This window comes from Microcoleus sp. PH2017_08_TRC_O_A (genome assembly GCF_020738665.1).
Taxonomy (GTDB): Bacteria; Cyanobacteriota; Cyanobacteriia; order Cyanobacteriales; family Microcoleaceae; genus Microcoleus.
In genome coordinates, this window is record NZ_JAEQCE010000029.1 from 1 (window position 1) to 57,671 (window position 57,671).

Here is a 57,671-nt window from a genome sequence, read left to right on the forward strand (position 1 = left end):
TTATTCCTGTAGTTTTAGGACTGTGGACTAAAATTACTAACGTAGATGTCTAACATTGACTACTTTTGGGTAGCTTTGTCCATGTTTTTACGAGCGGTTAGATGTACGAAAAGACGGATCGCAGCCCTAGAACAGAGTTAAAAAACTCAGGTTTAAAAATCTGGAGTGCCTAATCAATGATTTTTTTGGCAAAACTTAATATTTTCAGGGAATAATTGGATTTGTTTTTACGATAAAATATGGCAACAATTCGGTTAATAGGAGTTGGCAATCTAATATCGGGATCAAAAAAAACTAGGAAAAGGCACGTCAGTCAATGGACTTATCTAAAAAAATCTCTGTATGCTTAGTTTGAAAAGGCTTGATGAATCATTTGATTTTCAGGAAATTAATTTCTCGCTTCATTAAATAATTGACCTGCTAACAATAGACAGGAAAAATGGCTCTAGAAAAAAATGGTAATTGACAAAGAAAGCATTCACATTTTAGTTATTGATGACCAGCCTAACAACCTTCGGTTTATATCAAATATCTTAACGAAAGAAGGGTATAAAGTTCAGCGGGCTATTTCTGGAGGAATGGTTGTAAATGCTAAATTTACCGTTCTACCAGACCTGATTTTGCTAGATATTGCCATGCCCCGAATGAACGGCTACGAAGTATGCGAAAAACTGAAGGCCAACGAAAAGACTCGGGAAATTCCGGTAATTTTTCTGAGCGTTTTTAATGAAACTTTTCATAAGGTAAAAGCTTTTGAAATTGGCGGTGTTGACTACATTTCTAAGCCTTTTCAAGTGGAAGAAGTTTTAGCGCGGATCGAAAGTCAATTGACTATCCAGCAGCTATCGAAACAATTAAAACAGCAGAATGTCCAACTGCAACGAGAGGTAGAATTTCGGAAGCAGACAGAACAAGCACTCCGGGAAAGCAAAGCGCGGTTGCAGAAATTGGCGGTTAATATACCGGGCGTTATTTACCAATTAGTGCAAAATCCACAGGGAAGTTATAAGTTTGAATATATCAGTTATGCTTGTCGGGAAATTTACGAATTAGAGAGCGAAAAGATTTTAAAAGATGCTGGCTTGGTATGGGATCGAAATCATCCAGATGACCGAGAATATGTGATGGAAACGATTGCAGAAAGCGCTCGAACTTTAGAACCTTTTGCCTTTGAATGGCGGATTGTTACGCCGTCGGGAAAACTCAAATGGCTGCAATCTAATTCTCGACCAGAAATGCGCGACAATGGCGATATAGTTTGGTATGGCGTGCTTTTTGATATCAGCGATCGCAAGCAAGCAGAAATAGAAACTGCCGCAGCTAAATCTGCTTTAGAACGGAAAGTTCAGCGAGAGTTGCTGATTGCCAAAATAACTCAAGAAATTCGATCGAGCTTGCATCCAGAACAAATTTTTCAAACAGCCGCAACTCAAATCGGTCAGACATTCTACGTCAATCGCTGCTTGATTCATACTTACATTACTACTCCCCAAGTCGATATTCCTCTGGCGGCGGAGTATCTCGAACCCGAGTGGGAATCTATTTGGAACGTACCCATTCCTATTTGGGGAAATCCTCACATCGTACAAATGATGATACAAGATCGGCCGATCGCCTCCCACAATGTTTACTCAGACCCTCTTTTGCAGGCTGTGAGACCGATTTGCCGCGAGATTGGGTTAAAATCGATGCTGGCAATTCGCACTTCCTACCAAGGCAGGGCAAATGGCGCTATCTGCTTGCACCAGTGCGATCGCTACCGGGAATGGACGAAAGATGAAATCGACTTGTTAGAAGCGGTGGCGGCTCAACTAGGGATAGCGCTGGCTCAAGTTCAACTGATCGATCGAGAGAAAAAGCGAATTGGGCAGCTCGATCGGCAAAATAAACAGTTGCAAGCAGAAATTCGCACCCGCATCCTCGCCGAGCAAGCTCTGCAAGAGTCAGAAGCAGAATTGCGGACTATTTTTGCTGCCATGACTGACATAGTTTTAGTGAGAAATGCAGAAGGGCGCTGCATCAAAATCGCACCGACATCAGCGACGAATTTTGCCAAACCTGCCAGCGAAATGATTAACAGAACCGCCCATCAAGTCTTGCCACAATCTGTAGCAGATTTGGTATTAAATACCATCCAACAAGTTCTCAAAACGAAGCAAAGCATCAATGTTGAATATAGCTATACAGTCGGAGATCGCGAAGTTTGGCTAGATGCTAAAGTTTCTCCGCTGTCAGCAGAATCAGTAATTATGGTAGCGCGAGATATTACCGATCGCAAACAAGCAGAATCTGCACTCCGAGAAAGCCAGCACTTCATTCAGGCGATCGCCGATTCCAATCCCAACCTATTGTACGTTTACGATTTAATTGAGCAGCGGAATGTCTACACCAACCGCCAAATTGCGACGATCCTCGGCTACGGGGCAGAAGAAATACAAGATATGGGTAAAGCCATGCTCCAAACTCTGGTGCACCCCGAGGATTTATCGGCTTTTTTTCAACATATTCAAAAGTTCGATCGATCTCAAGGTGGTGACATCATCGAATTTCAATACCGGATGAGGCACAAAAACGGCGAATGGCGGTGGATGCACAGTTGGGATACAGTATTTCTGAGACAAGCTGATGGTAAACCGAAACAAATTCTCGGCACGTCTAATGATATCACGGATCGCAAATTAGCCGAAGAAAAACTGCTAGCATCGCAGCAAAGAATCTCATTTTTATTGCAGCAAACGCCGATCGCAGTGATCGAGTTAAACCTGAGTTTAGAAATTATCACTTGGAATCCCGCAGCAGAAGCTATTTTTGGCTACAGCGAGCAAGAAGCCAAAGGGAGAGTCGCCACCGATTTGATTGTACCTGAAAGCTACCGCCAACAAGCATCTGAGATTTTCGATCGTGGCTTGAGTGCCAAATCCAGCGCCACTTCCGAAAATCTGACCAAAGACGGCAGAATTATCATCTGCGAGTGGTACAATACTGAGCTAATTGACGAGAATGGCAAAGCAATCGGTACGGCTTCAATGGCTGTAGATATTACCGAACGCAAGCAAGCAGAAACCGAATTGCAAGAAAGTGCTTTGCGCCAAAGAGCGATCGCCCGCATCATTGAAAGAATGCGGCAGACTTTAGATCTCCGAGAAATTTTTCACGCGACAACCCGAGAATTGCGCCAAACCATGAAATGCGATCGAGTCGGGCTTTACCGTTTCAATCCTGACTGGAGCGGCGAATTTGTAGCCGAATCCGTTGACAGCAAGTGGATTTCTTTCATCCAAGCACAGCAAATAGACCCCAACTTCACAGAAGGCGCCTTAGAAAGCGAAAATTGCCTCGTCCAAAAATTCGATAGCACCTCACAAGAAATCTGCGATACTTATTTGCAAGAAACCGCAGGTGGAGCCTACAGCAGAGGTAAAACTTACCTTTGCGTCCAAGATATTTACAAGCAAGGCTTCAGCCCTTGTTACATCGAATTGCTAGAAAGATTTCAAGCCAAATCCTATATTACCGTCCGAATTTTCTGCGGTGACAAGCTCTGGGGATTGCTAGCATCCTATCAAAATTCAGCTCCCCGTCAGTGGAGCGAAGCTGAAATCAACGTTGCAGTTCATGTAGGCACCCAGCTAGGAGTAGCATTGCAGCAAGCCGAATTGCTCGCTCGCACTCAAAGGCAGTCAATGGAACTGATTAAATCCAAAGAAAACGCGGAAGTTGCCAACCGCGCCAAAAGCCAATTTCTCGCTTCCATGAGTCACGAATTGCGGACGCCTCTCAATGCCATTCTCGGTTTTTCCCAAGTCATGGCTCGCAACATTTCTATCACACCAGAACAAAAAGAATACATAGAAATTATCAACCGCAGCGGCGAACATTTGCTAGAACTCATCAATGATGTTTTGTCAATGTCCAAAATAGAAGCAGGTCAAATTACCATTAATGAAAGCCGCTTCAACCTCTACAACATTCTCGACAGCCTCAGAGAAATGCTGCAACTAAAAGCCAACTCCAAAGGCTTGCATCTAATCTTTGAAAATATCGGCGATTTGCCGCAGTACATTCAAACAGACGAATCTAAATTGCGGCAAGTTTTAATTAACTTGCTCGGCAATGCAATTAAATTTACTCAACACGGAATTGTTACTCTGCGCGTTAGCAGCCAAGCAGAAACCAACGTGACTGAAGAAAATCAATCTCAATTGCTGTTTGAAATTTCCGACACCGGCCCCGGCATTTCCCCCTTGGAACTTCCCACATTATTCAAGCCCTTCGTACAAACCGAAACAGGTCGAAGATCCATGCAGGGAACCGGGCTAGGATTGCCGATCAGCCAACAGTTTGTCAGGATTATGGGAGGTGATATTTCTGTGGAAAGTCAACTCGGTCAAGGCACAACTTTCACGTTTAATATCCAGGTTAAGTTAGTAACAGAAAGCGACGAACAAGAAAAAACGACGGCAAAACAAGTTATTGCTTTAGAAGCCGGACAGCAAATTTATCGGATATTAATAGTTGAAGATGTAGCCGAAAATCGCCAACTGCTGCTTAAGTTGCTCGCACCGCTGGGATTTGAAGTCGAGGAAGCAACTAACGGTCAAGAAGGAATTGCTTTACAGTCAACTTGGAAGCCGCACCTGATCTTAATGGATATGCTGATGCCAGTGATGGACGGGTACGCAGCAACCAAACTGATCAAACAAACTCCAGAAGGAAAAGAAACCATAATTATTGCCCTGACTGCTAGTGCTTTTGACGAGCAGCGACACATAATTTTGTCTGCTGGTTGTGATGATTTCATTTGTAAACCGTTTCGGGAAGAGGTACTATTTGAAAAGATAGCTCATCACCTGAACCTGCGGTATATTTATGAGGAAGAAAACTCATCTACTTCTGGTTCGGCACCGCAACTGCTGAAAAGTTTGACCGCGGAGGATTTGAGTGTAATGCCCAGAGACTGGGTAGTCGATTTGTACCAAGCAGCACTTTGCGTTGACGACAATCGCATTCTCCAACTGATCGAGCAAATTCCCGAAACTGAAGCAAATCTCGCTAACGCTTTAAAAGATTTGGTCGAGAATTTTCGGATAGATATCATTATTGATTTAACTCAATTATATTATGATGAACGACCAGCCACTACCAGCGACTCCTAGAGACATTCTGATCGTTGACGATATGCCGGACAATTTGCGACTTTTATCCACTATGCTCGGATCCCACGGGTATCAAGTCAGGAAGGCGATTAACGGACAACTGGCTCTGCAAGCGGCACAAATGTCTCCTCCGGATCTAATTTTACTAGATATTAATATGCCGAAAATGAACGGCTATGAAGTTTGTCAGCAGTTAAAAATAATTGAAAATACTAAAGATATTCCGGTGATTTTTATTAGTGCGCTAGATGACGTGCTGGAAAAAGTTAAAGCTTTTCAAGTAGGAGGAGTAGATTATATTACTAAGCCTTTTCAAGTAGAAGAAGTTTTGGCCCGCGTCGAAAACCAACTTTCGCTGCGATCGCTGCAATCGAAACTGCAACAGCAAGCCAGGGAATTGCACGATCGCAATTCGAGATTGCAGGAGGAAATCGCGGAACGGCAGCGGGCTCAAGAATCAATCCGGTTTTTGCTGGAAATTACGCGGGCGATCGGCGAAGCTGTAAACTTTGACTCAGCTTTAGAAGTAATTCTGCACCAAGTTGGCGAAACAATCGGATGGGATTTAGGAGAAGCTTGGATTCCCAATGCAGAAAGAACTTTCCTGGAATCTGCCAGGGGTTGGTATGCGGGCAACGCCAGCATGGACTGGTTCCGCAGGGAAAGCAAAAAACTGACATTTGCCAGGAATATTGGGCTGCCGGGACGAGTTTGGGTATCCAAGCAACCGGAGTGGGTAGAAGATATTACCCAGGGCTACCCGCCTTTTACTCGAAGTGCAATAGCACAAGCAACCGGATTTAAAGCAGCTTTTGGTGTGCCGATTGTGGTAGGCGATGAACTCTTGGCAGTGCTGGTTTTCTTTAAAATTTTGCCAGGTAGGAAAGACGCGCGATTTATAGATGTTTTTGATGCTGTAGGCAGTCAATTAGGTTCTTTGATTCAGCGCAAAAAAGCCGAAGAATTACTGCGAATTGCTGAAGAAAGATATCACAGCATTGTCGAAAATGCGATGGAAGGCATTTTTCAAAGCACGCCTTCAGGAGGGTTTATTAGCGCTAATCCAGCTTTAGCAAAATTGTATGGTTATAACTCGCCAGCAGAACTGATGTTATGTATTAAAAATACTTCTCAAGTGTACATTGAGCCGGAACGCCGCCAGCAATTCGAGGCGGCTATGGATGCACAAAATGCTGTGTTGGGCTTTGAATCTATGGTCTATCACAAAGACGGCCACCGGATTTGGGTATCAGAAAATGCCCGAGCTGTTAGAGATGAAAAAGGTGAGCTGATGTATTATGAAGGTACTGTTTCTGATATTACAGAGCGTAAATTAGCTCAAGAAGCGCTCAAAGTTCAACAGGAACAAAGCGAGAAGTTGCTGTTAAATATTTTACCGAAACCAATAGCTGAACGTTTGAAAGCGGAGCAAACTACAATTGCTGATAGTTTTGCAGAAGTCAGTGTTTTATTTGCTGATATTGTTGGATTTACTGAACTGTCGGCGAGAATGTCTCCGACGGAGTTGGTAAAGCGATTGAACGTGATTTTTTCGCACTTCGACCAGTTAGCTGAAAAGTACGGTGTGGAAAAAATTAAGACGATTGGTGATGCTTATATGGTAGTTGGGGGATTGCCGACGCCGAGAGACGATCATGCTGAGGCGATCGCCCAAATGGCCTTGGGAATGCAGGCAAAAATAGCTAAGTTGTCGGCCGAGACAGGAGAAAAACTGGCAATTCGCATCGGTATCAATTCCGGGCCGGTGGTAGCGGGAGTGATTGGTGTGAGCAAGTTTACCTATGATTTGTGGGGAGATACGGTGAATGTGGCGGCGAGGATGGAAGTTACGGGATTTTCCGGCAGCATTCAAGTTACTGATGTCACTTATGAGCTTTTGAAAGATAAGTATTTGTTTGAGAGGCGAGGCATGATTCCGGTAAAAGGTAAGGGGGAGATGATGACTTATTGGTTGTTGCAAAAAAAGTAAAAATTGGGAATGGGGCATGGGGCATCGGGCATGGGTCATGGGGCATGGGGCATTGGGCATTGGGCATTGGGCATTGGGCATTGGGCATTGGGTATTGCAACTGACAACAAATAACCAATAACCAATCACCAATCACCAATCACAAATCACCAATCACCAATCACCAATCACCAATCACCAATCACCAATCACCAATCACCAATCATTAATCATTAATCATTAATAATTCATGACTACTGACTACTGACTACTGACTTCTTCCTTCTGCTATGATGAAAGTAGTTAACGAAACTTTACATAATAGCCGTGACTGCACAACAATTAGTATCTGCAACCAGCTTTGAAAAATTAATTTGGACTTGGAAAGGTCACAAAATCCAATATACCGTCCAAGGCACGGGCCGCCCTCTGATTTTGATTCATGGATTTGGGGCTTCGATCGGGCATTGGCGGCAAAATATCCCCGCACTCGCTGCCGGCGGCTACCGCGTATTTGCCCTGGACTTGTTGGGATTCGGGGCTTCCGCGAAACCGGCCCTCGATTACACCCTGGAATTGTGGGAAGAATTACTCACCGATTTCTGGGCAGATTTGGTACAGGAACCGGCGGTATTTGTCGGAAATTCGATCGGCGCATTGCTAAGTTTGATGGTAGTCGCCAACCATCCAGAAATCTCCGCCGGCGGTGTCTTAATCAACTGTGCCGGCGGACTCAACCACCGACCCGAAGAACTGAGTTTTCCCCTGGGATTAATCATGGGGACTTTTGCTAAATTAGTTCGATCGCCCATCATCGGCCCCTTTGTCTTCAACAACATCCGGCAAAAACACCGCATCCGCAACACCCTGCGCCAAGTCTACGGCAATCGGGAAGCCATTACCGACGAACTCGTAGAACTCCTCCACGCGCCCTCCTGCGAGCCCGGAGCTCAACAAGTATTTGCCTCGATTCTCACGGCCCCAGCAGGCCCTCAACCGTCGGAATTGCTGCCAAAGGTCGATCGTCCGTTATTGGTACTTTGGGGCGCAGATGACCCCTGGACGCCGATCGCCGGTAGCCAGATTTACCAAGAATTGGCCACCAACGGTAAACCCGTCAAATTTGTCTCAATTCCCAACACAGGCCACTGTCCCCACGACGAACGACCAAATGAGGTGAATACTCTGATTTTGGACTGGCTGGTTGAATTCAAGTAAATTTTTTCGGCTTGGATGGATGTGCAGGGCGATCGGCTAAACCCTTGCATTACAAAGGTTCTGCCTCGATCGCACGCACCCGCAGCAGACTCAAAAAAAAACTTTTGTTAAAAGTATTGACACAATGTACTGAGTTAGCTATATTAATGGACGTGTGAGGAGCGAACCAGAAGAAGCACCGAGACGAAACACGGCCAGTCGTCGGTGCTTTTTCTGTTGAAAGACATTTTTAAAATTATTATTGCTACAAATATCAGCGATCGCCCAAAACAAATTGTTCGATCGCCAACGCCACCCCATCTTCCTCCACATCCGGCGCCACCCAATTAGCAACAGCCTTCACCCCATCAGGAGCATTCCCCATCGCCACGCCCACACCCGCGTAGGAAATCATTTCTAGATCGTTAAAATTGTCGCCGATCGCCATCACATTCGCCGCCTGCAAACCCAAAATTTCCTCCGCCAAATACTTCACCGCATCTCCCTTATTCGCCAAAGGATGCGTCGCTTCAAAAAAAGTAGCAACGGATCGAGTTAAATAAAGCTCCGCAGGCGTGTAACGCTCGCGCATACTAATGAGCAAGCCGTCGAGTACCTCCGGATTCTGGCACAAAGCCAAGACTTTCGTCGGTTCCCCCGGAATATCTCGCCGCAAATCTTTAATTACATTTGGTTCAATACCCGATCGTTCGGCATAAAGTCGGGTAGCTGTGGTAATTTCCGGTACATACAGTTTATCGTCAATGTAGAAATGGATCGACAGGAGCGATCGCAATTCCGGTACTTCAAAATGCTCTAACAATTGCAAAGCCCTTGGTATCGACAGCGGTAAGTGGCGCAGCCGCTTTTGACTCGCGACATCTTGAATCCACGCGCCCTGGTAGCAAATCAGCGGCAGAGTTGAGCCGATATGCGAGTGGAAACGCAAAGCAGACTGGTACATCCTGCCCGTAGCGACAGCTACTTTCACTCCCCGCGACTGGGCTGCCGAAATGGCCTGCTTGACAGGTTCTCGGATCTGATTTGACAAACCTGCGATCGTCCCGTCGATATCCACTACCAGTAGTTTAATGTCTGCGGTGCCCAAAGCGCGATCGGTCGCAGTAGCTGGATTTGAGGCAGTTATATTCTGCATGATTGTTTTGAGATTTTACCTGTTGATTTGCACGCACCAGTTTATTTTGGCACTGGCGCGATCGCAAAATACAATTTTTGATTTTTTGAATACTACAATATAGATAAGTATTACCTGAAGTCAGGACACGGCAGTGCCGTTTCCCTACGATTAATCTGGTGTAGAAATCAGGACACGGCAGTGCCGTTTTCCTACGATTAATCTGGTGTAGGGACTAAGGCCAAGCCGTCTCCTCTCTATCATTCCAGCCCAGCCGAAATTTATATAAAACTTCAATTTTTAAATCACTCCCAAACAGCATGATTACTATTCCAGGATACCGCATTGACGGAGAACTTTATACAAACCCCCACACAGTTATTTATCGAGGGATGCAGCTTGAAGAACAAAAACCAGTTATCCTGAAAACTCTCACACCGACCTACCCTACCCCAGGGCGAATAGCCCAACTCCTGCACGAAGCAGAAATCCTTAAAAATTTAAATTTACCAGGAATAGTCAAACTTTACAAGCTTGAAAAATACAATCACTTTCCTGTTTTAATTTTAGAAGATTTTGGTGGCATTTCCCTAAAAGATTTTCTCAGCACCAACCAGCTAGAGTTACAACAATTTCTCCAAATAGGCATAAAACTAGCAGAAACTCTCGGACAACTCCACGAAAATCACATCATTCACAAAGATATTAAACCCAGCAATATTATTGTCAATATCCAGACTGGGGATGTCAAAATTACTGATTTTGCGATCGCCTCCCTGCTACCAGGCGAAAACCCCACCCTGGCCCACCCCCATTTACTCGAAGGAACCCTCGCCTATCTGTCTCCCGAACAAACGGGACGCATGAATCGGGCGATCGACTACCGCACCGATTTTTATTCATTAGGTGTCACATTTTATGAAATACTCTGCGGCGAATTGCCTTTTAGTGCCACCGATCCAATGGAATTAGTGCACTGCCATATTGCTAAAACGCCCATTTCTCCTGGCGAAAATAGAAAGCAGAAAGTCAAAAGCAGCATCAATCAAACAGAAAGCGACGAGATTCCTCTAGCCATTAACGATATCGTAATGAAGCTATTAGCAAAAACAGCCGAAGACAGATATAAAAGTGCTTTCGGACTTTTGTATGACTTGGAAAATTGTCTCGCTCAACTGCAAACAAGCGGCACAATTTCTCACATCACCCTCGGCGAGCAAGATCGGTCAACTCACCTGCAAATTTCCCAAAAACTTTACGGACGAGAAGCCGAAGTTAATCTACTTCTCAATACGTTCGATCGCATGAAGCGAGGCTATACAGAAATCCTACTTATTTCCGGTTGTGCCGGCCTTGGCAAATCGTCGCTTGTCTATGAAATTTACCAACCCATACTCCGGGAAAATGGGTATTTTATTGACAGCAAATTTGAGAAATTCAAGCGCGATATTCCCTACGCTTTTTTGCTCCAAGCTTTTCAAGACTTGTTGCAGCAAATTCTCACAGAAACAGCCGCCAAAGTGCTAGTTTGGAAACAAAAAATTTTAAATGCTCTCGGTAGCAACTGCCAAGTAATTATTGAAGTTATTCCCGAAGTAGAACTGATTGTCGGGTCGCAGCCTTCTGTGCCAGATTTAGGATCGAATGAATCTCAAAATCGCTTTAATTTAGTATTTCAAAAATTCATCCGCATCTTTACTCAAAAAGCACACCCGCTGGTAATTTTTCTCGATGACTTGCAGTGGATTGATTCAGCCTCGCTCAAGTTAATCCAACTGCTAGCAACTGACATGCCCAGCCAATACTTATTAATAATCGGAGCCTATAGAGAATCAGAAGTAGATGCAAATCATCCCGTAATGCTAGCCGCAGAAACAATTAGGAAAGCAGGCGGGAATGTAAGTACGATCGCCCTTTTGCCTTTAGATATTAACAGCGTCAATCAACTCGTCGCGGATACTCTGAGCTGCGCCCCAGAAAAATCGCTACCTTTGGGACAATTACTGTTTCACAAAACCGGAGGAAATCCATTTTTTATAGCCCAATTGCTGAAGTCTCTTTACTCCCAAAAAATGCTACAATTTAAATTTGTAGCCTCTGAAAATTCGGTCGATCGAGCCGAACCTCACTTGTCTGACTTTGCCGAACAAATCCCAGAACAAGCTGTGAAAAAATGCAAAATCACAGGCGAGTGGCAGTGGGACATTGAGCAAATACAAGAAATAGGAATAACTGACAATGTTGTGGAATTAATGATAGACAACATTCAGAAACTTTCAGGTAATACGCAGGAACTGCTAACATTAGCCGCTTGTATAGGCAACAAATTTGATTTAGCAATTCTCTCCCAAATCAGCGAACAACCTCTGACTTCCGCAGCAACACACCTCTGGGAAGCAGTTCAGTCCGGTCTGATTTTGCCCGTGAATAACGCTTACAAAATTCCGATCGCACTAGCAGCAAGCACAGGGTTAACAGACCAAATATCTAGAGACGTTACAGATGAATTGTCCCTACCAGTTGCTGATGCTGGTAGCGCAACTTATAAATTTTTGCACGAGCGAGTTCAGCAAGCAGCTTACGCTTTAATATCCGAATCTCAGAAACAAGAAATTCATCTCAAAATCGGCAGATTCTTGCTGCAAAACGCGCATCCAGAGCAATTAGAAAACCATATTTTCGATTTAGTCAACCAACTAAATGCAGCCCAACCAATCATCAGCAGTGAATTAGAAAAACTTCATTTATGTAAATTAAATTTAATGGCGGGCCGCAAAGCAAAAGCCAGTGCAGCTTATGAACTCGCTGTCAAATATTTGGCCGCAGGTATTGCATTGCTTCCCATGCAAAGTTGGCAAACCGACTACGACTTGACTCTTGCACTCTACGAGTCAGCAGCAGAAGCAGCTTACCTCAATACCGATTTTGAACAAATGGAAAAATGGGCAAAAATTGTCTTGCAATACGCCAAAAATGAACTAGACAAAATCAAAGTTTTTGAAATCCGAATCACAGCTTGTGCGATGCAAACCAAACTGCAAGAAGCGGTAACAATTGGTCGGGAATCACTCACAATGTTAGGAATAAACTTTCCAAAATCGCCAACTCCCCTCCACATTCAGCAAGCACTTACCAAAACCTCAGCTTATTTAACAGGAAAAAAGATAGAAGATTTAATTGACTTGCCTATGATGACCGAGCCGCGTAAATTAGCAACTATGCGCGTCCTTTCCAGTATGTTGTCGGCTACCTCGATTGTTGAACCCATACTGTTGCCGTTGATTGTCTGCGAGCAAGTTAATTTATCTATAAACTACGGAAACTCTGCTTTTTCTGCCTTCGGTTATGCTAATTACGGAGCAATTTTAAAAGGAATAGTTAGAGACATTGAATCGGGCGAGCGATTTGGTCAATTAGCATTAAATTTGATCGCTCGGCTAAATGCTTTAGAATTCAAAAGCAAGACTCTTAATTTAGTTGCCTTCATTTTGATGCACGGCAAACATCACGTTAAAGATACTTTACCTCTGTTAGAAGAAGCCTATCAAAGCGCGCTCGAAAATGGTGATTTAGAATCGGTTGGATATTCTGCCGTAAATATTTGTCAGTCCTTGTATTTTATTGGTCAAGAATTGCCGCAACTGGAACGAAAAATGGTAAATTACAACCATTTGCTATTTCAACTAAAGCAAGAAACGGTATTGACTTGGAATCAAATATATTGGCAAACAGTTTTGCAATTGATGGGGAAAATGGAAAGCCCCGACATTTTATTACGTGAAGCTTACAGCGAAAAAACATTATTGCCGCTGCTGTTGAAAGTTAACGATCGAGTGGGACTTCAAACTTTTTACTTACAGAAATTAATATTAGCCTATTTATTTGGCAATGTCGAGCTGGCGCTAGAAAATGCAGCGCAAGCCGAAGTTTATTTAGACGGAGTTGTGGGGTTTATTAATGTTCCTGAATACCATTTTTATGATTCTCTAGCCCGACTCGCAGCATATCCATCGGCAACAAAAGAGGTACAAGAAGAGCATCTTTTTTACGCAAACACCAACCTAAAAAAAATGCAAAAAAAAGCACTTTCTGCGCCGATGAACCTCCAGCACAAATGTGACTTGATTGCTGCTGAAAAAGCTCGAATATTGGGAGATATTGTGAGAGCAATGGAATATTACGACTCCGCAATTGCTGGAGCGCAAACAAACGGATACATACAGATACAAGCACTAGCAGCAGAATTGGCAGGAGCATTTTATTTATCGATTGGACGAGAAAGAATTGCGAAAACTTACTTGACAGAAGCGCGTTATTGCTATCAGCGCTGGGGAGCTAAAGCGAAAGTAGCGCATTTAGAATCAAAATACTCGCAGTTGCTGACTTCACCCTCGATTTCAACTAATATCGAAACTCACAAATCTACGAGTAGCGCTTGCACTACGAGCGACGGTGCAGGCGTACTAGACTTGACAACAGCAGTAAAAGCATCGCAAACCTTAGCGGGCGAAATAGTTCTAGACAAACTGCTGGCAAAACTGATGAAAATTGTTATTGAAAATGCCGGGGGACAAAAAGGCTTTTTAATACTAGAAAAATCTGGTCAATGGGTGATTGAAGCATCAGGCTCTGTGGATGTCGAGCGGGTTAATGTAATGCAATCAATTCCGATAGATTTTGTATGTGAGGATCGAGAAGTAACTTTGCTGGCAGTTTCTGTTGTCAACTACGTCGCTCGTACCCAGGAAAGTATAGTTTTAAATGATGCCACCCGCGAAGGACAATTTACTCGCGCACCTTATATAATTGCGGTTCAACCTAAATCAATTCTTTGCACTCCCTTAATCCATCAAGGCAAACTCAGTGGCATTTTATATTTAGAAAACAATCTGACTACAGGCGCTTTTACGCCAGACAGGTTGGAACTATTAAAACTGCTGTCTTCTCAAATTTCTATCTCGATTGAAAACGCCCAACTTTACATGAACTTGCAGCAATTCAATCAGAATCTTGAAAACTTAGTTCAGCAGCGTACCTGCGAATTGTCCCAAACTTTAGAAGACTTAAAATCGGCTCAAAATAAACTGGTAGAAGCGGAAAAAATGGCTGCTCTCGGAGGGTTGGTTGCAGGTGTCGCCCACGAAATAAATACTCCCATCGGCGTAGGTATCACTGCCGCCTCGCTACTGGCTGAAAAAGTCACCAAATTTTTGGATCTTTACAGCAAGGGACAAATTAAACGATCGGAGCTAGAAAAATTCCTGGATACGGCGCTGCAAAGCAGTAATATGATCTTATCCAACCTCACGCGGGCGGCAGATTTGATTCACAGTTTTAAAGAAGTGGCTGTAGATCAGTCGAGCGAATTAAAACGCACGTTTAACGTGAAAAACTATCTAGAGGAGATTTTGACATCCTTAAGCGCCAAACTCAGAAGAACTAAGCACAAAGTAGAGATTAAGTGCGATGAAAATATTGTACTGGACAGTTACCCCGGTGTGTTCTCTCAAATTGTGACAAATCTGGTGTTGAATTCCCTAATTCACGCTTACGATGGAGAAAATGGGGGGATTCTGGCGTTTGATTTGAAACTAGAGGGCGATCGGCTAATATTTGAATATGCCGATAACGGCAAAGGAATTACCCCAGAAAATCTCAGTAAAATTTTTGAACCATTCTTTACGACAAAAAGAGGTCAGGGCGGCACAGGATTGGGACTGCACATTATTTACAACCTTGTCACGCAAAAACTAAAAGGCAGAATTCGCTGCGAAAGTCAAGTACAAAAAGGCACAAAATTTATGATAGAATTTCCTGTTATAAGAAGAAATTAGTTATTATACTGTCAGTTTTAATATAATTCTATTTAGGAGAACGATAAATGTCAGAAGCTAGTAAAAATGTGTTGGCTGCGGGCGATGACGAATTAATAGTGGCGGGCGACGATGAATTAATATTTGCCGACGAAGACGAGACGGAAGACAAGCCGATCGCAGGCAGTTGGAAAATATTGATTGTAGACGATGAAATAGAAATTCATAATATTACAAAACTCGCTTTAAATGAATTTATATTTGAAAACAAAGCGATCGCATTTATCAGCGCTTACTCAGGTAAAGAAGCCAAAGAAATAATCGAAGCCCATCCAGACATAGCCTTGATTTTACTCGATGTAGTCATGGAAACAGAAGAGGCAGGCTTGGAAGTAGTAAAGTACATCCGCGATATTTTAGAGAATCAAGTAGTACGGATTATTTTGCGTACCGGACAGCCGGGACAAGTGCCAGAAGATGTAGTAATTGTCAGCTACGATATTAATGATTACAAAACAAAAACAGAACTAACAAACAAAAAGTTATTTACCACGGTAGTGACAGCACTCAGAGCATTTCGCGCCCTGACTCAAATTGAAGCCAGCAAAAGTGAACTAGAAAAAATAGCAGCAGCGTCAGCGCGCTTTGTACCCAAAGAATTTTTGAAATTCCTCCAAAGAGAAAGCATAGTTGATGCCAGATTGGGAGACTCTGTACAGGCAGAAATGACGATTATGTTTGCTGATATTCGTTCATTTACAAGTTTGTCAGAGAGTATGTCTCCCCGAGAAAATTTTGAATTTCTCAACTCTTACTTAAGCCGAGTTGGCCCAGTTATCCGCCAGTACAACGGTTTTATAGATAAATATATTGGCGACGGGATTATGGCTTTGTTTCCTAACTGTGCTGAAGATGCTGTGCAAGCGGGAATAGAGATGCAGCAGCAAGTTAAAATTTATAACAAACACAGACAAAATTGTGGATACAAACCTATTTCTATAGGGATTGGCTTGCATACTGGAACTTTAATGTTGGGTACTATTGGCGAGGCGGAACGGATGGAAAGTACAGTCATTTCTGATGCTGTAAATTTAGCCTCTAGGGTGGAAGGATTGACAAAGCTTTATGGAGTTGGTATTGTTGCTAGCGTTCAGACTTTGTGCCGGATTGACGACCCCCAACATTATAAGTGCCGATTTCTCGATCGCGTTCAAGTAAAAGGAAAACAAGCGCCGGTGGCTGTGTTTGAGATTTATGACGGCGATTCGGATATGATGATCGAACTAAAAGGAAAAACCCAAACTGATTTTGAACAGGGCATTTTTTTTCACTACCAGCAGCAATTCGCGCAAGCGAGGCAAATGTTTATGCGTGTCTTGCAAGTGAACAAGTATGATAAGGCTGCATTGTTTTATGCAGAACGCTGCGATATGTTGATGAAGAATGCACTGATTATGACTCTGGAAGGGATAGAGATATAGGGCATGGGGCATGGGGCATGGGGCATGGGGCATGGGGCATGGGGCATGGGGAATTGGGCCGAAAAGAATTAGGAAATGGGCATCAGCTAAGACAGTGAACAGTGAACAGTGAACAGTGAACAGTGAACAAATAACTTAATTTATGCGATTAAAATCTCTTGATGTTTTTCGCGGAATTGCGATCGCCTCAATGATTCTAGTGAACAACCCCGGCAGTTGGAAACAGGTGTATCCGCCGCTAGATCACGCAGAATGGCACGGGTGCACCCCGACAGACTTGGTATTTCCCTTTTTTCTGTTCATCGTTGGCTGTGCGATGTCCTTCTCGCTGTCAAAATATACTGAAACTACTACAAAAATAGAAACAAATATTTATTGGCGAATTGCGCGGCGGGCGGCGATTTTATTTGTATTAGGATTGCTGCTAAATACATCTTCGATCGCCCTTGACGTACTTTTGAACGGCGCCCCAGTGGAAAATTTCGGTAAAATCAGGATTATGGGAGTATTGCAGCGCATCGGTTTAGCGTATGCAATTAGTGCGATCGCGATTCTGAACCTTTCCCCCCGCAATCAAAAACTGCTCGCTGTTGCGGTGCTTTTAGGCTATTGGGGCGTATTATTCGTATTTGCTGTAGGGGGGTACACTGAATACGCACTGACGCCAGAGGGATATGTGGGTGGATATGTCGATCGGCTAATTCTGGGTAGCCAACACCTCTACAAAGGCGGCCCCTTCGATCCTGAAGGAATGTTGAGTACGTTACCAGCAGTTGTCACAGTTTTGTCTGGCTATTTTACAGGGGAATGGCTGCGCGTGCAGCCAATCAAAACCCGGACGAGTTTAAATTTAGTAATTAGTGGATTGTGTTGCTTAGTAATTGGTCATTTGTGGGGATTTTTATTTCCGATCAACAAACAATTGTGGACGAGTTCCTATGTAGTTTTTACCGCTGGTTGGGCTTTGCTTTTGCTAGCAGCTTGCTACGAAACAATAGAAGTGCGAAAGTGGAAATGGGGATGGCCGTTTGAAATCATGGGATTGAATGCAATTTTCTTGTTTGTGGCCTCTGGTATTGTCGCTAGACTTTTGTTAAAAACTCATATCGGCATTGGTAAAACTGCTCCAACAACTTACACTTGGATTTATGAAAACTGGTTTGTGCCTTGGGCTGGGCCGTTGAATGGTTCTCTGGCTTTTGCAGTGACGGCGGTATTGTGTTGGTGGTTGATTTTGTATGGAATGTACCGTCGAGGTTGGGTGATTAAAATTTGAATTGTGGCTTGTTAAACAAGTGAGTTCGTTGATAAGTTGTGAACAACGAGTCTTGACAGTCAAAAGCTGTTTGTAGTATAATAGTTGTATATTTTTTTACGGTTTTTAACGTGGATATTCTAATTGAGTCAACAAGCGAATTTGAGAAAGATATTGCGCTGCTAAATGAACATGAGAAAGCCGCAGTAATTCAAAAAATTAATTATTGTGCCAGCCTTTTTCCTACTCAAAAATCAAATGTGTATCGCAAGCTGCGTCGTCTCCCGCTATCGTCAGACCTGAATGGTTACGAGTCTTCGCTTTATACGCTACGAATTTCTCAAAAACTAAGAGTGGTTTTGGCGGTTGACGAAGACCCTATTTTTGGGCAAGCTATTTTTACTCTTTTTCGAGCAGTTCTACACGACGAACTCGATCGAGCATATAACGATGTAGCAGAGTCTTTGTATCAAGACCTACTTCAGGGCGATCGAGAAACTGCCTAGATATCATCAGCTTGGTTATGGCACAAAATCTTACTCTATGCGATGAATATGGCATTATTTACGAAGCTATGAAAATTTTGCCAGATGATGAGCTAAAGATTAGTTTTCTGGAAGCTTTAGCAGAACTTGAAGACCAGGAATGTCACAGAACGAGACAATTTCCCAAAACGAGACTGCATAAAGTTAAAGGTGTGAAGCAGGCAGTTTATCGCGCTGATATTGATAAAGTCTCAGGCTGGCGCATCCACGTTCAGTACGTCAATGGACAGATTCATCTTAAGGATATTATTGAAGGGCAAAGACACGACAATGTAATTGAGGTGATAAAATCCAAGAAGTCACGCTACCAGTAACTCTCAATTTTACCAAAATGTTTTTACTGAAGACAGCTAAGGAGAAGAAACAATGATACAGCCAGTGATTTTAGAAAAATTAGAAGAACTACCAGAGTCTTTTCAGACAGAGGTGCTTCATTACATCGAGTTTTTGATTGAGAAGTACGCTCAAAAATCTCCTCAAGAAAAACCACCGAAAAAGCGTCGTGTTGCAGGAACGATGGAAGGTATGATTATCATGGCAGATGATTTCGATGAGCCGCTTGAGGAAACGATCGACTAAAAAACCCTCAAAGGACTGCTCCATCTAGTTGTTGTACCCCTGGAACACACCAATCGTTTCGCAAAATTGCCCACAATGCCACGTCCTCAAACATCCCCCATTTTCGTACTCGTTGGCGCAGCATCCCTTCGTACACAAGCCCATTTTTTCGCAAAACTTGCCCGGAACTTGGATTTCTAATCATGTGGTAAGCGTAGAGTCGATTGAGTTCTAATTCTTCAAATCCAAATCGCAGCACTGGTTTTAAGGCTTCGCTCATATATCCCTGTCCCCACGCTTCAACGGCCAACCAAAAACTCAATTCAGCCTGAGAATGCTCTCGTTCAATGTCTCGAATTTCAATGATTCCGTTAAACTTCTTTTCAAATCTCTGCTCCATGACAAAGGTGACAGAATGCCCCGCTTCAAACTCAGCCTTTTGTCGAGCAATGTATCGCTCAGCTTCGCCATCGGGATAGGGATGAGGAATTGAAATCATGGTGTCAGCAATCTGACGAACACTAGCAGCAGCCTGGATTGAGGATACATCTGCGCTAATGAGCGGACGCAAAATTAATCGATCTGTCAGTAGTTTAAATTGAGCGCTCATGAAACTATCCAACTGTGACTCTTTTCTGTTAAGGCACCCATTTGGGATCTGTTCTTAAAATATCAGGCCCAGGGTCAATCCGTCTTAACTAAATACCATTTATAAAAAGTCTTGTTACACAACAATTTTTTGGGTTGTTTGTTGAACGATTGTGTAAGGTGCGTCGCGATCGAGATTGTCGCTCTTTTCTTAGGGATTTTCGATCGCGACACACCCTACGAATACTTGACTGCGGACCGATCGACTAAAATCGATATATAGCCTTTCTCACATTCACGAGGTACAAGTCTTGACCTGAAAAGCTTTACGCTGTAAAGGTTCCAACATATCTTGGCATACCTCATCTTTCTGAAAAAGGCTATATTCAAAATACGTAAGCGATGATGAACCCCAGATTACCTATACCGATCGTTCATAGCGACCCCGACATTTTAGGCGGAACTCCTGTCTTTATCGGCACTCGCGTCCCGATGAAGACTTTGCTTGATTATCTCGAAGCTGGTGATTCGCTCAACGAGTTTCTCGACCATTTCCCTAGTGTCAGCCGCGAACAAGCGATCGTACTTCTCGCCACGATCCGATCGCCGCACAACAACATTTAACATTGATTGATGTCCGCTTCCTCAAGATCGATCGCCCGCCCGATCGGAAATCCGATCGCCCGCCCGACACATTTTCCACAAATTAACAGCCCAACCCTGCCAAACTCAACGATTTTAGCGATTTGCCGATCGCCCGCCAGCGCACCCTAACTATAAATGAGCCCAAATCGTTAAAATAAAAAAAAGATACGTAATAGGCAGGCCCGTTCAATGATCCCAACAGTTATAGAACAATCCGGTCGCGGCGAACGCGCCTTTGACATTTACTCGCGACTCCTGCGCGATCGCATCGTCTTCTTGGGCCAACAGGTTGACTCCGACTTAGCCAACCTGATCGTAGCCCAATTGCTATTTTTAGACGCCGAAGACCCGGAGAAAGATATTTACCTCTATATCAACTCCCCCGGCGGATCGGTAACAGCAGGTATGGGCATTTTTGACACGATGAACCACATCCGCCCCGACATTTGCACTATTTGTCTTGGTTTGGCCGCCAGCATGGGCGCTTTTCTGCTGAGTGCGGGCGCTAAAGGCAAGCGGATGAGTTTGCCTCACTCCCGGATTATGATCCACCAACCTCTGGGCGGAGCTCAAGGACAAGCTACCGATATTGAAATTCAGGCGAAAGAGATTTTGTACCACAAACAGCGCCTGAATCAATTTTTGGCAGATCATACCGGTCAGCCGCTTTCCCGCATTGAAGAAGATACCGAACGCGATTTCTTTATGTCGGCTGAAGAAGCAAAGGACTATGGTTTGGTCGATCAAGTGATCGATCGCCGTCCTTCTGCTAGCCGCCCGATCGCTGCTGTGGCGTAAATAGTCCTAGACGCACGGGTAGTCAGAAACCGGGTTTTTTGCGAAAATCCTTCGTTGTAATCCACAGATTAAGTAAAAAACCCGGTTTCTTTGGCCGGAAGCATCTCAGCTTTGCAAAAAGCATTTTTTTTTATAGTGCTGTCCCCGCTCGCGTATTCTACAACTCGCGAGCGGGGACAGCACTATAAATGCCAAACTGAGATGCCCCCCCTTTGGCCTTAATTCGTCCAGAACTGGTAAATTAAAAATTAAAAATGGAGAATATTTCCCTGTTTTTAATTTTTATTTTTTATGAACCGCTCAATTACTGTTAATAAAAACAGTTTATAGTGATTCACTAAAGTCCGCAATAAAGAAGGACTGAAGTCCTCACTACAAACCTGCAAGAAAGAAGGACTAAAGTCCTCACTACAAACCTATTTTCCTGATTGTTAAGGTAAAGATTCGAGATATTGCAGGAAGTCGAACAATTCTTCTCTATTTAAGAAATGTCGTGCTTCTTTGCCGTAACCTTGTTTGAGATAATCTTTTCCTTGGTTGGCTGTCCATCCCAATCTCTTGATTTCTTCGGTGGTTCTGCTGTAGATTTCTAGATATTCTAGGAAATCTGCCAACTGTTCGCTAGCAAGTTCTCTCTGCGATGACTTGCCATAATTTTGTTCGAGACAGTCGGTTTCCTGTTTTTTTGTCCATCGCAGCCGTTTGAGAATTGCGTCTATTTGGGCGATCGTATCAGAATCATCTTCGATCGCATCGCTGGGAATTCCTACCGCGATCGGTTGCAATTCCCGGACTTCGGCCGCACCTTGCGACAGTTCGCTTTGGCTAGTATTTGGCACTTCCAATTCTGGAAGCGGTTCGCCGTAGCTGGAAGACAGCCAAGCGTCCGAGTCTAACTGCTTCGGTACAAATCCCACCGCCGGAGGTAAATCGACTGTTGGCGGCAAAGGTTCCGCTACAGGTGCGATCGTCGGCTCTGCATTTAATTTGGTTTCCCTATTGACAAAATTGCTTTGATGTGGTATGTCAATTTTGTCTGGAACAGGCATTTCTAAAACCGGAAGCGGAGCAAGGGCTGGCCCAACGGGAACGGGAACGGGAACAACAGGAGGGGGGGCTACGGGAACGGGAACAACCGGAGCCGGAGCCGGAACGGGAACAACAGCAACCGGAGCCGGAACGGGAACAGCAGCAACCGAAGCCGGAGCCGGAGCCGGAACGGGAACAGCAGCAACCGGAGCCGGAGCAGCAGCAAATGCGAGGACAGCAATCGCTCGCGATCGGGCGCGGTCTTCAGCATCCTCAACAGACTCAGCAGCGGACATACCAGTAGCGAGAGTTTTGCCGTCAACCTGAACCAGACAGCGAACCACAAACTTACCGTGATGAATAGTCAGCAACTCACAGATCAACTGTCCAGCGGGATAAAGGGCGCGAAATTCAGCAAACATAATTTTTTGACCCCGAAACCAGAAGGGGCTGATGACTTAAGTTTAGTACAACCCAGAGAAAACATTTTTCTGAAAGCACATATTCAACATACAATAAATGTAAGGTGAATCATCCGCGCAACCTTTCACGCGACTAAACCCTATCCCACATCCGGCGGTTTAAGCTAACAAGCACCGGGCGTCATTTCTACCTATAGGAGATGACACAGCAACTAGGCAAAAGTAGTAAAAGTCTCCGGTTTTGTGTACCTTGCACTTTCTACAGCACAGATTGCTCCCTACCCTGAATTGCACCTCCGTCCGCAAGGGCAGAACGCTTGCAAAAACAGGGGTATCGCAGCGGCGAGCTACTAGCAATTTTGCCTTGAGACGGTAAAATCTTTGGCTTTAGCACAAGGCAAGAGGCACTTCAAAAAGCAGAAGAAAGCAGGAAAAAGGCAGAAGGAAAAAGGCAGGAGGCCCAAATGCAAATTTTCTCCCTCTGCATCTCTCCATCTCCCGATCCAGGACTCAACCCGTCGCTTTCAGCATCGAGTCATCTTTTAAGAACCGACAGGGGCTTTCTACTTCGCGAAGAGCTCGGCGCTGCAAGCCAAAAGCAAAGGAACCAACGCTAAAAAATTGTATTGGGGAATAGGGTATGGGGTATTTGTCTGCACCATCATCTGTCATTTGCTGACAGACAGCAGACAATTAGCGACTGCTGGTGTGGGGAAATAATCTGAAAAAATCCCCGCGCACGGGTAGCACCGACTGTGCTGGTATCTCCACCTACTAACCCGCGCATTTGTTGGGAAGCAGGCACAGCGAGGGCAAAAGAGGGTGCGGCTGATTTCGCCAAAATTAGACTAATTGCTGGAAACAAGAGGATCGATCGCTACATGGAATTTTCTATCGCTGCACTGCTGGCAAATTTTACAGAAGACAAATTAGTGGCTCCCAAAGCACTAGAAAAAAAACTCGACTGCAATGATGAAACCAGTCAACTCAAACTTCAAATCGCATTAGAAGCTCTAGAGAAAATTGGCATATTAGTCAAAGACAAAGGCCGCTATCGTCGAGTAGCTGAAGATGACGTGGTAGAAGCAAAACTGCGCTGTTCGAGCAAAGGATTTTGCTTTGCAATTCAAGATGCTGAAGGTTCAGAAGACGTTTATGTGCGGGAAAGTCACCTCTCGACTGCTTGGAATGGCGATCGAGTTTTAGTGAAAATTATCAAAGAAGGTAGCCGCCGCCGATCGCCCGAAGGCGAAGTTATGCTGATCCTCGAACGCGCTAACCCCTCGGTACTGGCGCGAGTCAAGCAAACCGCCACCCCCACCGGCCGCGTCAGCTACAGAGCAATTCCCCTGGACGATCGCCTGTTGTTTGAACTAGACTTGCTCGCCAACGGTACAAATCTCCAAGAGGCGATCGACCATTTAGTACACGTCGAAGTCAAACGCTATCCCCTGGGAACCCACCGCCCAGTCGGGAAAGTAGTACAGGTACTCGGTTCCGACGCCGAAGCCGCCGACGACCTCGACATCGTATGCTGCAAGCACGACTTGCCGCGCTCCTTCCCCGCAGCCGTCATCAAAGCAGCCGAAAATTTGCCCAGCAAAGTCAAAAAAACCGACATCAAAAAACGGCTAGATTTGCGGAACATCTTGACTGTTACCTTCAGCAGAAATGAACCGATAGAAACCAACGGCGAAAATGATGCCCCGAAAACTCAGCAGGAAAGTTTCTCAGACGACGCAACCGAAAACGAGTTTGACCCCACCTCATTCCTCTCAGATCCGCCAATAGAACACGCATTGTCGATCGAAAGTCTGAAGTCCGGCGGCTGGCAAGTTGGAATCCACGTCACCGACGCCGCCGAGTACGTACAGCCCGAAACTCCCCTAGATCGCGAAGCCCGCAAACGAGGCACAGCAGCCCATTTGGGAGAAAAAATCATCGCCGTAGTGCCAGAACTCCTCAACGAGCGCTGCTCCCTGCTGCTAGACACCGAACGGCTGGCATTCAGCATCATGCTCACCCTAGACGAATCAGGAGAACTCCTAGAATACGAAATTCAAACCAGCGTCATTCACATTGACTACCAGCTAACCTACGAGCAAGCTCAAGCAATTATCGAACCAGGCTCCGATGCCGAAGATCCCGCTTTATCCTCCGCCCTCCGTCCTTTCCTCGCTCAAATCTCCGCAGCCTCAAAGGCTGCCAGACAGGCGAGGCTCAAGCGGGGAGCTTTTGAACTAAATTTGCCAGATGCTAACTCTCACTTCGACGACGAAGGCGAATTAGGAGCTTTTGCAACGGCTCCCGCCGCCCAGTCGGCTGTCTCGGAGTTGGTCGTACTTGCCAACGAAGCTGTCGCCACTCACCTGCAAGCCTTGGGAGTCCCAGCAATCTACCGCGTCCAACCGATGCCAGATCCGGCAGACATTCAAGAGTTCATCAAACTCTCCAACAACCTCGGAGGCGAACTGTATCTCGAAAACGAGGAAGAAGTTCTGCCCTTTGACTTCCAGCGATTTACCCAACAGTTTGCCGGCCTCAAGTCCGAAAGAGTTCTCACCTACCTGCTCGAAGACACGATGAAGCCCGCTGTTTACAGCACAACTCCCAAGCCGCACTTCGGTTTGGCCCTGTCAGATGGCTACACGCGCTGCACTTCGCCGCTTTCCCGCTACGCCGATTTGCTGGTGCTGCGGGTGTTGCACGCTGTGTTAGAGCAAGGCCGCAGCAGCCGCACAACTCGTGCGAAAGAAAAAGTCAACCTGCACCATTCCTCCTGTCACGGTCAAATTACTTGGAATGTCCTGCCGCCAGACTTGCATCACGAGTTTGAGACAGAGTTTGCAGCGGCGGTGGTACACCTGACGGAACGCGAAAGGGTTGCTGAGGATGCCGAAAGCGATTTGCAGGGATTGAAGAAAACGGGATTGATGAAAGAGCGCACTGGTCAAACTTTCCAGGGTTTGATTACAGGGGTGCAGTCTTACGGTTTCTTTGTGGAAATTGAGGTGCGGCCGCCGGAAAGTGAACTTTTGCGAGTTGAAGGGTTGGTGCACGTTTCTTCGCTGAAGGATGATTGGTATGAATATCGATCGCGCCAGCAAACTCTAGTTGGTCGCAAAAACCGCAATCAGTACCGTTTGGGCGATCGGGTAGAAGTTCAAGTTAAGAGCGTTGACTACTACCGCCAACAAATTGACTTAGTTGCAGTTGGTGGTGGCAGCCAAGCTTTTGATGATGAGGAATAGTCAGGTGACAGTTGACAGTTGACAGTTGACAGTTGACAGTTGACAGTTGATTTTCCTCAATACTTAGTTGTCATTGTCTAGCAACTAAGTATTGATAAATTGGGAGCAAACTATAGTCATAAATCATCCAAAAATAATTAACAACAGTCAACAGTCAACGGGAGCATCTCAGTTTTGATTTTATAGTGCTGTCCCCGCTCGCGATCTATCCAACTCGCGAGCTCTTAAGCTCGCACTGTGAAGAAATTGCTTTTTTGCAAAAGGTGAGATGCTCCCACAGTCAACTAATAACTAACAAATAACAACTAACAAATAACAACTAACAAATAACAAATGACAAATAACTACCCGCTGATTGTAGGAGTGACTGGAGCATCGGGACTGATTTACGCCGTGCGGACTTTAAAATATCTGTTGGAAGCCGATCGTGCCGTCGAACTGGTAGCATCAAAATCTACCTACATAGTTTGGCAAAGCGAACAGAACATCCGAATGCCCGCAGAACCGACTTTGCAAGAAGAATTCTGGCGAGAACAAGCAGGAGTACCCAATTCTGGCAAACTCCGGTGTCATCCCTGGCAAGATGTTGGTGCTAATATTGCTAGCGGATCGTTTCGCACCGAAGGGATGATGATTATTCCCTGTAGCATGAGTACACTAGGCAAGTTGGCGGCTGGCTTGAGCTCGGATTTACTCGAAAGAGCGGCCGACGTTCAGCTCAAGGAAGGGCGAAAATTGGTACTTGTACCTAGAGAAACCCCTTTTAGTTTGATTCACCTGCGGAATTTAACTACGTTGGCGGAAGCTGGAGCTAGAATAGTGCCAGCGATTCCTGCTTGGTATCACAATCCGCAAACTATTGAAGATTTGGTAGACTTTGTGGTGGCTCGTGCTTTGGATCAGTTGGGGATTGATTGCGTTCCTCTCAAACGCTGGAAGGAAGAAGAGTAGTCAGTTGGCAGTTGGCAGTTGGCAGTTGGCAGTTGATAGTTGATAGTTGGCAGTTGGCAGTTGGCAGTTGGCAGTTGGCAGTTGATAGTTGATAGTTGGCAGTTGGCAGTTGGCAGTTGATAGTTGATAGTTGATAGTTGACAATAATCAATAATCAATAACCAATAACCATTACCAATTACCAATTACCAATTACCCATTACCAATTACCAATTACCCATTACCAATTACCAATTACCAATTACCAATTACCAATTACCCATTACCAATTACCAATTACCCATTACCCATTACCCATTACCCATTACCCATTACCCATTACCAATTACCAATTACCAATTACCAATTACCAATTACCAATTACCAATTACCCATTACCAATTACCAATTACCAATTACCAATTACCCATTACCCATTACCCATTACCCATTACCAATTACCCATTACCAATTAAAATTTGATATGCGTCCTGTATTATTGCTCGTGATTGTGGTAGGGCTAACTATTTTTGCCTTACAAAATGTGGAGCCGGCATTATCGCTGGTATTTTTGGGAATTCGATCGCCCGCTTTACCCTTATCTATCTGGATTTTGCTCAGCATGGGGACGGGAGTTGTCACGTCTTTATTGATTTCTGCTTTGCTTTCCTTTTCAAATTACCTATCTCAAACACGAACTCCCAGCGGGCGCAACATTCGCAGCCGTGAGGCTGTCTCAGCAGACAGGAGAACAGCTTACGCGCCTCCTCCTCCTCCCAGAAAACAGGAGATTGACCCCGATTTTGAGACAGAAAATAGCCAAACTTCCGATCGAACTGAGTACGGGACACCGGCAGGCTACACTCCGCAGACTTTCCAACCAGAAACTCCAAACCCTGCTGTTGCCAAGAATTACAATCAACCGACAATTATTCAAGCCGCAGATGATGAAGATGATTGGGTTTCAGATGGCTCAAAATCGGTCTCTGGCGGCAGCGATGATGATTGGGGGGACGATCGCGATTTTGCCGATCGACCGCAGGTAAATGACGTTCCAGCAGCAAATCCGAGGGCTTACGAATCGAAGCAGGAACCAAAAAGCAAGTCTTGGGCTGGCTCAGTATACTCCTATGGCTATCGAGATCCCAGCAAGTCGGGGGTGGGACAAACAGAGTCTGTCTACGATGCAGAGTATCGAGTGCTGGTTCCCCCGCAAGATCCCATACCTCCAGGGGGTGGCGCCCAAGTACCCCAAAATCCTAGTGCAGACACAGAGGATGATTGGGGATTGGATGAGGATGATGTCTTTGATGAGGACGACTCACGTCCCAGCGACGGCCCGATTAACCTGAAAAAATAGCAAAATATTGGAGGATTTGACGGTGGATTTGTTGAGGGGAGTTAATATCTATCTCGTCGGGATGATGGGTGTGGGCAAAACCACGGTGGGGCGGATTTTGGCAAGGGAATTAAAATACCGTTTTTTTGATACGGATGAACTAATTGTGCGAGTTGCTAATCAGTCAATTGCTGAGATTTTCGATCGCGAAGGCGAAGAGGCTTTTCGGGAATTAGAAACGAAAGTGCTCGGCGAATTGGCTGCTTATCAAAATTCGATCGTGGCTACGGGCGGCGGTATTGTTGCCCGATCGACAAATTGGGGTTACTTGCATTACGGTATAGTGGTTTGGCTGGATGTGCCGATAAACCAATTGTGCGATCGACTGCGATCGGACAGCACTCGGCCCCTACTGCGGGAGGGAGACCTCAAATCTAAGTTGGAAAGCCTTTTGAGCGAACGAGAGCGTTTCTACGCTCAAGCAGATGTCCGAGTTGGCATTTCCGGAGGCGAAAGGCCTGAAGAAGTTGCGCGTCGGGCGATCGAGGAAATCAAAAAAGTTCTAGAGGAAGGAAGAAGGAAGAAGGAAGAAGGAAGAGGGAAGTCGGAAGAAGAAAGCAACGGTTTCGACAATTAAAAACGTCCTAACCCTCTGGCTCGGTTGCTCGATCGGATCTAAAACAGAGTCTGATATCAATTGAGACAGTCATAAAGCGGGTTTCTGGGAAAATAGCCGATTTTTGATGACTTGTGAATTCCGTAAAAATACTGATTTCTGGGTGAGTGTGTCGGTTTTACCACCGAATATTTGGGAATCAACCGGGTTTGAATAAATGTGGCGCGTAAGTTTTATTAAGTGTGAGGATTAAGCGATGGAGCTTTTGTGCAAAAACTAATGGCAGACTCGTCTGATGCGTTAAAGTCGGCTATTGAGTTCTCTCTAAAAATAAAATGGCCCCACCGCTGAAGGGCTGTAGGGCGCAAGGACAGTTAAACGCTAACCTCATTGTCGGAAAAATTAGCATTGATGTTATCCTCCTGTGTGACGATTTTGCGATCGTCCATTGACTCATCAATGCTCTCGTATCAAAAAATGTAACCCAAGATCGATCGAATTCAACCTGTCCTATTCTAAAAACAATACCTCATGCATTCTGACGAGCAGCTCCCTAAAGCTGCTTTTTTATTGGGATTTAGTTTTTGGCTGCCGGAGTTACGGATCTTGGGAATAAGATTTTGAACAACAGTCGCTACAGATTGATATTGCCATAGTGGTTTTCAGTTGCACTCCAGGTTCATTAATTGGTAATGGGGAATTGGGAATTGGTAATTGGTAATTGGGAAGCTCTACCTCATGAAATTTGAAAACTGCTAGAATTAAGGCCCGAAGACCTTAGTCGGGGGCGGTGGGTATTGAAAAAAACGATATGTATTTATTGATGAGCGATCGCATAGTTTTGCGCTAAATATCCGTTGCGAGTTGTAGAATTTGGTTGGGTGAATTGCCCGTTCCTCATTAAGGTAATACTAGCCTGCCTGTTCTTGACAAAAACTCGATCGCTCCGCCCACCCCCAAACCAGTTAAAGAAATAGTAGCTAATATCGCAAAAGTCCGCCATCTTTGGTGCCCAAACATTTGAATATCTAGTCTTGCCAAAGCTCCGGCTGAAGTCAAGACTAAAACCGTCACAAAAAGGTGCATCCAGGTAACAACTATAACTGCCAAAAAAGCTCCTACAATAATCGAAATAAAAGCCCCACTATCACTCGAAAACCAGCGCATGAGCCATCTTTTTATCTCCTTCAGCGGGAATGACAACGCGATAGCTAACACTAAAACAGCAGCCACGGCGAAAAACCAAGTCAGGTGCGGGGGAATATCAAATTCAGATAATTTCCAGCCAAAAATGAAATAAGTAACAAAAAGTAGAGTTAAGGAAAACCAAGAATTTAGTTTCATTCGATATACAAATTAGGGGAACCAAGCAACATAAAGATGACCCCGCCCAAAAACGGTTATTTGCTTGCCGGCACTCATAATGGTCGATTCCAAAATTTTAGACTCATGCTTAAACTTCCAGATTCACGGCGCTACGAGTAAATCTAAAATTATTCAATCTAAAATCTAAAATCGGCTGACCCGATAAATTTGTGTGCGGGCTTAGAGGTTAGTAGAAATAGCTTGCACCGGACAAGTAGGGATGCACTGCTCGCAGACGATACAGCGCGATCGAGCAAACGTTAGTTTAAAGCTTTCTGGGTCAAGGGTCAAGGCTTCTGTCGGGCAAACCCCCGTGCACAAGCCGCAGTGAACGCAGGTATCTTCGTCGATGAGTATTTCCCTGCTGGCTAGGGAAACGCCGATATTTTGCGATCGCATCCAGTCGATCGCCGCTTCTAGTTGGTCAATGTCCCCTGATAACTCTAGCACCAGTTTGCCCACTTGATTCGGAGCCACCTGAGCGCGGATAATGTTGGCTGCAACATTAAAATCCTTGGCCAGTCGATAGGTGACAGGCATTTGGATCGATCGTTGTGGAAACGTCAGCGTTACCCGTTTTTTCACTGTTACCTCGGTAATTTACAAACACAATCTTTCTTATCTTATTGTTTTAGCGCACTTGCTCTAATTACTGGCCTCAGCCAATTTTTTGATGAGATTGGTCTGATTATCTCAAAATGTGGTATAATTTAAAGTGTTTATTAAAAATAAAAACATAGAAATAAGATCCCAATTTATTTTATGAGTCTTAATTCGCCCAACTCAACTCCTGCACCCGCAGATTCCGAAATAAATGCCGCCGCGCGCGTCAGAAACTTATTGATCGTATTAGCAGCGATCGCCCTTTCAGTATCCCTCTTCTTAGGAGTGCGAACTCAAACGCCATCAAGCAGTCTCACCGAAATGGCAAAAGCCTCCGCACCGATAGCAACAGCCTTAACAAACGGCAAGCCAACACTCATGGAATTTTACGCTGATTGGTGCGGTAGCTGTCAAGCAATGGCTAAGGACTTAAGCGCCATCAAACAGAAATATGCCGAACCAATGAATTTTGTCATGCTGAATGTAGACAATGACAAATGGCTGCCAGAAATCAGCAAATATCGAGTAGATGGCATTCCACACTTTGTCTATTTGAATAATAAAGGCAGCAGCGTTGCTGAAACGATCGGCGAAACACCGCGCAGTATTATGGAAGATAATTTAGAGGCTTTAATTGCAGGAAAACCAATACCGCACTCGCAATCTTCCGGTCAAGTTTCTGATTTTACTCCCGCCACAGGCCCTGTAAAAACAAGCAGTTCAGACCCGCGCGCCCACGGAAGTCAAGTACAGTAAATTAAGGAAGAAGGAAGAGGGAACAGGCATCTTGCCTGTTGCTATTTGTGGGAGCATCTCAGTTTTGCATTTACAGTGCTGTCCCCGCACAGCAAAGCTTGTACAAGCTTTGCTGTGCGGGGACAGCACTACGATAAAAAATGCTTCTTGCAAAACTGAGATGCTCCCCTATTTGTGATAATGCAAGATGCTTGTTCCACAATCAATAAACATTCTTGTGGAACAGGCATCTTGCCTGTTCCTATTTGCGATAACTTACAGAAATTCAACAGCCGATCGCAACTTATGTCAATTTCGGTTGAGGGCGACTACCTCTAAAGGAATATTCAAAAAAACTTTATTTACATTTTATTGAATTTTATTATAATTGCAAAAAGTGGAGTGTAAATAGTCGATCGCTCCCAATCAACAATAAAATGCGATCGAAAAGAAGTTGGTCGCAATCCCCCGATTCATGCCTTCGCAGGCTGAGTGAGACCCTAAACTTTTCAATCTAAAATCGAATAATCCCCAATAGTCTAATCTAAAATCTCTAATCTAAAATCGCATGACAGCCGACAAACCCGGATTCAGCATTAGCAGCATCTCAATCCGCCGCCACATCGGCACTATAATGCTGACATTGGCGATCGTCGTAGTGGGCATTTTCTACATCACCCAACTGCCCGTTGACTTGCTACCCTCCATCACCTATCCCCGCATCAGCGTGCGCCTAGACGCACCGGGAGTCTCCCCAGAAGTCGCAGTTGACGAAATTACCCGCCCCCTCGAACAAGGACTTTCCGCCACAGAAGGAGTCACGCAAGTGTTTTCCCGCACCCGCGAAGGACAAGTCAGCGTCGATTTATTCTTCAAACCCGGCGGAGATATCAACCAAGCCCTCAACGACGCCACAGCCTCCGTCAACCGCATTCGCAACCGACTTCCCGATACCGTTGCATCCCCCACTCTATTTAAATTTGACCCTTCCCAACAGCCGGTTTACGAATTTGCGCTGACTTCAGACTCGCGCCAAGGCGTAGATTTGCGAGTATTCGCCGATGACGAATTAGCCAGGGAAATTAATGTAATTCCCGGAGTAGCTTCCGTTGACGTTTCCGGCGGCGTTCAAGAAGAAATTCAAGTTAATATTGACCTGAACCGGCTGCAAAGTTTAGGAGTTAATCTTAACGATGTTTTTAGTGCTTTGCGCGATCGCAATTTAGACACTTCCGGCGGCCGACTGCGCCAAGAATCCAACGAACCGCTGACTCGCACAATCGGTCGATTTAAAACAGCCGCCGAAATCAACAACCTTTCCTTTCAAATATCCGGTTCCAACCCGCCAAAACGAGTTTACCTGCGCGATTTTGCCAAAGTCAACGACGGCACAGAAGAACAGCGAGTCAAAGTTTTTCTCAATCAAAAACCCGCCGTTAAAATCAGCATTTTGAAACAGCCGGACGCCAACACAATTACTGTTGTAGACGGCGTAAAAAATCGCCTCAAAGAAATGCAGAAAGCGGGCTTGATTTCGGCAGATATGAAAGTAGTTACTACCTTAGACGAATCCCGCTTTATCCGCAATTCCTTAGCCGATGTAGCGAATGCGGGAATTTCCGGGGCCGTCTTGGCTGCGATCGCCGTTTTGTTCTTTTTAGGTTCCCTCAGACAAACGCTGATTATCTCTCTGACTATTCCCCTGTGTACTTTAGCTGCGATTATTTTAATGCGGCTGTTCGGCTTGTCGCTGAACTTGTTTAGTTTGGGCGGTTTAGCCTTGGGAATCGGTCAGGCAATTGACACCAGCGTAGTTATTTTAGAAAATATTGTAGTCGGTTTAAACAGCAACCCCGACCTCAAAAAAGGCAAAATCAAAAATCGCAAAGAACTCACAATAGAAGAGTCGGTAATGCGAAGTCAAGAAGTAGAATCAGCAATGGTTGCTTCCACGGCGGCGAACTTAGTATCGGTGCTGCCATTTTTGCTGATTGGCGGCTTCTTTTCCCTGCTATTTAGCGAATTAATTTTGACAATTTGCTTTGCAGTAGCAGCATCTTTGCTAGTAGCTGTAACTGTAGTACCGATGCTGACTTCTCGCTTGATGGGAATGTCTTATTCTAGCGGCGTCAGTCAATTCGGGCCGATAAAACATTTCAACCGCGGCTTTGAAAACGGCACGCGGGCTTACGGTGCGGTGCTGTCAAAAGTGCTGGGTTTGCGCTTAATTATCATTCCACTGGCTTTTATAATTTTAGGCTGCGGAACTTGGGTGATGGCAAGTCAAATTCCCCAGGAAATATTGCCAAGAATCAATACCAGCCAAGCCCGATTATTTGCTTTGTTTCCTCCCGGTACTAACTTGGAAACCAATCAAAAAGTAGTTGCAGCCGCCGATAAACTGCTGCTCGCACAGCCAGAAACCGAGTATACTTTAACCACAGCCGGAGGGCTGCTGTTCGGCAACAATACGATCGAGAATTTGCTCCGGGGAAGCAGCACGATTACGCTGAAAAAAGGCACAAATACGATCGCCTTTACGGAAAGAATGACTGAGGAATTAAGGAAAATAGACGTTCCAAAAGGCACTCGCCTGCGCTTAGTCCCAGAGGGAATCAGGGGTTTAGTGTTAACGAATTCCCCAGTCAGGGGCGGCGAAATTGATGTCATACTTCAGGGCCCAACCGAAAAATCATTGCAAGAAGCAGGCCGTAAGATATTAAAAGAATTGGATGAAAAGGTAAAATTAGCGCGGTTTCGGCCGGATGGAGACGCGCCGCAGTCGGAAGTGCAAATCCGTCCTGACTGGGAAAGAGCTTCTTTGTACGGGCTCAGTGCCCGAGACATTGGGGAGACGGTTCAAACAGCAATTGAAGGTTCTGTTCCGACTCAAGTGCAGCGGGGAAACCGTTTGGTAGACGTGCGCGTGCAGTTCGATCGCACTTCTGTCAAATCGATCGCCCAACTCGGACAAATTCCCTTATCTGGCAATAATAGCATCGTCCGTTTGAGCGATGTGGCAAAAATTGCGATCGGCCAAGCGCCGGGAGAAATTCAGCGTCTCAACCAGCGGCAAGTTTTCTTAGTTGTGGGAAACTTAAATCGCGGTGCAAGTTTGGGCGATGCTGTCAAACAAGTCGATGCAGTTTTATCAGAAATAAAGCTGCCGCCAGGAGTTACAATTGTGCCGAGTTCGGCTGCGGAAACCAACCAGCAATTGCAAACTTCTCTGAAACTTTTGGGCGGATTGGCGACTTTTTTAGTGTTTGTCGCGATGGCGGTACAGTACAATTCTCTAGTCGATCCGCTGGTGATTTTGCTGACAGTGCCGCTGGCGTTGGCTGGGGGTGTTTTCGGGCTGTACGTGACCAAAACTGCGATCGGGGCGACGGTGATGATCGGGGCAATTTTGCTCGTAGGAATTATCGTGAATAACGGCATTATTATGGTAGAATTAGCCAACCAAATTCGGGAAGACGAAAAGGTCGATCGCGCGACAGCAATTGTCAGGGCGGCACCTCAACGTTTGCGTCCGATTTTGATGACAACTATTACCACAGTTTTGGGTTTGTTTCCCCTCGCTTTGGGAATTGGAGAAGGTTCGGAGTTTCTGCAACCTTTGGGGGTTGTGGTGTTTTCGGGTTTGTCGCTGGCGACGCTGCTGACGCTGTTTATTATTCCGTGTTTTTATATTTTGCTGCACGACTTCTTCGGGATGTTTGGGGCGAAGAAGAAACCGCAAGCGGTTGCTGTTCCCGTGCAGAAGGCGGGGGGGAAAACTACGAATTGATGATAATTTAGTGCCAGCAAATACGCGCTTTACCGCAGTCCGGCAGGGGTTTAAACCCCAGCCTCATAGACGGTCATGCAATCGAGCGAGTATAATAGACATCTCCAATAATTAATGTGGAACAGGCATCCTGCCTGTTCTTGATAAGGTTTTTTGGAGATGTCTAATAAACTTAGAATCGAGCGAGTATAATAAACTTAGCAGAACTCTACTCCCTACCCGCACGCAAAACTTTTAATTAAGCTACATCTCATTAAGAAAGAACCTATGACATACACCCCATCCAAACTACTTAGCTTTGAGGAGTTTATTGCCCTATATGGGGATAATACACGATATGAACTCATTGATGGAGAACTCAGAGACATGGAACCTACTGGTCCTCACGAAGCGGTTGCAGGTAGTATTGCTGGTAGAATTTACGTAGAAATTTTTCGCGATCGATTCAATTGGTTGGTTCCAAAAACTTGTTTAATAAAACCGCTATACGCTGAGGCCACAGCACTGCGTCCTGATGTAGTTGTTTTAGATAAAGCAGAACTTGGTAGTGAACCCCTTTGGCAAAAAGAACCAGTGATTTGTAAAGATAGTACAATTAAGCTTGTTGCCGAAGTGGTCAGCACTAATTGGCAAGATGATTATGCAAGAAAAGTGGAAGAATACGCTTTTTTGAAGATTGCAGAATATTGGATTGTGGACTTTCGAGGCTTGGGGGGTTTGCAATTTATCGGCTCTCCCAAGCAACCTACTTTCACAGTCTGCCAGTTGGTTAATGGAGTTTACCAGCAGCAACAATATCGCTTGGGAGAGCCGATTTCTTCTTATCTATTTCCCAATTTACAATTGCAACTTGACGACATTATGCCGACTTAAAATTCTCGAAATATCTTTATGCTGATTTTACCAAAAAATGAAAGACAAATTGACTGGTCGTTCTCATACATAACTCAACCCATTAATTCCGACTTGGCGACGCTCGTCAGCGGCGATCGCCAAAAAGTCACTTTACTCGATCGCAACTTTTCCCCAAAATACGAATACCAGCTTCCAGACGAAATTAGCTGCTTAGCCATTAGCGCCAAAGGCGACTTGCTAGCGGCAATTATGGCAAATGGCAATCATCTAGCAATTGTGACAGCAGAAAACGAGCTAGTTTTTGAAGAACAGCTACCTAATCCTTCTAGGGATAATGGATTTGAGGACTGCTGGTTTGATGTAGACGGCTTGCGTTTTTGGTGCATGAAAGTAATTGAAGGCGAGGAAGTAGAAATTCAAATTCGCGATACCAATTCATGGCAAATCCAGCGAAAAGTTTTGCTCGAAGATCCTTTTGGATCGAGTTGCTTCTCGTTTCACCCGCACCCAGAAAATCAAATTTTAGCTATTTCGGCTGCTGAGGGTCAGGGCGGACAGCAAATCTACTGGCTTTATGATGATGGTACGACAATCCACACCGTGGAATTTCCCTGTCACTATGACACAGCGCCTCCAGAATTTCATCCTGCGGGTGGCGAATTTGTGGTTGTACATGATTGTGGGCGACAAATCAGCCGATTCAGTTTTCCCGAGTGTAATCTACTTGGAATATGCCAATGGCCTCATGCAGATGACGGTTTTGGCTACTATATGTGCTACCTATCAGACGATCGCATTCTAGTTAATACTGATGAAGGGCTCATGTATCTAATCGATATTAACAAAATGGAAATATCAGATCAACTAATTTTAATCGGTCACGAACCGCGTTCATGTAATGAACTTTACCCTAATCTCAAGGATTTTGAAGAAGGGATTTGTGGCGACTTGCACTGTTTCTATCGTTTTGATTCAGATAGCATTCTGTCCGTTCATTCACAAGTGTTGAGTCAAGAACCTCGCTCTAAACAAAAGACATTAGTTATCTTCGGCGGAAAAGAGATTTTTGGTTCGCTGGCGAAGGTACAACCATCCGCACCCTACAGTAAATTATTGATTCAATCTTTAGGAATCTCTTAAGAATTCTCAATTTTCAATAACAGGCTTTCCGGCCTTTTACACAAAGAAAGAATCAGCAACATTATCTGTAGGGTGCGTCGCGCACGAAAAATCCCTAAACTTAACCGACAATCTGATAGCGACGCACCGAACACATCGGGTGGGAACACAACCATCTATTTAAATATGCTCAATAAATTTTGTGTGGCACGACTCCCACAAATGGGACAAGGTGCGTCGCCATTAGATTTTCGATCTTTTCTTAGGGATTTTTCCCACGCGACGCACCCTACTAATACTTTGGTATTTGTTTTGAAAAATGGTATCGCAAACAATACTAATACAGCATTTGATGTTAAGCGCGATCGCCCTTCACAAGATTTATCATCGCCCCCTATCATATTTCAAGCCTTTAAGCGACACCCCAGCCACCCCAGCCGACGCCCCACCAGTACCCCACAGACTGATATTTTGTAGCCTCAGTCTCATAAAGTTACATTCCGTTACAATAAAAAAGTAAACAGAACTTGCAGGCGAGCTCAAAAATCAATGCGCTTAATCTTAATGACCGGAAAAGGCGGCGTCGGGAAAACCTCCGTAGCCGCTGCTACAGGGCTGCGATGCGCCGAATTGGGATACAAAACCCTAGTGCTGAGCACAGATCCCGCCCACTCCTTGGCCGACAGCTTCGACATGGAACTCGGACACGACGCCCGACTCGTAAAACCCAATTTGTGGGGAGCAGAATTGGATGCCCTCAGAGAATTAGAAGGCAACTGGGGAGCAGTAAAACGCTACATTAGTGAAGTTTTGAGAGCCCAGGGACTTGATGGCGTACAAGCTGAAGAACTAGCCATTTTGCCGGGAATGGACGAAATATTCGGTTTGGTGCGGATGAAACGGCATTACGACGAGGGAATATATGATGTTTTAATTATCGATTCTGCTCCCACCGGCACAGCATTGCGGCTCTTGAGTTTGCCAGAAGTTGGCGGCTGGTACATGAGAAAATTTTACAAGCCATTGCAAGGCATATCAGCCGCCCTCAGACCTTTAGTTGAACCGATTTTTAGACCAATTGCGGGCTTTTCTTTGCCGAACAAAGAGGTGATGGATGCACCTTATGAATTTTATGAGCAAATCGAAGCTCTGGAAAAGATTTTAACTGACAATACTGTGACTTCGGTCAGGTTAATTACTAATCCCGAAAAAATGGTAATTAAAGAGTCTTTGCGCGCCCACGCTTATTTGAGTTTGTACAATGTTGCCACAGATTTAATCGTAGCAAATCGGATTATTCCCGAAGAAGTAACCGATCCCTTTTTCAAGCGCTGGAAAGAAAACCAGCAGCAGTACAAGCAGGAAATTCACGAGAACTTCCGGCCGCTACCAGTGAAAGAAGTGCCGCTTTATTCCGAAGAAATGTGCGGTTTGCCAGCCTTGGAACGCTTGAAAGAAACGCTTTACAAAGACGAAGATCCTAGCAAAGTTTATTACACAGAAAATACGATTAGGATTGTGCAGGACAACAATCAATATGTTCTAGAACTGTATTTGCCGGGAATTGCTAAGGATCAGATTCAGTTGAGCAAAACTGGTGATGAGTTGAATGTTCGGATTGGGAATCACCGCCGCAATATGGTATTGCCGCAAGCTTTAGCTGCACTGCAACCTTCCGGGGCGAAGATGGAGGATGATTATTTGAAGATTAAGTTTGCTTAATTTAACAGGACTTACGCAGGCACAATATAAATAGTTTGCCTGCCTAAGCTCTGTTGAATAGTTCTCTACCGATTCCTTGCCCAGCAAATTCTCTGCGGACGAACAACAACGACAGATGATTCCCTCTCCGAAATGCAATAAAACCAACAACTATCCCATTCCATGTAGCGACTAGCTTTTTCTCGCTACTAAAGATTCTTGCTCTTAATTCTTCTAGGTCAGAAATCTTTTTCCATTCGGCAACGCTTTCTGGTGTTCCATCTGTGAGCTCCCATAGATCCGCAGAAGCCCACATACAAGGACTAATTTCTTGTTCGTCCCCAAGCTGCGGAGGTCGATAGGCAATTGAATTCATCATTGTGGTGCGATCGTTGAAATGGTGTACCATGATGAAAGCGAAGTACCCAACCGCTGGTTGTTCGCGACCAAAGAGAGTTTCTGCGTGTATTAGTGTTAGTCTGCCGATCGCAACAGACGAGTAAAACCCTCTTGGTCAAAGTGTCTATCAGTGGTCAAGGCTTCCAGAATACCTCGATCGCGCATCAACACAAAAATTATACCCTTATACAGAGAATAAGTTCGATCATTTCGCTAGACCTTCCTGTTTGATTTCGTATCCCAATAGTCTAGAGAAGTAATCGAAAGTTTCTTGATGTCTGTCATACATATGTATGACCGAAGCCAATTTCCCATCTACAGTGAATACTCCATCAGGACAAACTTTAAAGCGATTCAAGGATTCGCCAGCAATTGTTAGTACAGGGCCTACGGCATTTTCATGAACTTCAAACGGAATATTATTAAACCCATCAGTATAGAAAAGATGATTAAAGACTGATTGCTCGATACCAATAAAGGGAGTTTTCAAAATTTCTGCACATAGAACTTCAAGGAAAGCATCGACTCCCTTGGAGCTTCCCATAATTGTGCCAATGCAAATAGCTGGTTTGCCTACCACCTTTTGCAAAGCCTTGGAACCGTAGCTATCGCCATACCACTTTGTATCCCAGTAATCGTCACCTCCATATTGGACATCCTGCTTAAAAAAGTGTAATTCTGAGGAATCTACCTCATCAAAAAAGGGTGACTGAAAAGCTACATCTTTTACATCTGACATAAAGACTTTCTTATACTGTGGATTCGTTTTTAGGAAGTCTCTGTAACTGAACCACCGGACAAAATGAGGATGATGCCATAGCTTCAATAGTTGAACGTACATTTCGTAAAATATAACTCTTAATGACGGTATATTTTGAGTTGATAGTGCTAGCCATTTTGTTGGGTAGAGTATACTTCTATTTAGAAGCTTCGAGAACTTATTTACACTAAAGGAATAGGTATTTGGAGTGTATGAAAATGTTACCGAATACTCTTTGGCTATTTGACAAAGCTGATTGTTAACATTATTCGTGCAGATTACTAAGTCGCATACTTGAGGAGCATAAACGCTACGAAGAGTTTTTGCAAATACCTCTAGTCTCTCTGGATTTAGATTAGTTGCAAATCCAAGGACAACATTCTCAATTTGGTAATCAGACATAGTTATAATCCTTCCTCAAAACAGATAAAACCTAACTATAGCAGCCCTAAATCAGTCGAAAAATTGATGGATGCCAGAACCTTTGGAGTGTAAGCGTTTTACTAGCGTATAATGCCAGCAAATCATTTAGGATTGGTATATCTAATATTACAGGCCGTTTAGGCTGATTGTCAAGTTTCTGGCTAAACACCCTATATGGGTTCAAAAGCCGAAAGTTTATGCCTAAAATCCCTATTTTATCTGATTAGACCGAAAGTTTCTGCCCAATCACCCAAATCGTGGTGTTATGTGGAAAATTTCGGGCATTATTATTTAGACCTGCACGCGATCGAGTGCGAGTCAAGCATTAGTCGTAGGGAGTGATTAGTCCGCTCGATCGCTAGCAAGCAACATCAAGTCAGCGCCGATCGCAATCTATTAGGTGATGGATTAATCGTCACACCCACGCTGAGGATCGCAAATTAAATAATTTACACAAGTTTGTGGGATGGGCGGGAGAGCCCGTTCTTTCTGGACGGGCTCTTCTGGCCCATCCCACAAGAATCATCAAATTATAAGTTATTTAATTCTCATTCCTTAGTGCGTCTAAATTAGGCATTCTCACTGTTTTTGAATCAGGATTACTCCAATCAGCAATAATGCAGTTCCTAAGATGCGAGACACGCTGAGAGAAATCTGGGTAACACCAAATGCGCCAGTAGAATCCAAGACAAGTGCCGCAATCATCTGTCCGGCAATCACCAATGAAAAAACCACCGCCACACCTAATTTCGGGATTGCGATCAATGATGCAACAAGATAGTATGCTGCAAAAACCCCACCGAACCAGGCCCATTGTGGAAGAGAATTGAATGCGGGAATGGAGCCCCGATTAGTCGCTCCGCTGGCCCACACTAAAGCGAGTGAAAGCAGAGTTACGAATACTGAGATCATTGTAGTGAGAACCGGAGAGCCGGTTGACGATCGCAAACGCGCATTCCAAGCCATGTGGATTGTCAGTCCCGCTCCGCCGATCGCAACCAGAAGAAAGAGGACGATTCGAGTAAACATGATATAGAATTATTGTGCTGCTGCAACCAACGACTATGGAATATTTGTCCACACCTGAGCCTCAATGAACAGATCATATCTTCGTGCTGCTTCTATTCGCCACTCCTCACTTGGAATACCAAACGCATCTATCATCTCGCAAATTTCACTCAGCACGAACACTTGACCGTGATACTCAGGACGATAGAAAACTTGGTCAGTTTGGCTCTGCAACCAATAACTAATCATACTGTCGGGATAGGTGAAGCTGACCTGTTCGGACTGAAAAGCTGAGACTGGAAACTGAACCGCACGACTCTGCCCGTTATATCCTTCTTCAATCCACACTGCTATTTCAACTACAAAATAGTGAGGATAGGCTGAGATGGGTCGCCCTCCCTTGCTGATGAATGCTTGCCTGACCCAATGTTCAGCTTCTCGCCGTTGCTTCAAGTATTTCTCAGGATCTCTAAATCTTTGATAAACCGACCCCGCCCGATCGCGCAGGTTTGAAATCACGCTCAAGGCGTCTTCGTCAGCTAAAGAAGACAAGGTTTGAAAAGGAGCATCATCTTTGTGGTGGTAGTGTGTCAGCATCATTCCGGTTTAGTTGTTAAGGAACAAATCATCTTAGAACATCAGCAATTTGATCCCATTTCATGACTTCTGCCAAATCAATCGCTGTAAACCCATCCGGATTCTTAATCATCTTATCGGCTCCATATTTTAGTAATAATTTAACAGGAGTTAAGTTGCCAGCCAATGCCTCATATTGCAGCATAGTCCAGCCATTTTCATCAATTTGATGGACAATCTCAGAATTTTCACTGAATTCACAATCAAATTTCACTGTCATATTCTCACTCATGGGATGTTCGCCGATTTCATATTCATCCTTATTTCTTGACTCTTTATTTAAATAGCTATCAGGAACAATTTGGATTTCTCTCGGATCGCCGAATTCCAAACCCCAGGCATCATCATGTACACGCCTTTGATCGCTATTCATTTTAAGGCGTATTGCATTAACAGTATATGCACCATAAACTATCCCATTAATAGAATATATCCAATCATCAATATCATTGAAGCCCATCACGATCGAGTCGCCCGATCCAATTCCATCTATCCATCTCGGATCGTTCAATAAATCTCCACTAACTTTCAGACCATCAAAGTTAACATTCTCTATCCACATATGTTCAACTGATGGTGCAGAATCTGTCATCTTTCCAGTCGGAAATCCAAGTTTTACTGCACTTATATCAAGCCCAGGAATTATTCGCCGCCTTTCCCATGACAACTCACGCCAAAAATATTTAAATGATTCGCGTGCCTTCTTGCTAGCAAGATTTATATCTGGGTCATCACCCTCAAATCGATAAATATTTTGACTCATTTACCACTCCGTAGTTGATTGTTTTTGGAATGAAAGGCGATCGTAGTTAATTTTTCAAACTTGATTCAGTATATCCGATCGCACTAACAATCTCACTATCCAGATAACTCAGCCAGTTCTCCTGTTGAGTTTGAACACTTTGCACAAACGAGATCGACAGTATTGTAGGGTGCGTCAGCCCGCAGCGTTTCCCTTGCTTAATAAGCGATCGAGCTGACGCACCCTACAGGCCTCGTTAGTGATTTAAATGCGTAACAGCTTATATCACCACAAACCATAACTCTTCGCAGACTCCAACGAAATGTCTGGGAGATTGCGAGGCATATCATCCCATTTATTCTGTCCTTGTAATGCTTCTATAACGACTTGAAGTGGCTTTGAGAATATGGCTGGAAAATCCGCCTCTTATGGAAACTGAATCTTAAACGCTAACTGTTCCTGAGGTGGAGTGAATTGAGCGTTGACTCCTTCTTTATTACCTCTGGCATCAACCCGATACCAGCCAACTTCAGGTAAATGGATAGCATTGAAACCGTGCAAACAGTAAGGCGCACCTCGATCGTCAATACTCAACCGCTGGTAACAAAGACCGGCCGGAATGTCATTTGCTCTTAGTAACGCTGCTAACAAGTGACTTTTCGCATAACAATAACCTGTTTTGTGCTGAAGAACATCGGAAGCTCGACAGGTAACAGGACTCATTTGATAGTCATAACTGTGACGAATTTCATCTCGAACCCACTCAAAACACGCTTTGGCGATCGCCGTTGGTGTCTCATGTCCCGATGCGATTTGTTTAGCACATTCCATAATTTTGGGATGTTGCCAATCAATAAATTCACTCACTTTTAAGTATTCTTCCATTTCCATGACTATTACTCTATTAACAGGATTTAGCATGAATGACTTCGTTTAATGCCTCATCAATCACTGCATCACTGACACCTCGACGCTTCAAACTTGCGACTAGGGCTGTCACTGTCTCGCTCTCAAATCGTTCTAAATCAACGCGCAAACCTTGACCAATATAAGCACGAATTAATGGCTGATAACCCGAAAAACCTAACAATGGTGCAACTTTCTTCAGGTCTTCCACAACATCTTCGGGCATACGGATAGTCACGCTAGTCATTGGACGGTTGCGGTTTAATCGCTGCTTTAATGCTTCAACTTTCATACTCTGCCCTCTCTTGACGAGTTGCTTTACGTGCTGAAATAATCCGAATGACATTCTCTTCACGCTCAATGTGAACCACATACAATAGATTCCACCGACTATCTAGCCCAATCACAGCATCACGCGCTTCGTCATTGCGGCTGGCATCAACGACAACTAGAAATGGGTCAAAGAAGGATTCAGCAGCTTGTTGAAAAGTAATCCCATCATGATTTAGGGGATTAATCCGCGCTTTTCCGTCATCCCATACAAAGGTAATGCCATTGAGCACGAAGTATACATTCATACTCCTTAGTATAGGTAAAATGTATTTACAATGTCAATACGTTATCATAGTACGGTCTGGTGCAGTGATTTCTTAGACCATATTTACTTTGCGGAGTTCTACGTTGCCTCCTTCAAAGACTTGAACCACGATCGGCATTGGCGATTCCTGCGATCGTACAGATGTCTTGGTTCGTCCACCGAATCGGTTAGGATGTATCCGTTCAACCTTAAACAATTGAGAAATAATGGCTCGGATCAACATTTCTGCTGACCCCAATGCACAGGGTACGGATAGTGATGATGTTATCACTGACACTGATAATGGTCGTCGCACCTTTGGCCTCGGTGGCAATGACTTCATCAATGGCTTTGGTGGCAATGATGAGCTGTTCGGGAATCTTGGCCGTGACACGCTACGGGGCGGGGCAGGTTCCGATACGATCTATGGTGGCCAAGATGGAGATGAGCTCTCCGGGGGATTGGATAACGACTTGATTTTCGGCAATCTTGGCACAGACGATCTGACGGGCGATCGAGGTGACGATCGAATGTTTGGCGGACGAGACAACGATCGGATCTCTGGAGGTGATGGAGACGATTTCTTGTCTGGTGATGGGGGGTTTGACATTTTGACAGGTGGCCCCGGACGAGACACCTTTGTGGTTCAAAATGAGCTAGCTACCAACTCTTTCGATCACTTATTTGACTTCGTTCTCGGTGAAGACAAGATTGCTCTTGGCGGTGGTTTATCGTTCAACGACCTACAAATCTCAACTATACCAAGAGAGGTTGCTAATAATCGGGCAAATAATGATTTACTTGACAGACAGTTTGCTCCGTGGTCAGGAGCAATCGCTATTAACAATGATCGCGATCTACTGATTACACTCAGATCAACGGGGCGGACGATCGCTCGTGTGAATAATCTACAAACAGGACAATCTCAAATTACACCAGCCAGCCTGACAGCAGAAAATTTCATCAGTATTTAGGACTTGGTTGCTCATCTACTTAGGAACTTATCCGCTGGGATAAACAACCCGGTTTCGTCAATATCTCTTGATTTGATGTAGGGTTTTGATCGGAAACCGGGTTGTTTGCGGCATATTCTTGAATCTCTGCACCGATGTCATATCAATTCCGGTTGCACCGATGTCATATCAATTCCGGTTACACCGGAATGATAAGAGGAGACGGCTTGGCCTTAGTCCCTACCGTGATTAATTGTAGGGACTAAGGCCAAGCCGTCTCCTCATTTCGACTAAAATTATACTCCGTTTCCATGACTATTCCTATTCCTCTCCCTCTTCTTTTCCATCCTCTGTGCTCTCTGTGTCCTCTGCGGTTCCTTCACTCTTTCCCGCATTAACCTCAATCTTTTGCTGATGACGTTCCGACGCAGTTGTTTGCAGCATTTTCAATTTTTCTGGGTCGGAATCCGATCGCCAAAACAAGCGATGACCCTTGATTTTGACGCAACTTTCCTCCAAACTGTTCAGCAATTCCCGCTCCTTAAATCCACCGGACTTATCAAAAATTCCCAACTTTTCCTCTTGGCGACTGAGCTTCGCAAACTTCTGATAATGCGGATAACTAGATGATACAAAAGCTTCTTTTCTAACTAAAATTGGCGGATTAGACAAATTAGAATAGTCTTGATAGCCGACAGAAAGACCGCGCAAATTGATGTGCATGGAAGTGTGAAGAACTGGATGTGGATCGGTATCAAAATCGGGATAAAATAAATAGGAAATTTTCGGTTTATTAGCATAAAATTTGATGATTGTCGCGCCGTCAAGTCTGCCGATTGTCCGGTTGGCACAGCCTTCGTAGAGTCGCAATAAAGGGTCTAGTTCTTCTAATGCAGAGACGTGAACCGAAAGGGAACCCTGTTGTTTGTAGCCGATCGCACTATCCTCGCAACAGTCCGCCACAATATCCGGTTTGCTCAGGCTATATAGCATTAAATCTGCCAAAGTGCAAGCCCTGTGATAACTGTCAAACAAACCCTTGATGTCATTGCGGATTTGAGCCGGAAGCCGCCGCATCGGAGGGCGATCGCCTAAACCGTTGAGAGCGAGATATACTAGCAAATCCTGGCGGCGCTTGTCGGCGATAGTCTCCCAATCATCCGCATCCGTTGCTTGCAAAATCACCCGCCAAGCGCGGTTAAAACTGTGAAATTCTTCCTTGATTGGCGCTTCTTCGGCTAATTCGCCCTTCACCGGGAGGCGGCCGCGATCGCTCACAAACGCCATCAAAGGAGCCAGCATTTCCTCGTAATCCTCAAAGCGCTTGACTTGCGATCGCACTCTGGGAGTCGATAAGCGCGATCGAAACCGAGAAGCCCGAAAACCCTCACCCTCCGCCGCATCCCGAAACACAAAATAGATTCCCAAAGCCACAGGAATCGCATCAACATTCAAAACTTGATCGATATAAACCTTCAACTCTTCCTGCTCGTAATACTTCTGAAAAGTATTGCGAGAAGTGATCACCCCATCCCCGTAAGCAATTTGACCTCTATCGCCATCATCAATCAAAACCTGAGCCGCCACCACCAATAAATTCTTAGTTAATTCCCAAGCATTTAGCAAAGATTCTCGGCGTTCCGCCAAAGATTCAATCACATTAATTACATAACCAATATTCACAATATCCGCACCAATTTGCGGAGTATCCGGCTGATAGTATGGGTCCCAACCCGCAGCAACATAACCCTCTTGGGCAATATATTTAACATCGCCACCGTAGCCACAGCCGTAATCAAAAAAAGTCATTCCATCAACAAACAAATCAGATTCCAAAACTAGACGCACAGGTTTAGAAATAGAGTTGCGTACCATCGCAGCTTTGTGCCGCTCAATCTTGGGAATTGATAACTCGCTATTCTCCTGTTTCAAACGCTCGACAACAGCATGATCGTGGATTTCAACACCGCAATATCCCAAATATTTAAGCCAACCATCGCGAGTGCCGATCGCGCTTGTATTGTCCAGCAGTCCCCATCCTTCCTCGCAGCGAGTCAGCCGAGCAAACTTCTCGTAATTGGGATAATCCGGTGTCACAAAAGTTTCTTTGCGGTGCAAAACCGGGGGATTTTCACTGTTGCTGTAATCGAAATATTTAACTTCCGCTGTTTCCAGATTAATTTGGATGCTGGTTTGTAAAGCAGGGTGAGCGTCTGTATCGAAATCGGGGTAAAAAAGATAAGATATTTTAGGTTGATTGAGGGAAAACTTAACTAAAGTTGCTTCATCAATATTTTCGAGATGGCGTCTGGCACAATTTTCGTAAATTACCAAGACAGGATTGAGTGCTGACAATGCCGAAACGTGAACGTAAAAAGCCGTTGGTAATTTTTTGCCTATTTTGCTTTCCCGACAGCACCGAGCTATTTTGGCCACCAGACTATCAACAGAAAATTCATTGATTTCTTCGGGCGCACATGGCACAGCATTTACATAACTTTCCCCAGCAAGAGGATTGTTTTCATGTAATAAAACTTCCCGAGCAAAAGCCATCAAAGGCGTTAGAATTTCTCCATTATTTTCTAATGGTTCGCTATGTGAAACAGGGTTTGTATCGGTATCGTAAGTCATAGGTTAACTCATCGATTTTTTCTTAAAGACTGGGCGGTTGAAACCGCGTATATACAGACAAAACCCGGATGGTGCGCGGGTTGAAGATAATTAGACCGTGCGGTTAAAATTACCTTGTTTTCTTGAGTCAGCCGAGGTGTTCGGCGAGCGAAGTCGAGTCGCGGACATCGTTTGTTTGGCGTGCGATTTTAATCGCCGACTATAATTGCCGACGTATCTAACAACTTAAATATTAACCAAACATTCGAGTTTCCACAAACTCTTGAACTCTGGCTAAATGACTGGACAAACTCGCTAATATGCTTTCAACCCTCTCAATAGTTGACAATCCCGAAGCTGGCGGTTGAGATTGAAAGCCTCGCGCCTGATGCTCCAATTGTGCTGCTAAATCCGACATCTGAGCAACTCCCACATTTGCAGAAGTTCCCTTGAGACGGTGAGCTTGATATTCCACAGTTGACCAATCTTTAGCTTCTGCGGCTATTTTGGCAGCAGCCACATCAGCTTGTGCGTTTCCCACAAATGCTTGCAAGAGTCGCTCGGGCAATTTGACATTAACCTGTCCGAGTTGCTGCAATCTGCTTTGGTCGAACAGTCCGTCGCAGTCTGCGTGTTCCCAAGCTTGAAGTTCGTGAAGCGAAGCTATCCCGCAGGGAATCGCCCTTGGTGCCGGCACAGCCACAGGCATTGCTGCTTCCAAAACTTCTGGATAATTTGTTTCTAATTGAGGATTTTGTACCAAATTAATACCTTTAACTCCATACTTATTTTTAAACTCAACATTTTGGGATTCATATTTTTTCAGCGCCATGGCCAAAGTATCTAAATCTACAGGTTTGCTGAGATAATCATCCATCCCCGCCGCCAGACACTTTTCTCGTTCTCCCGGCATAGCGTGAGCCGTTAAAGCAATCACAAAAGTATGCCGATCGCCCTTTTCTCGCTCCCTTAACTTTTTTGTCGTTTCATAACCGTCAAGTATTGGCATTTGACAGTCCATCAACACCAAATTATAGCTTTTTTGTGCCAGCAAGTCTAGCGCTTCTTGACCGTTGGAGGCGCAGTCAGCATGATAGCCTAAAGCTGTCAACTGTTCGACAATAACTTGTTGATTTATCGGGTGGTCTTCCGCCAGCAATATTCTCAGAGATGAGGGTGAATAGGGAGTAACATATCGAGAATTGACTCCTAGTAATTTGCAAGTATTAGCAGCCTCCAAGCTGTCAAACTCTCCCGTTCCCTTAACCGATGCCAGCAAAGCTTCAAGCAAGCGGGAAGGCCGCACAGGCTCGATTAAATAGCCGCTAAAACCATGACAGCAAAGTGCTTCAGCTTTCGGCTGTTCCCGCAAAGCAGTCATGGCGATTAACGAGGCAAATGTCGAGGTCGATCGCACTTTCCGGGCAAATTCCTCAGCATCCAAATCCGGCATTTGCAAGTCCACCAGCACCGCATCGCAGCTTTTTTCGCCTTCCTCTGAATGCCCAGAAATGCTACTATTGGCATTTTTCAACCAAGTCAAAGCAGCAGCAGCGCTTTCTGCTTCGTAGCAGCGGGCGCCCCACCTTTGAGCGAGCGATCGCACCGCCGCCCTCCTCAAAGCGCTTCCCGAGACTACTAACAGCTTCTTAAGAGCAAGTTCGCCAGTCTGAGGCTCAACTTGCAACTGTTTTTCCAAAGGTACAGCAAACCAAAATGTCGAACCGTTGCCGAGAAAACTGCGAATCCCAATGGCACCTCCCATCATTTCGACTAACTGCTTGCAAATAGCCAAACCCAAACCCGTGCCTCCGTAAGCCCTAGTTGGAGAAGCGTCTACCTGAGAAAAAGATTGGAACAGTTTTGTCTGCCCTTCCGGCGAAATTCCAATGCCAGTATCGCGCACCGAAAATAGCAAATTTTCTCCTTGTCTGCCGTCTGCAAATCGGTTGCTCCGTTTCACCGTCACGTGAACTAAGACTTGGCCGCGATCGGTAAATTTGATCGCATTTACCGTCAAATTGAGCAATATTTGCTTCAACCTGCCCGAGTCGCCCACCAACTTTTTAGGCACCGCACTGTCAATTAAAAAATTCAATTCAATATTTTTTTCCTCAGCCAAAGGTGCAACCATTTCTATCACCGATTCCAGGCAGCTATGCAAATCAAAATCTGCCTTTTCCAGCCGCATTTCTCCGGCTTCTATCTTAGAAAAATCGAGGATATCATTAATCACGCTCAGCAAATGTTCAGCACTGCGGTAAATAGTCTGAGCCGACTCCCGCTGTTTTGGTTCCAGAGGAGCGCGCAGCAGCAATTGAGCCATGCCCAAAACGCCATTCATCGGAGTGCGAATTTCGTGACTCATGTTCGCCAAAAACTGCGACTTTACCCGGCTCGCTTCTAGGGCAGTTTCTCGGGCTTCCACCAACTCATTAATCTTGTCGGCTACCATTACCATTCCCCCCACTTGGCCGTCGGGATTGTACCAAGGGTGAGCTGCCCAGCGCAGGTATATAACAGAGCCGTCTGCTCGTTCCCAAGCATCTTCGCTCACAGAAATTACCTCACCCTTTAACACTTCTTGATACATCATTTTCCAGCGATTTGGCGTATCTGGAAACAATTCGTAATGACTGAGATTTGTCAGGGACTGCCACTCGAAATTAAATTGAGTCAGCCATTGGTGAGAGTTAGCTAAATAGCGCATTTGGGTATCGAACATCGCCATTGCTACCGGCACGCAGGTAATAATTTGTTTCAGTTGCTGCCGTTCTCTTTCTAGCGCGTCTTCGGCTTGTTTGCGATCGGTAATATCGCTAATCATGCCGGCCATCCGCAGCGCTTTTCCTTGGGAATTTCGCTGGGCTTTGCCCTGGGAAGTGCAGTAGCGGTAAGCTCCTGAGGAGTGCAGCAGCCGGAATTCTACATTGTAGTCGATCGCTTGTTCTAGATGAGCTGCGATCGCCCGGACGATGCCGTCCTTGTCATCGGGGTGCAGGCGGCTGTAGAGAGCATCCATCGTGCTGCCAAATTGCTCTCGCGGCAAACCGATAATTTCCAAAAGGCGATCGTTCCAATAAACCTCATTTTTACTTAAATCCCAATCCCAAATTCCGTCATTTACACCCTCTAAAACTAACCTGTACCTTTCCTCGCTTTCCTTAAGTTGTTGACTGGCATGAAACGCCTGAGATTCGGCGCGGTAAACGCGAAGGGCATTCTGCAAACTGCGCGACAAACTCTCAGCAGACATCTTGCCTTTAGCGATATAATCAGAAGCTCCCGCCTTCATCAATTCCACAGCAATTTGTTCGTCGCCTTGCCCGGTAAGTACAATTAACGGAACTTTCAGCCCAGATTCCCGTACATTTTTTACCAAACTCAGTCCGTCTCCGTCTGGCAAGCGGTAGTCTAGGAATACGCAGTCAAATTTGCAGTCAAATATCTGATTTAATAGCAGCGAATTGTCTGTTTCCTCAACCTCGCTTAACTTTTGAGATTTATCTGGATGCGAGAGTTTCGCCGCTGCTATACTAGAACTTTTCCTCACCAATAATTTTGCCAGAGCATCGGCGCAGTCTTCGGCTTCAGTAACTTCTACCGAAACCCGAGCAGACTTGAGCGAGCGTTTGACCGCCATGCGATCGACTTCATCGTCATCAACTATCAGAATTTTGATAAGTTTGTCCATAACAACCGAATTGTGAATTAATCTGAAAAAAACTGCGGCATCCCAAAAGTATCTAAAACAAAGGTATAGCCTTTCTCAGAAAGATTCGCGGACGATTGGGCATAGGGCATAGGGCATAGGGCATAGGGCATAGGGCACGCAGGCATACCTCACTTTTTTGAGAACCGCTATACCGCTCCCAAAATCACAACAGCCATCTTGAAATTTTGCTGTTCTCTTTTCTATGGCTTAGGGAATTTCGCTCAGCATCCAGTATTTGTTGAGGGTAGCCATAACTTCCACAAAGTTAGAAAAAGTGACGGGCTTAAGAATATAACCAGCTACATTCAAATTATAAGCTTCTACCTTGTCTCTATCTTCATTAGAAGTAGTGAGGACGATCACTGGAATCGACTTCAACTTTTCATCCAGCCGCAATTCTCGCAAAAACTCGATGCCGTTCATTCTCGGCATATTCAAGTCGAGCAAAATCAATCGGCGTGCTTGAGGCATTGCAGGCTCTGTTTTGCTTTCTTGGCGCAATATATGCAGAGCTTCTAATCCGTTTGCAGCCAAGTAGAGGGGGTTAACAATGTTATTTTTTTTGAACGCTCGCCGGACGTTCATCACATCCACCTCATCATCTTCTACCAAGAGGATATGAATTTTTTTGTCTTCCATAAATCAGCCATTTTACAGATGTTTTTTAAGCGCCAGTCTGTATGGTGAGCTTCATTCAGCACCGATCGCGAACCCAGCAGGTCTAATCTCTATTGTGCTTTGTCAAGAATCATTTATGCCTGGGCCGATCGCAGTATATATCTGGAGGCTTCCACAGTTGACAGTTGACAGTTGACAGTTGACCCCCAGAGAGCGACCTCTACGCAGAAGTCCGAGGATTGAAGTAATGAATAGTCTGATTTTAATTTCTCCCTACAAGGGTTCCGGCTTTAATCCAATTCTTTCTGGTAACAATACTTCGGACAGTTTTAGATCTAGTCGAGCCTCCGAAACCCTTACTGACCATATGCTGGACTATTTTTTCAATGTTTAAGTTCAGCCCTAAGTTTCAGAAAATGCGTAAAAATGGCAGGGCTTACTCGCTCTCGGCTTACACGGCCGTTAAAAAACTGTCCGAAGTATTGTGGTAAGTAAGCTCTAAACCTATACACGATCGGGCATTCCCTATCTAAAATCTCACATCTAAAATGGTATAATTTGCGATCGAGCTACGGTAAAATCTCAAACTCATCTATATTATTAATCGCCATGTCAGCCGATCGCAAACTCTACGAAGGCAAAGCCAAAATCCTGTACTCCACCGAAGACAGCGAAATCTTGCTGACCCACTTCAAAGACGACGCCACAGCCTTTAACGCCCAAAAACGCGGCAGCATCGCCGGCAAAGGCGAAATTAACTGCGCCATATCCGCCCACCTGTTTCGGATGCTAGAAGCCAAAGGCATTCCCACCCACTTCATCGACACGCCCGCCCCCAACCAAATGCGAGTCTGCCGCGTCGGCATCTTGCCCTTAGAAGTCGTCGTCAGAAACATTGCCGCCGGTAGTCTTTGCAAACAAACGGGAATCGCCCTCGGTACAATTATCAATCCGCCGCTGGTGGAATTTTATTACAAAAACGACGATCTGGGAGACCCGCTGCTAACCCGCGGCAGATTGCAGTTAATGCAGCTAGCTACCCCCGAACAAGTAAAGCAACTGTCGATCGCCGCCCGTGAAATTAACGAAATACTCAAAGAATTTTTTACCCTGTGCGGCATCACCCTGGTAGACTTCAAACTGGAATTTGGTATCGACCAACATCAAAATCTGATCCTCGCCGACGAAATCAGTCCCGACACTTGTCGCCTCTGGGACAACGCAGAAACTGACCCCGACGCCCGTGTGATGGACAAAGACAGATTCCGCCGCGACTTGGGATCGGTAGAAAGCGCTTACCAACAAGTTCTCCAGCGGGTTTTAGCTCAGAAAGTATAGAGGCTGGAAATGCGCTAGAATTGCACAGTTTGTACCCCTTCTGCCTTTAATGTCAGCAATCAGCGGTGAACAGTCAACAATTAAGTAGTAGTTCCGAATTAATTACACGAAATTTCGACTGAAACTCTTGCCTAGTAAGGAGTCTTTATGTAATTATTTTTGTGTGGTTATTTAGCGGTCAGTCGATTTTAAATTTTAGATTTACTTCACAAATGAATCTGGGAGGTTGAACTCTTAGTCTAAAATTTGGGGAACACTACGACAGCCCTGCGGGGGATAGATAAACAGTTGACAGTTGACAGTTGACAGTTGACAGTTAACTAATGACTCATGACTAATGCTGTTCGCGAGCTCCGAGACTCGCACTAATGACTAATGACTAATGACTAATAGACCTCTTGCAAAAATCGGAAAACACCCTGAAATCATCTGCGTTTATCTGTGTTTATCTGTCTGACATCTGCGGTTGAAGGATCGCTCAAAGACAATGCCCAATGACTAATGACTGATGACTAATGACTAATGACTAATGACTAATGACTGATGACTAAATAATGTCGTGTGTGCGATCGCCCAAAAGAGTGAACAAAAATGCGTTTATCTGCTGTATTGGTGGCAGTTTTTACTGTCTCAGCAACCTTCGGATTATCAAATTCGGCAAGTGGTCAAACATCCTACTCTGAATCAACAGAGGAAGCTTTGGCTGCCGTTCCTTCCGCCCCGTCGATCGAATTACCCGATCGCCCCGTTCCAGAATTAACCCAAAATTCTCCTCAAAACCGCACAGCCGCTAACAGCAGCCCAGCGGCAGCCCTAAAAATAGCGGCGGCCCCTCGCAGAGGAGAAGACGATCGCGAACCCCCAAACCGAGTCACAGACCCAGTAACCCCGGTTTCGCCCGCACAGGTGCAACTCAAACCCGAGATTGCATCCAATCCCGTCGCCTCTAGCAGCCAAAATGCCCTGCCAGAGGCACAAGTGGCTAGCCCGCTCCCCCCCTCGGAGACGGGTGTTTCGCCCACCTGGGTTGCCGTAGAGCCTCGGAAACAGGACGAATCAGGGGCGATCGTCCAAGACCTCCAAGTTTCTCCTAAACCAGCCCAGGATGAATCAGGGGCGATCGTCCAAAACGCCCAAATTCCCCCCAGACCGGCCCCGGCTAGACCGGCCCCGACCAGACCGGCCCCGACCAGACCGCCGGCTAACACCCTTCCGACATTGCCCTCGGGCCCAGGAACACCGCAGCCCAGACCAGCCCCCGCACCAGCCGGGGCAGCAGAACCGCAAGTGCTAGTTGCCGAAGTTACCGTTACCGGGGCAACCGGAGACCTGGCAAGCGAGATTTACCGAGTCATCAGCACCCAACCGGGACGCACGACCAACCGCAGCCAACTGCAACAAGACATCAACGCCATTTTTGCCACCGGCTTTTTCAGAAACGTGCGTGCAGTCCCGGAAGACACCCCCTTAGGCGTGCGGGTGAGTTTTATCGTGCAGCCAAATCCGGTGCTGCGGGGAGTGACAATCACCGGTCAGCAAGTGCTGCCCCAAAGCGTAATTGACGATAGCTTCCGCGATCAGTACGGCAAAATTCTCAACCTCCGCCGCTTTGAGGAGGGAGTGAAAAAAATTAATGCCTGGTATCAAGAAAACGGCTATGTTTTGGGCCAAATTACTGATGCGCCACAAGTAGCAGACGACGGCACTGTCACCTTGGTAGTGGCAGAAGGCCAGATCGAATCCGTTGATGTCCGCTTCCTGAACAAGGAGGGAGAGGCAACGGATGCGACCGGTCAGACGATCGGAGGTAACACCCGCCGCTATGTCATTACCCGCGAAGTACAACTCAAGCCGGGAGACATCTTTAACCGCACCAAGGCGGAAAGAGATTTGAGGCGAGTGTTTGGTTTGGGGATTTTTGAAGACGTGCGGCTTGCTTTGGAACCGGGAACGACTGACCCCCGCAAGGCAAGGGTAATTGTCAACGTCATTGAGAAAAATACTGGTTCTCTGGCTGCGGGTGCGGGTTTGAGTTCCGCGACGGGTTTGTTCGGTACGGTGAGTTACCAGCAGCAAAACTTGAACGGTAGGAACCAAAAATTGGGGGCTGAAGTACAAATCGGGGAACGCCAAACCCTGTTTGACTTGAGTTTTACCGATCCCTGGATTGCGGGCGATCCTTACCGAACTTCTTTCACGGCTAATATTTTTAGAAGGCGATCGATCAGCGTGATTTTTGACGGCGGCGAGAGGGAAGTCAGATTGGCAAATGACGATCGACCCCGCATCGTCCGCACCGGTGGCGGCATCAATTTTACCCGTCCCTTGTCGCGCGATCCTTTTGCAGATTCTGAGTGGACAGCTTCACTCGGTTTGCAATACCAGCGAGTCTCAATTACCGATCGCAAAGGCCGGCGCGAATCCGAGGACGCACTCGGCAACCAGCTAAGTTTTAGCAACTCTGGTTCCGATGACTTGACAACCATTCAAGCAGGTGCTGTGCGCGATCGGCGCAACGACCCACTCCGCCCCACCAGCGGTTCCCTGCTCAGATTTGGCATGGAACAATCAATTCCTGTAGGTTCCGGCAGCATCCTGCTCAACCGCCTGCGTGCCAGCTACAGCTTTTATCTACCAGTCAAGTACACAAACTTTACCCCCGGCCCCCAAACCCTGGCATTTAGCTTCAAAGCCGGCACCGTATTCGGAGATTTGCCTCCCTACGAAGCCTTTGCCTTAGGTGGTGCCAACTCGGTGCGCGGATACAACGAAGGCGAAATCGGAGCCGGCCGCAGCTTCCTAGAAGGCAGCGTGGAGTACCGTTTCCCGATTATTTCGTTTATCGGCGGAGCGCTATTTTTGGATGCAGGCACCGATTTGGGCACGGGCAAAGATGTCCCCGGCGACCCGGCTGGTGTTCGCAGAAAGCCCGGTAGCGGTTACGGTTACGGCCTCGGCGTGCGGATTCAATCTCCTTTAGGCCCGATCCGGATCGATTACGGTATCAACGACACTGGTGATAATCAAATTCACTTTGGGATTGGCGAGCGATTCTAATTGAAGAGTCATTAGTCAGTAGTCATTAGTCATTAGTTAGGGGTAATGGGTAATTGGTAATTGGTAATTGGTAATTGGTAATTGGGGAAAAGGTAATTGGTAATTGGTAATTGGTAATCGCTAATTACTGATTCTCCCTCTCTCCCCCTCTTCCTTCTTCCCTCTTCCTTCTTCCCTCTTCCTTCTTCCCTCTTCCTTCTTCCTTCTTCCTTCTTCCTTCTTCCTTCTTCCATGACTCAAAGTACCTTAAAATCTAAATTTGAAGTGTCGGGAATTGGTTTGCACAGCGGCGAACAAACTCGCGTCCGAGTCTTGCCCGCTGCGGTTGGAGAAGGCCGCTATTTTGTCAGAATTGACTTGCCCGGTGCTCCGATAATTCCGGCAACAATTGAGGCGGTTTGTCAGACTGCACTTTCTACTGAATTGGCTGGTGCGACAGGTGATCAAATTCGCACTGTAGAGCATCTATTAGGCGCTTTGGTGGGCATGGGAGCGGATAATGCTCGAATTGAGGTTGATGGGCCAGAAGTACCGCTGCTGGACGGTTCGGCTCTGGTTTGGGTAGAGGCGATCGCCCATAGTGGCCTAATTCCTCAAGAATGCCAGGAAGAGCCAAATCCCTCATTCGTCCTGACTGAGCCGATTTGGGTGCGTAACGGGGATGCTTTTGTCGCCGCCTTACCGTCGGATCGAACTCGGTTTAGCTACGGAATTGATTTTGAGGAACAGGCGATCGGCAATCAATGGTACAGTTGGTCGCCAGAGGTAGAAAGTTTTGCCAGCGCGATCGCCCCAGCCCGCACTTTTGGACTTGCCCGCCAAGTTGAACAATTGCGACAAGCAGGTTTGATCAAAGGTGGTACCCTAGAGAACGCCCTAGTTTGCGATCGATCCGGCTGGCTCAACCCGCCCTTGAGATTTGCCAACGAACCAGTGCGGCATAAAATCTTAGACTTAGTAGGCGACCTCAGTCTGCTGGGAACTTTGCCAAAAGCTCATTACTTGGCTTACAAAGCCAGTCACAACCTGCACGT

General features: G+C 45.4%; 45 protein-coding genes (1 of these 45 running past the window's edge). 27 read left to right on the plus strand and 18 right to left on the minus strand.

Annotation, left to right across the window (positions count from 1 at the left end):
* Nucleotides 1-455: 455 nt before the first annotated feature.
* From JGK22_RS12030 to JGK22_RS12040, 3 genes are all read left to right on the plus strand, one after another.
* Nucleotides 456-5,156 (plus strand): PAS domain S-box protein, encoded by a 4,701-nt coding sequence (locus JGK22_RS12030; RefSeq protein WP_293312938.1) that lies wholly within the window; start codon nucleotides 456-458, stop codon nucleotides 5,154-5,156.
* Nucleotides 5,122-7,146 (plus strand): adenylate/guanylate cyclase domain-containing protein, encoded by a 2,025-nt coding sequence (locus tag JGK22_RS12035; RefSeq protein ID WP_293198509.1) that lies wholly within the window; start codon nucleotides 5,122-5,124, stop codon nucleotides 7,144-7,146. Before JGK22_RS12030 ends, JGK22_RS12035 begins: the two co-directional genes overlap by 35 nt.
* A 306-nt stretch (nucleotides 7,147-7,452) precedes the next feature.
* Nucleotides 7,453-8,343, plus strand: coding sequence for an alpha/beta fold hydrolase (locus JGK22_RS12040; protein ID WP_293211374.1), 891 nt, complete (start codon nucleotides 7,453-7,455; stop codon nucleotides 8,341-8,343).
* A gap of 253 nt (nucleotides 8,344-8,596) precedes the next feature.
* Here the strand turns inward: JGK22_RS12040 and JGK22_RS12045 are convergent, their stop codons facing one another.
* Nucleotides 8,597-9,478: a Cof-type HAD-IIB family hydrolase gene (locus tag JGK22_RS12045; RefSeq protein ID WP_293211377.1), complete on the minus strand. Its 882-nt coding sequence runs from the start codon at nucleotides 9,476-9,478 to the stop codon at nucleotides 8,597-8,599.
* Between the two features lie 299 nt (nucleotides 9,479-9,777).
* Here JGK22_RS12045 and JGK22_RS12050 point away from each other — a divergent pair, with 299 nt between their 5' ends.
* The 6 genes from JGK22_RS12050 to JGK22_RS12075 all read left to right on the plus strand — a co-directional run bounded on the left by JGK22_RS12050 (nucleotide 9,778) and on the right by JGK22_RS12075 (nucleotide 19,130).
* Complete coding sequence (locus tag JGK22_RS12050; protein ID WP_293312939.1) at nucleotides 9,778-15,291, plus strand: ATP-binding sensor histidine kinase; 5,514 nt, start codon at nucleotides 9,778-9,780, stop codon at nucleotides 15,289-15,291.
* Nucleotides 15,292-15,338: 47 nt separating this feature from the next.
* Nucleotides 15,339-16,751, plus strand: a complete 1,413-nt coding sequence (locus JGK22_RS12055; RefSeq protein WP_293185645.1) for an adenylate/guanylate cyclase domain-containing protein — start codon at nucleotides 15,339-15,341, stop codon at nucleotides 16,749-16,751.
* A gap of 142 nt (nucleotides 16,752-16,893) precedes the next feature.
* The gene (locus JGK22_RS12060) at nucleotides 16,894-18,027 is read left to right on the plus strand and encodes a DUF5009 domain-containing protein (protein ID WP_293312941.1); all 1,134 of its coding nucleotides are present in this window, start codon (nucleotides 16,894-16,896) and stop codon (nucleotides 18,025-18,027) included.
* Nucleotides 18,028-18,137: 110 nt separating this feature from the next.
* On the plus strand, nucleotides 18,138-18,512 hold the full coding sequence (locus JGK22_RS12065) for a hypothetical protein (RefSeq protein WP_293312943.1): 375 nt from the start codon (nucleotides 18,138-18,140) through the stop codon (nucleotides 18,510-18,512).
* A 17-nt stretch (nucleotides 18,513-18,529) separates the two neighbouring features.
* Nucleotides 18,530-18,865, plus strand: a complete 336-nt coding sequence (locus tag JGK22_RS12070) for a hypothetical protein (RefSeq protein ID WP_293185639.1) — start codon at nucleotides 18,530-18,532, stop codon at nucleotides 18,863-18,865.
* Between the two features lie 52 nt (nucleotides 18,866-18,917).
* Complete coding sequence (locus JGK22_RS12075) at nucleotides 18,918-19,130, plus strand: DUF2281 domain-containing protein (protein ID WP_293185637.1); 213 nt, start codon at nucleotides 18,918-18,920, stop codon at nucleotides 19,128-19,130.
* 7 nt (nucleotides 19,131-19,137) lie between these two features.
* Here JGK22_RS12075 and JGK22_RS12080 read toward each other — a convergent pair whose 3' ends face one another.
* The gene (locus JGK22_RS12080; RefSeq protein WP_293312945.1) at nucleotides 19,138-19,719 is read right to left on the minus strand and encodes a GNAT family N-acetyltransferase; all 582 of its coding nucleotides are present in this window, start codon (nucleotides 19,717-19,719) and stop codon (nucleotides 19,138-19,140) included.
* Nucleotides 19,720-20,099: 380 nt separating this feature from the next.
* Between JGK22_RS12080 and JGK22_RS12085 the strand changes: the two genes are divergently transcribed.
* From JGK22_RS12085 to clpP, 3 genes are read left to right on the plus strand one after another with little or no spacing between them, the layout of a single operon-like run.
* On the plus strand, nucleotides 20,100-20,321 hold the full coding sequence (locus JGK22_RS12085) for a DUF433 domain-containing protein (RefSeq protein ID WP_293185633.1): 222 nt from the start codon (nucleotides 20,100-20,102) through the stop codon (nucleotides 20,319-20,321).
* A 9-nt stretch (nucleotides 20,322-20,330) separates the two neighbouring features.
* Entirely contained in the window at nucleotides 20,331-20,471 is a 141-nt protein-coding gene (locus JGK22_RS12090) for a hypothetical protein (protein ID WP_293190351.1), read from the plus strand.
* A 36-nt stretch (nucleotides 20,472-20,507) separates the two neighbouring features.
* Nucleotides 20,508-21,140, plus strand: a complete 633-nt coding sequence (clpP, locus tag JGK22_RS12095) for an ATP-dependent Clp endopeptidase proteolytic subunit ClpP (RefSeq protein WP_293149808.1) — start codon at nucleotides 20,508-20,510, stop codon at nucleotides 21,138-21,140.
* A 431-nt stretch (nucleotides 21,141-21,571) separates the two neighbouring features.
* On the opposite strand, the gene JGK22_RS12100 is transcribed toward clpP, so the two are convergent.
* Nucleotides 21,572-22,591, minus strand: a complete 1,020-nt coding sequence (locus JGK22_RS12100) for a hypothetical protein (protein ID WP_293186337.1) — start codon at nucleotides 22,589-22,591, stop codon at nucleotides 21,572-21,574.
* Between the two features lie 510 nt (nucleotides 22,592-23,101).
* The gene (locus JGK22_RS12105) at nucleotides 23,102-23,284 is read right to left on the minus strand and encodes a hypothetical protein (RefSeq protein ID WP_293190355.1); all 183 of its coding nucleotides are present in this window, start codon (nucleotides 23,282-23,284) and stop codon (nucleotides 23,102-23,104) included.
* 188 nt (nucleotides 23,285-23,472) lie between these two features.
* On the opposite strand from JGK22_RS12105, the gene JGK22_RS12110 reads away from it, so the two are divergent.
* From JGK22_RS12110 to JGK22_RS12130, 5 genes are all read left to right on the plus strand, one after another.
* The gene (locus JGK22_RS12110) at nucleotides 23,473-25,842 is read left to right on the plus strand and encodes a ribonuclease R family protein (RefSeq protein ID WP_293186356.1); all 2,370 of its coding nucleotides are present in this window, start codon (nucleotides 23,473-23,475) and stop codon (nucleotides 25,840-25,842) included.
* A gap of 333 nt (nucleotides 25,843-26,175) precedes the next feature.
* On the plus strand, nucleotides 26,176-26,793 hold the full coding sequence (locus tag JGK22_RS12115) for a flavin prenyltransferase UbiX (protein WP_293186339.1): 618 nt from the start codon (nucleotides 26,176-26,178) through the stop codon (nucleotides 26,791-26,793).
* A complete protein-coding gene (locus JGK22_RS12120) occupies nucleotides 26,757-26,885 on the plus strand; it encodes a hypothetical protein (RefSeq protein ID WP_293312946.1) in 129 nt (42 codons plus the stop codon). The genes JGK22_RS12115 and JGK22_RS12120 overlap by 37 nt, the downstream gene beginning before the upstream one ends.
* 371 nt (nucleotides 26,886-27,256) lie before the next feature.
* On the plus strand, nucleotides 27,257-28,132 hold the full coding sequence (locus JGK22_RS12125; RefSeq protein WP_293186343.1) for a LapA family protein: 876 nt from the start codon (nucleotides 27,257-27,259) through the stop codon (nucleotides 28,130-28,132).
* Nucleotides 28,133-28,154: 22 nt separating this feature from the next.
* Nucleotides 28,155-28,748 carry a shikimate kinase gene (locus JGK22_RS12130; RefSeq protein ID WP_293186345.1) on the plus strand — a complete coding sequence of 198 codons (594 nt, stop codon included), beginning with the start codon at nucleotides 28,155-28,157 and terminating at the stop codon, nucleotides 28,746-28,748.
* 879 nt (nucleotides 28,749-29,627) lie between these two features.
* On the opposite strand, the gene JGK22_RS12135 is transcribed toward JGK22_RS12130, so the two are convergent.
* Nucleotides 29,628-30,071 carry a hypothetical protein gene (locus tag JGK22_RS12135; protein WP_293186347.1) on the minus strand — a complete coding sequence of 148 codons (444 nt, stop codon included), beginning with the start codon at nucleotides 30,069-30,071 and terminating at the stop codon, nucleotides 29,628-29,630.
* 201 nt (nucleotides 30,072-30,272) lie between these two features.
* Nucleotides 30,273-30,677, minus strand: a complete 405-nt coding sequence (locus JGK22_RS12140; RefSeq protein ID WP_293149705.1) for an NIL domain-containing protein — start codon at nucleotides 30,675-30,677, stop codon at nucleotides 30,273-30,275.
* Between the two features lie 177 nt (nucleotides 30,678-30,854).
* Between JGK22_RS12140 and JGK22_RS12145 the strand changes: the two genes are divergently transcribed.
* From JGK22_RS12145 to JGK22_RS12170, 6 genes are all read left to right on the plus strand, one after another.
* The gene (locus JGK22_RS12145) at nucleotides 30,855-31,451 is read left to right on the plus strand and encodes a thioredoxin family protein (RefSeq protein WP_293211387.1); all 597 of its coding nucleotides are present in this window, start codon (nucleotides 30,855-30,857) and stop codon (nucleotides 31,449-31,451) included.
* Between the two features lie 547 nt (nucleotides 31,452-31,998).
* The gene (locus tag JGK22_RS12150; RefSeq protein WP_293205856.1) at nucleotides 31,999-35,220 is read left to right on the plus strand and encodes an efflux RND transporter permease subunit; all 3,222 of its coding nucleotides are present in this window, start codon (nucleotides 31,999-32,001) and stop codon (nucleotides 35,218-35,220) included.
* 267 nt (nucleotides 35,221-35,487) lie between these two features.
* Nucleotides 35,488-36,093, plus strand: coding sequence for a Uma2 family endonuclease (locus JGK22_RS12155; RefSeq protein ID WP_293205854.1), 606 nt, complete (start codon nucleotides 35,488-35,490; stop codon nucleotides 36,091-36,093).
* Nucleotides 36,094-36,111: 18 nt separating this feature from the next.
* On the plus strand, nucleotides 36,112-37,215 hold the full coding sequence (locus JGK22_RS12160; protein ID WP_293312947.1) for a hypothetical protein: 1,104 nt from the start codon (nucleotides 36,112-36,114) through the stop codon (nucleotides 37,213-37,215).
* Between the two features lie 183 nt (nucleotides 37,216-37,398).
* Entirely contained in the window at nucleotides 37,399-37,671 is a 273-nt protein-coding gene (locus tag JGK22_RS12165; RefSeq protein WP_293312948.1) for a hypothetical protein, read from the plus strand.
* A 72-nt stretch (nucleotides 37,672-37,743) separates the two neighbouring features.
* Nucleotides 37,744-38,916, plus strand: coding sequence for a TRC40/GET3/ArsA family transport-energizing ATPase (locus JGK22_RS12170; RefSeq protein WP_293186475.1), 1,173 nt, complete (start codon nucleotides 37,744-37,746; stop codon nucleotides 38,914-38,916).
* A gap of 43 nt (nucleotides 38,917-38,959) precedes the next feature.
* On the opposite strand, the gene JGK22_RS12175 is transcribed toward JGK22_RS12170, so the two are convergent.
* From JGK22_RS12175 to JGK22_RS12210, 8 genes are all read right to left on the minus strand, one after another.
* A complete protein-coding gene (locus tag JGK22_RS12175; protein ID WP_293186477.1) occupies nucleotides 38,960-39,304 on the minus strand; it encodes a GNAT family N-acetyltransferase in 345 nt (114 codons plus the stop codon).
* 195 nt (nucleotides 39,305-39,499) lie between these two features.
* Entirely contained in the window at nucleotides 39,500-40,456 is a 957-nt protein-coding gene (locus tag JGK22_RS12180; protein ID WP_293186478.1) for a hypothetical protein, read from the minus strand.
* A gap of 600 nt (nucleotides 40,457-41,056) precedes the next feature.
* Complete coding sequence (locus tag JGK22_RS12185; protein WP_293312950.1) at nucleotides 41,057-41,506, minus strand: DMT family transporter; 450 nt, start codon at nucleotides 41,504-41,506, stop codon at nucleotides 41,057-41,059.
* A gap of 33 nt (nucleotides 41,507-41,539) precedes the next feature.
* Nucleotides 41,540-42,085, minus strand: coding sequence for a hypothetical protein (locus JGK22_RS12190; RefSeq protein WP_293231136.1), 546 nt, complete (start codon nucleotides 42,083-42,085; stop codon nucleotides 41,540-41,542).
* A 25-nt stretch (nucleotides 42,086-42,110) separates the two neighbouring features.
* The gene (locus JGK22_RS12195; RefSeq protein ID WP_293312952.1) at nucleotides 42,111-42,884 is read right to left on the minus strand and encodes a DUF2314 domain-containing protein; all 774 of its coding nucleotides are present in this window, start codon (nucleotides 42,882-42,884) and stop codon (nucleotides 42,111-42,113) included.
* Nucleotides 42,885-43,289: 405 nt separating this feature from the next.
* On the minus strand, nucleotides 43,290-43,784 hold the full coding sequence (locus tag JGK22_RS12200) for a transglutaminase family protein (RefSeq protein WP_293205850.1): 495 nt from the start codon (nucleotides 43,782-43,784) through the stop codon (nucleotides 43,290-43,292).
* Entirely contained in the window at nucleotides 43,768-44,061 is a 294-nt protein-coding gene (locus JGK22_RS12205) for a hypothetical protein (RefSeq protein WP_293205848.1), read from the minus strand. Before JGK22_RS12205 ends, JGK22_RS12200 begins: the two co-directional genes overlap by 17 nt.
* A complete protein-coding gene (locus tag JGK22_RS12210) occupies nucleotides 44,051-44,347 on the minus strand; it encodes a BrnT family toxin (RefSeq protein ID WP_293203001.1) in 297 nt (98 codons plus the stop codon). The genes JGK22_RS12205 and JGK22_RS12210 overlap by 11 nt, the downstream gene beginning before the upstream one ends.
* A 226-nt stretch (nucleotides 44,348-44,573) precedes the next feature.
* Between JGK22_RS12210 and JGK22_RS12215 the strand changes: the two genes are divergently transcribed.
* Nucleotides 44,574-45,320 (plus strand): calcium-binding protein, encoded by a 747-nt coding sequence (locus tag JGK22_RS12215; RefSeq protein WP_293186488.1) that lies wholly within the window; start codon nucleotides 44,574-44,576, stop codon nucleotides 45,318-45,320.
* A 300-nt stretch (nucleotides 45,321-45,620) separates the two neighbouring features.
* Here the strand turns inward: JGK22_RS12215 and JGK22_RS12220 are convergent, their stop codons facing one another.
* The 3 genes from JGK22_RS12220 to JGK22_RS12230 all read right to left on the minus strand — a co-directional run bounded on the left by JGK22_RS12220 (nucleotide 45,621) and on the right by JGK22_RS12230 (nucleotide 52,263).
* Nucleotides 45,621-47,930, minus strand: coding sequence for a DNA phosphorothioation-associated putative methyltransferase (locus JGK22_RS12220; protein WP_293312954.1), 2,310 nt, complete (start codon nucleotides 47,928-47,930; stop codon nucleotides 45,621-45,623).
* Between the two features lie 232 nt (nucleotides 47,931-48,162).
* Entirely contained in the window at nucleotides 48,163-51,603 is a 3,441-nt protein-coding gene (locus JGK22_RS12225) for a response regulator (RefSeq protein WP_293312956.1), read from the minus strand.
* 228 nt (nucleotides 51,604-51,831) lie between these two features.
* Entirely contained in the window at nucleotides 51,832-52,263 is a 432-nt protein-coding gene (locus tag JGK22_RS12230) for a response regulator (RefSeq protein ID WP_293186494.1), read from the minus strand.
* Between the two features lie 588 nt (nucleotides 52,264-52,851).
* Here JGK22_RS12230 and purC point away from each other — a divergent pair.
* Together purC and JGK22_RS12240 are read left to right on the plus strand one after the other, a co-directional pair.
* Nucleotides 52,852-53,580 carry a phosphoribosylaminoimidazolesuccinocarboxamide synthase gene (purC, locus tag JGK22_RS12235; RefSeq protein WP_293186504.1) on the plus strand — a complete coding sequence of 243 codons (729 nt, stop codon included), beginning with the start codon at nucleotides 52,852-52,854 and terminating at the stop codon, nucleotides 53,578-53,580.
* Between the two features lie 591 nt (nucleotides 53,581-54,171).
* Complete coding sequence (locus JGK22_RS12240; protein WP_293198148.1) at nucleotides 54,172-56,637, plus strand: BamA/TamA family outer membrane protein; 2,466 nt, start codon at nucleotides 54,172-54,174, stop codon at nucleotides 56,635-56,637.
* 32 nt (nucleotides 56,638-56,669) lie between these two features.
* Here JGK22_RS12240 and JGK22_RS12245 read toward each other — a convergent pair whose 3' ends face one another.
* Nucleotides 56,670-56,870, minus strand: a complete 201-nt coding sequence (locus tag JGK22_RS12245; protein ID WP_293198150.1) for a hypothetical protein — start codon at nucleotides 56,868-56,870, stop codon at nucleotides 56,670-56,672.
* On the opposite strand from JGK22_RS12245, the gene lpxC reads away from it, so the two are divergent.
* A protein-coding gene (lpxC, locus tag JGK22_RS12250; RefSeq protein WP_293312958.1) for a UDP-3-O-acyl-N-acetylglucosamine deacetylase crosses the window boundary here: on the plus strand, nucleotides 56,869-57,671 show its 5' portion. 52 nt of this gene lie beyond the right edge of the window; 803 of the gene's 855 nt are visible here — the first part of the coding sequence; its start codon is at nucleotides 56,869-56,871; its stop codon lies off the right edge, out of view. The two genes, JGK22_RS12245 and lpxC, sit on opposite strands and share 2 nt — an antisense overlap.

What these genes read in the sequence shown, in the direction of transcription:
- JGK22_RS12030 (WP_293312938.1), top strand. Translation starts at nt 456, where the DNA reads ATGGTAATTGACAAAGAAAGCATTCACATTTTAGTTATTGATGACCAG.
- JGK22_RS12035 (WP_293198509.1), top strand. Translation starts at nt 5,122, where the DNA reads ATGATGAACGACCAGCCACTACCAGCGACTCCTAGAGACATTCTGATC.
- JGK22_RS12045 (WP_293211377.1), bottom strand. Translation starts at nt 9,478, where the DNA reads ATGCAGAATATAACTGCCTCAAATCCAGCTACTGCGACCGATCGCGCT.
- JGK22_RS12050 (WP_293312939.1), top strand. Translation starts at nt 9,778, where the DNA reads ATGATTACTATTCCAGGATACCGCATTGACGGAGAACTTTATACAAAC.
- JGK22_RS12055 (WP_293185645.1), top strand. Translation starts at nt 15,339, where the DNA reads ATGTCAGAAGCTAGTAAAAATGTGTTGGCTGCGGGCGATGACGAATTA.
- JGK22_RS12060 (WP_293312941.1), top strand. Translation starts at nt 16,894, where the DNA reads ATGCGATTAAAATCTCTTGATGTTTTTCGCGGAATTGCGATCGCCTCA.
- JGK22_RS12070 (WP_293185639.1), top strand. Translation starts at nt 18,530, where the DNA reads ATGGCACAAAATCTTACTCTATGCGATGAATATGGCATTATTTACGAA.
- JGK22_RS12075 (WP_293185637.1), top strand. Translation starts at nt 18,918, where the DNA reads ATGATACAGCCAGTGATTTTAGAAAAATTAGAAGAACTACCAGAGTCT.
- JGK22_RS12080 (WP_293312945.1), bottom strand. Translation starts at nt 19,719, where the DNA reads ATGAGCGCTCAATTTAAACTACTGACAGATCGATTAATTTTGCGTCCG.
- JGK22_RS12085 (WP_293185633.1), top strand. Translation starts at nt 20,100, where the DNA reads ATGATGAACCCCAGATTACCTATACCGATCGTTCATAGCGACCCCGAC.
- JGK22_RS12090 (WP_293190351.1), top strand. Translation starts at nt 20,331, where the DNA reads ATGTCCGCTTCCTCAAGATCGATCGCCCGCCCGATCGGAAATCCGATC.
- JGK22_RS12100 (WP_293186337.1), bottom strand. Translation starts at nt 22,591, where the DNA reads ATGTTTGCTGAATTTCGCGCCCTTTATCCCGCTGGACAGTTGATCTGT.
- JGK22_RS12110 (WP_293186356.1), top strand. Translation starts at nt 23,473, where the DNA reads ATGGAATTTTCTATCGCTGCACTGCTGGCAAATTTTACAGAAGACAAA.
- JGK22_RS12115 (WP_293186339.1), top strand. Translation starts at nt 26,176, where the DNA reads ATGACAAATAACTACCCGCTGATTGTAGGAGTGACTGGAGCATCGGGA.
- JGK22_RS12125 (WP_293186343.1), top strand. Translation starts at nt 27,257, where the DNA reads ATGCGTCCTGTATTATTGCTCGTGATTGTGGTAGGGCTAACTATTTTT.
- JGK22_RS12135 (WP_293186347.1), bottom strand. Translation starts at nt 30,071, where the DNA reads ATGAAACTAAATTCTTGGTTTTCCTTAACTCTACTTTTTGTTACTTAT.
- JGK22_RS12145 (WP_293211387.1), top strand. Translation starts at nt 30,855, where the DNA reads ATGAGTCTTAATTCGCCCAACTCAACTCCTGCACCCGCAGATTCCGAA.
- JGK22_RS12150 (WP_293205856.1), top strand. Translation starts at nt 31,999, where the DNA reads ATGACAGCCGACAAACCCGGATTCAGCATTAGCAGCATCTCAATCCGC.
- JGK22_RS12155 (WP_293205854.1), top strand. Translation starts at nt 35,488, where the DNA reads ATGACATACACCCCATCCAAACTACTTAGCTTTGAGGAGTTTATTGCC.
- JGK22_RS12160 (WP_293312947.1), top strand. Translation starts at nt 36,112, where the DNA reads ATGCTGATTTTACCAAAAAATGAAAGACAAATTGACTGGTCGTTCTCA.
- JGK22_RS12170 (WP_293186475.1), top strand. Translation starts at nt 37,744, where the DNA reads ATGCGCTTAATCTTAATGACCGGAAAAGGCGGCGTCGGGAAAACCTCC.
- JGK22_RS12175 (WP_293186477.1), bottom strand. Translation starts at nt 39,304, where the DNA reads ATGGTACACCATTTCAACGATCGCACCACAATGATGAATTCAATTGCC.
- JGK22_RS12180 (WP_293186478.1), bottom strand. Translation starts at nt 40,456, where the DNA reads ATGTCTGATTACCAAATTGAGAATGTTGTCCTTGGATTTGCAACTAAT.
- JGK22_RS12185 (WP_293312950.1), bottom strand. Translation starts at nt 41,506, where the DNA reads ATGTTTACTCGAATCGTCCTCTTTCTTCTGGTTGCGATCGGCGGAGCG.
- JGK22_RS12190 (WP_293231136.1), bottom strand. Translation starts at nt 42,085, where the DNA reads ATGATGCTGACACACTACCACCACAAAGATGATGCTCCTTTTCAAACC.
- JGK22_RS12195 (WP_293312952.1), bottom strand. Translation starts at nt 42,884, where the DNA reads ATGAGTCAAAATATTTATCGATTTGAGGGTGATGACCCAGATATAAAT.
- JGK22_RS12200 (WP_293205850.1), bottom strand. Translation starts at nt 43,784, where the DNA reads ATGCTAAATCCTGTTAATAGAGTAATAGTCATGGAAATGGAAGAATAC.
- JGK22_RS12205 (WP_293205848.1), bottom strand. Translation starts at nt 44,061, where the DNA reads ATGAAAGTTGAAGCATTAAAGCAGCGATTAAACCGCAACCGTCCAATG.
- JGK22_RS12210 (WP_293203001.1), bottom strand. Translation starts at nt 44,347, where the DNA reads ATGAATGTATACTTCGTGCTCAATGGCATTACCTTTGTATGGGATGAC.
- JGK22_RS12215 (WP_293186488.1), top strand. Translation starts at nt 44,574, where the DNA reads ATGGCTCGGATCAACATTTCTGCTGACCCCAATGCACAGGGTACGGAT.
- JGK22_RS12220 (WP_293312954.1), bottom strand. Translation starts at nt 47,930, where the DNA reads ATGACTTACGATACCGATACAAACCCTGTTTCACATAGCGAACCATTA.
- JGK22_RS12225 (WP_293312956.1), bottom strand. Translation starts at nt 51,603, where the DNA reads ATGGACAAACTTATCAAAATTCTGATAGTTGATGACGATGAAGTCGAT.
- JGK22_RS12230 (WP_293186494.1), bottom strand. Translation starts at nt 52,263, where the DNA reads ATGGAAGACAAAAAAATTCATATCCTCTTGGTAGAAGATGATGAGGTG.
- purC (WP_293186504.1), top strand. Translation starts at nt 52,852, where the DNA reads ATGTCAGCCGATCGCAAACTCTACGAAGGCAAAGCCAAAATCCTGTAC.
- JGK22_RS12240 (WP_293198148.1), top strand. Translation starts at nt 54,172, where the DNA reads ATGCGTTTATCTGCTGTATTGGTGGCAGTTTTTACTGTCTCAGCAACC.
- JGK22_RS12245 (WP_293198150.1), bottom strand. Translation starts at nt 56,870, where the DNA reads ATGGAAGAAGGAAGAAGGAAGAAGGAAGAAGGAAGAAGGAAGAGGGAA.